The sequence below is a fragment of the Stenotrophomonas sp. 1L-E-5-B-C3 genome (assembly GCF_057292075.1).
In genome coordinates, this window is the sequence record NZ_JBXAWS010000007.1 from 1 (window position 1) to 57671 (window position 57671).

The 57671-nt window shown below is 67.7% G+C and carries 45 protein-coding genes (1 of these 45 running past the window's edge); 21 read left to right on the forward strand and 24 right to left on the reverse strand.

All coding sequences use genetic code 11. The features are described 5' to 3' along the window. Positions 1-248: 248 nt before the first annotated feature. A complete protein-coding gene (locus tag AC0Z6F_RS10725; protein ID WP_012509631.1) occupies positions 249-776 on the forward strand; it encodes a GNAT family N-acetyltransferase in 528 nt (175 codons plus the stop codon). Positions 777-874: 98 nt separating this feature from the next. Here AC0Z6F_RS10725 and AC0Z6F_RS10730 read toward each other — a convergent pair whose 3' ends face one another. Next, positions 875-1528 (reverse strand): YceH family protein, encoded by a 654-nt coding sequence (locus AC0Z6F_RS10730; protein WP_485617194.1) that lies wholly within the window; start codon positions 1526-1528, stop codon positions 875-877. Positions 1529-1630: 102 nt separating this feature from the next. On the opposite strand from AC0Z6F_RS10730, the gene AC0Z6F_RS10735 reads away from it, so the two are divergent. From AC0Z6F_RS10735 to plsB, 4 genes are all read left to right on the forward strand, one after another. Continuing rightward, positions 1631-2560 (forward strand): 5'-nucleotidase, lipoprotein e(P4) family, encoded by a 930-nt coding sequence (locus AC0Z6F_RS10735; RefSeq protein WP_485617195.1) that lies wholly within the window; start codon positions 1631-1633, stop codon positions 2558-2560. After that, on the forward strand, positions 2557-3282 hold the full coding sequence (pyrF, locus tag AC0Z6F_RS10740) for an orotidine-5'-phosphate decarboxylase (protein ID WP_485617196.1): 726 nt from the start codon (positions 2557-2559) through the stop codon (positions 3280-3282). The genes AC0Z6F_RS10735 and pyrF overlap by 4 nt, the downstream gene beginning before the upstream one ends. Positions 3283-3680: 398 nt before the next feature. Then, positions 3681-4634: a hypothetical protein gene (locus AC0Z6F_RS10745; protein WP_012509635.1), complete on the forward strand. Its 954-nt coding sequence runs from the start codon at positions 3681-3683 to the stop codon at positions 4632-4634. Continuing rightward, positions 4634-7270 (forward strand): glycerol-3-phosphate 1-O-acyltransferase PlsB, encoded by a 2637-nt coding sequence (gene plsB, locus AC0Z6F_RS10750; RefSeq protein WP_012509636.1) that lies wholly within the window; start codon positions 4634-4636, stop codon positions 7268-7270. The genes AC0Z6F_RS10745 and plsB overlap by 1 nt, the downstream gene beginning before the upstream one ends. A gap of 67 nt (positions 7271-7337) precedes the next feature. Here plsB and AC0Z6F_RS10755 read toward each other — a convergent pair whose 3' ends face one another. After that, entirely contained in the window at positions 7338-7541 is a 204-nt protein-coding gene (locus AC0Z6F_RS10755; RefSeq protein ID WP_012509637.1) for a YdcH family protein, read from the reverse strand. Positions 7542-7631: 90 nt separating this feature from the next. Here AC0Z6F_RS10755 and ttcA point away from each other — a divergent pair, with 90 nt between their 5' ends. From ttcA to AC0Z6F_RS10770, 3 genes are read left to right on the forward strand one after another with little or no spacing between them, the layout of a single operon-like run. Continuing rightward, positions 7632-8528, forward strand: a complete 897-nt coding sequence (gene ttcA / locus AC0Z6F_RS10760; protein WP_197585095.1) for a tRNA 2-thiocytidine(32) synthetase TtcA — start codon at positions 7632-7634, stop codon at positions 8526-8528. 36 nt (positions 8529-8564) lie between these two features. Then, positions 8565-9470, forward strand: coding sequence for a recombination-associated protein RdgC (locus AC0Z6F_RS10765; RefSeq protein WP_005411825.1), 906 nt, complete (start codon positions 8565-8567; stop codon positions 9468-9470). Positions 9471-9529: 59 nt separating this feature from the next. Next, entirely contained in the window at positions 9530-10309 is a 780-nt protein-coding gene (locus AC0Z6F_RS10770) for a M48 family metallopeptidase (protein WP_065724029.1), read from the forward strand. A gap of 292 nt (positions 10310-10601) precedes the next feature. Here AC0Z6F_RS10770 and AC0Z6F_RS10775 read toward each other — a convergent pair whose 3' ends face one another. Then, positions 10602-11468 carry a methylglyoxal synthase gene (locus tag AC0Z6F_RS10775; protein WP_012509640.1) on the reverse strand — a complete coding sequence of 289 codons (867 nt, stop codon included), beginning with the start codon at positions 11466-11468 and terminating at the stop codon, positions 10602-10604. 167 nt (positions 11469-11635) lie between these two features. Between AC0Z6F_RS10775 and AC0Z6F_RS10780 the strand changes: the two genes are divergently transcribed. Continuing rightward, positions 11636-14044 carry an ATP-binding protein gene (locus AC0Z6F_RS10780; protein WP_485617197.1) on the forward strand — a complete coding sequence of 803 codons (2409 nt, stop codon included), beginning with the start codon at positions 11636-11638 and terminating at the stop codon, positions 14042-14044. On the opposite strand, the gene AC0Z6F_RS10785 is transcribed toward AC0Z6F_RS10780, so the two are convergent. The 3 genes from AC0Z6F_RS10785 to AC0Z6F_RS10795 form a co-directional block, all read right to left on the reverse strand. Further along, positions 14030-15475 carry an FAD-dependent oxidoreductase gene (locus AC0Z6F_RS10785; protein ID WP_012509642.1) on the reverse strand — a complete coding sequence of 482 codons (1446 nt, stop codon included), beginning with the start codon at positions 15473-15475 and terminating at the stop codon, positions 14030-14032. The genes AC0Z6F_RS10780 and AC0Z6F_RS10785 overlap by 15 nt on opposite strands. 85 nt (positions 15476-15560) lie before the next feature. Further along, a complete protein-coding gene (gene gltB / locus AC0Z6F_RS10790) occupies positions 15561-20015 on the reverse strand; it encodes a glutamate synthase large subunit (protein ID WP_485617198.1) in 4455 nt (1484 codons plus the stop codon). 175 nt (positions 20016-20190) lie between these two features. Beyond that, positions 20191-20580 carry an I78 family peptidase inhibitor gene (locus AC0Z6F_RS10795; RefSeq protein WP_012509644.1) on the reverse strand — a complete coding sequence of 130 codons (390 nt, stop codon included), beginning with the start codon at positions 20578-20580 and terminating at the stop codon, positions 20191-20193. Positions 20581-20691: 111 nt separating this feature from the next. On the opposite strand from AC0Z6F_RS10795, the gene AC0Z6F_RS10800 reads away from it, so the two are divergent. Further along, a complete protein-coding gene (locus tag AC0Z6F_RS10800) occupies positions 20692-21750 on the forward strand; it encodes a DNA topoisomerase IB (protein WP_485617199.1) in 1059 nt (352 codons plus the stop codon). Here AC0Z6F_RS10800 and AC0Z6F_RS10805 read toward each other — a convergent pair. Continuing rightward, the gene (locus tag AC0Z6F_RS10805) at positions 21738-22046 is read right to left on the reverse strand and encodes a putative periplasmic lipoprotein (protein WP_197585092.1); all 309 of its coding nucleotides are present in this window, start codon (positions 22044-22046) and stop codon (positions 21738-21740) included. The two genes, AC0Z6F_RS10800 and AC0Z6F_RS10805, sit on opposite strands and share 13 nt — an antisense overlap. Positions 22047-22241: 195 nt before the next feature. Here AC0Z6F_RS10805 and AC0Z6F_RS10810 point away from each other — a divergent pair, with 195 nt between their 5' ends. From AC0Z6F_RS10810 to AC0Z6F_RS10820, 3 genes are all read left to right on the forward strand, one after another. After that, positions 22242-23348 (forward strand): SDR family oxidoreductase, encoded by a 1107-nt coding sequence (locus tag AC0Z6F_RS10810; RefSeq protein ID WP_485617200.1) that lies wholly within the window; start codon positions 22242-22244, stop codon positions 23346-23348. A 119-nt stretch (positions 23349-23467) separates the two neighbouring features. Then, positions 23468-24883: an XVIPCD domain-containing protein gene (locus AC0Z6F_RS10815; protein WP_485617201.1), complete on the forward strand. Its 1416-nt coding sequence runs from the start codon at positions 23468-23470 to the stop codon at positions 24881-24883. Between the two features lie 3 nt (positions 24884-24886). Beyond that, positions 24887-25687, forward strand: a complete 801-nt coding sequence (locus tag AC0Z6F_RS10820) for a hypothetical protein (protein ID WP_485617245.1) — start codon at positions 24887-24889, stop codon at positions 25685-25687. Here AC0Z6F_RS10820 and AC0Z6F_RS10825 read toward each other — a convergent pair. Both AC0Z6F_RS10825 and AC0Z6F_RS10830 read right to left on the reverse strand, forming a co-directional pair. Next, positions 25622-26743, reverse strand: a complete 1122-nt coding sequence (locus AC0Z6F_RS10825) for a serine hydrolase domain-containing protein (RefSeq protein WP_485617202.1) — start codon at positions 26741-26743, stop codon at positions 25622-25624. The genes AC0Z6F_RS10820 and AC0Z6F_RS10825 overlap by 66 nt on opposite strands. Before the next feature lie 144 nt (positions 26744-26887). Beyond that, positions 26888-27835 (reverse strand): helix-turn-helix transcriptional regulator, encoded by a 948-nt coding sequence (locus AC0Z6F_RS10830; protein WP_012509651.1) that lies wholly within the window; start codon positions 27833-27835, stop codon positions 26888-26890. Between the two features lie 127 nt (positions 27836-27962). Between AC0Z6F_RS10830 and AC0Z6F_RS10835 the strand changes: the two genes are divergently transcribed. From AC0Z6F_RS10835 to AC0Z6F_RS10855, 5 genes are all read left to right on the forward strand, one after another. After that, positions 27963-28355 carry a hypothetical protein gene (locus AC0Z6F_RS10835; protein WP_198283150.1) on the forward strand — a complete coding sequence of 131 codons (393 nt, stop codon included), beginning with the start codon at positions 27963-27965 and terminating at the stop codon, positions 28353-28355. Next, a complete protein-coding gene (locus tag AC0Z6F_RS10840; protein ID WP_012509653.1) occupies positions 28345-29565 on the forward strand; it encodes an MFS transporter in 1221 nt (406 codons plus the stop codon). Before AC0Z6F_RS10835 ends, AC0Z6F_RS10840 begins: the two co-directional genes overlap by 11 nt. A gap of 17 nt (positions 29566-29582) precedes the next feature. Continuing rightward, on the forward strand, positions 29583-31838 hold the full coding sequence (locus tag AC0Z6F_RS10845; protein ID WP_012509654.1) for a TonB-dependent receptor: 2256 nt from the start codon (positions 29583-29585) through the stop codon (positions 31836-31838). A 108-nt stretch (positions 31839-31946) separates the two neighbouring features. Then, positions 31947-32333 (forward strand): BlaI/MecI/CopY family transcriptional regulator, encoded by a 387-nt coding sequence (locus tag AC0Z6F_RS10850; protein ID WP_004133922.1) that lies wholly within the window; start codon positions 31947-31949, stop codon positions 32331-32333. A gap of 3 nt (positions 32334-32336) precedes the next feature. Beyond that, complete coding sequence (locus AC0Z6F_RS10855) at positions 32337-34331, forward strand: M56 family metallopeptidase (RefSeq protein ID WP_448122423.1); 1995 nt, start codon at positions 32337-32339, stop codon at positions 34329-34331. 93 nt (positions 34332-34424) lie between these two features. Here the strand turns inward: AC0Z6F_RS10855 and AC0Z6F_RS10860 are convergent, their stop codons facing one another. The 3 genes from AC0Z6F_RS10860 to AC0Z6F_RS10870 form a co-directional block, all read right to left on the reverse strand. Next, complete coding sequence (locus tag AC0Z6F_RS10860) at positions 34425-34739, reverse strand: I78 family peptidase inhibitor (protein ID WP_012509657.1); 315 nt, start codon at positions 34737-34739, stop codon at positions 34425-34427. A gap of 66 nt (positions 34740-34805) precedes the next feature. Beyond that, positions 34806-35828 carry a ribonuclease H-like domain-containing protein gene (locus tag AC0Z6F_RS10865; RefSeq protein WP_448122424.1) on the reverse strand — a complete coding sequence of 341 codons (1023 nt, stop codon included), beginning with the start codon at positions 35826-35828 and terminating at the stop codon, positions 34806-34808. After that, positions 35825-38314 (reverse strand): DEAD/DEAH box helicase, encoded by a 2490-nt coding sequence (locus AC0Z6F_RS10870; RefSeq protein WP_485617203.1) that lies wholly within the window; start codon positions 38312-38314, stop codon positions 35825-35827. The genes AC0Z6F_RS10865 and AC0Z6F_RS10870 overlap by 4 nt, the downstream gene beginning before the upstream one ends. Before the next feature lie 212 nt (positions 38315-38526). Between AC0Z6F_RS10870 and AC0Z6F_RS10875 the strand changes: the two genes are divergently transcribed. Beyond that, positions 38527-39045: a hypothetical protein gene (locus AC0Z6F_RS10875; RefSeq protein ID WP_065724044.1), complete on the forward strand. Its 519-nt coding sequence runs from the start codon at positions 38527-38529 to the stop codon at positions 39043-39045. Between the two features lie 40 nt (positions 39046-39085). Then, positions 39086-39760, forward strand: a complete 675-nt coding sequence (locus AC0Z6F_RS10880; protein ID WP_100467653.1) for a hypothetical protein — start codon at positions 39086-39088, stop codon at positions 39758-39760. A gap of 130 nt (positions 39761-39890) precedes the next feature. On the opposite strand, the gene AC0Z6F_RS10885 is transcribed toward AC0Z6F_RS10880, so the two are convergent. Genes AC0Z6F_RS10885 through AC0Z6F_RS10925 form a run of 9 tightly spaced genes read right to left on the reverse strand, consistent with a single transcriptional unit; the run spans position 39891 to position 52248 of the window. Continuing rightward, complete coding sequence (locus tag AC0Z6F_RS10885; protein ID WP_485617204.1) at positions 39891-41699, reverse strand: hypothetical protein; 1809 nt, start codon at positions 41697-41699, stop codon at positions 39891-39893. Further along, a complete protein-coding gene (locus AC0Z6F_RS10890) occupies positions 41696-43870 on the reverse strand; it encodes a hypothetical protein (RefSeq protein ID WP_485617205.1) in 2175 nt (724 codons plus the stop codon). The genes AC0Z6F_RS10885 and AC0Z6F_RS10890 overlap by 4 nt, the downstream gene beginning before the upstream one ends. Beyond that, complete coding sequence (locus AC0Z6F_RS10895; protein ID WP_485617206.1) at positions 43867-44988, reverse strand: BatA domain-containing protein; 1122 nt, start codon at positions 44986-44988, stop codon at positions 43867-43869. Before AC0Z6F_RS10895 ends, AC0Z6F_RS10890 begins: the two co-directional genes overlap by 4 nt. Then, positions 44985-45881 (reverse strand): DUF58 domain-containing protein, encoded by an 897-nt coding sequence (locus AC0Z6F_RS10900; protein ID WP_004134015.1) that lies wholly within the window; start codon positions 45879-45881, stop codon positions 44985-44987. Before AC0Z6F_RS10900 ends, AC0Z6F_RS10895 begins: the two co-directional genes overlap by 4 nt. Before the next feature lie 7 nt (positions 45882-45888). Then, complete coding sequence (locus AC0Z6F_RS10905) at positions 45889-46872, reverse strand: AAA family ATPase (protein WP_004134018.1); 984 nt, start codon at positions 46870-46872, stop codon at positions 45889-45891. A gap of 16 nt (positions 46873-46888) precedes the next feature. Then, the gene (locus tag AC0Z6F_RS10910; RefSeq protein ID WP_485617207.1) at positions 46889-47596 is read right to left on the reverse strand and encodes a DUF4159 domain-containing protein; all 708 of its coding nucleotides are present in this window, start codon (positions 47594-47596) and stop codon (positions 46889-46891) included. Next, entirely contained in the window at positions 47596-48930 is a 1335-nt protein-coding gene (locus AC0Z6F_RS10915; RefSeq protein WP_004134023.1) for a TldD/PmbA family protein, read from the reverse strand. The genes AC0Z6F_RS10910 and AC0Z6F_RS10915 overlap by 1 nt, the downstream gene beginning before the upstream one ends. Positions 48931-48951: 21 nt before the next feature. After that, on the reverse strand, positions 48952-50586 hold the full coding sequence (locus tag AC0Z6F_RS10920; protein WP_485617208.1) for a TldD/PmbA family protein: 1635 nt from the start codon (positions 50584-50586) through the stop codon (positions 48952-48954). Positions 50587-50616: 30 nt separating this feature from the next. Continuing rightward, positions 50617-52248: a TldD/PmbA family protein gene (locus AC0Z6F_RS10925; RefSeq protein WP_065724052.1), complete on the reverse strand. Its 1632-nt coding sequence runs from the start codon at positions 52246-52248 to the stop codon at positions 50617-50619. Between the two features lie 693 nt (positions 52249-52941). Here AC0Z6F_RS10925 and AC0Z6F_RS10930 point away from each other — a divergent pair. Further along, positions 52942-53556 (forward strand): DUF938 domain-containing protein, encoded by a 615-nt coding sequence (locus tag AC0Z6F_RS10930; protein WP_485617209.1) that lies wholly within the window; start codon positions 52942-52944, stop codon positions 53554-53556. Here AC0Z6F_RS10930 and AC0Z6F_RS10935 read toward each other — a convergent pair whose 3' ends face one another. From AC0Z6F_RS10935 to AC0Z6F_RS10945, 3 genes are all read right to left on the reverse strand, one after another. After that, positions 53557-54879 carry a type II toxin-antitoxin system HipA family toxin gene (locus tag AC0Z6F_RS10935; protein ID WP_485617210.1) on the reverse strand — a complete coding sequence of 441 codons (1323 nt, stop codon included), beginning with the start codon at positions 54877-54879 and terminating at the stop codon, positions 53557-53559. It lies immediately after the preceding gene. 3 nt (positions 54880-54882) lie between these two features. Next, positions 54883-55140: a helix-turn-helix domain-containing protein gene (locus AC0Z6F_RS10940; protein ID WP_004134030.1), complete on the reverse strand. Its 258-nt coding sequence runs from the start codon at positions 55138-55140 to the stop codon at positions 54883-54885. 157 nt (positions 55141-55297) lie between these two features. Further along, positions 55298-57671: the 3' portion of an indolepyruvate ferredoxin oxidoreductase family protein gene (locus AC0Z6F_RS10945; protein WP_197585121.1), read on the reverse strand. Its footprint extends 1313 nt past the window's final position; the window shows 2374 of its 3687 coding nt (coding positions 1314-3687); its start codon lies off the right edge, out of view; its stop codon occupies positions 55298-55300.

The window sequence follows — 57671 nt, forward strand, 5'->3', positions numbered from 1 at the left end:
ACTGAAAGGTCTCAGCCCGATAAAGTACCGGGAGCAGGCCCAATCGGCCGCCTGACCCCGTCCAAGTCTCGGGGGTCACTTCACCCTGGGGGCTTAGCCGCGCCATCCATGGCGCGGATACCCCCGCGAACCCACCCCGACCGGCCTCTGACACGTTCCGGGCGCGTCCTTCCACGGCAATGCAAAGAAAATCAAATTCAACAGCCGGGGGCTGGGGCACAATCGGGGTTTCGGTTGGAGGTCTGCGCATGCATCCCATTGAAAGCGAACGCCTGCGCCTGCGTGCGATCGAGCCCGACCGCGATGCGGCGCCGATGCTTGCGCTGTTGAATGATCCGGGCTTCGTGCGCTTCATCGGTGACCGCAACGTGCGCAGTGAAGAACAGGCACGTGAGTACATCGCGCTGCGGGTGCTGCACAGCTACGCGTTGAATGGGTTCGGCATGTATGCGATCGAGCGCTTGTCCGATGGGGCGTGGCTGGGCAATGCCGGTCTGGTGCGGCGCGATGGCCTGCCAGCGCCGGACATCGGTTACGCCGTGCTGTCGGACTTCGCCGGGCAGGGCTACGCCGGTGAGGCGGCGCGGGCGGTGTTCAACCATGCGCGCACCGTGCTGGGCGTGCAGGACCTGTATGGCATTACCGATCTGGACAACGTGGTGTCCGGAAAGATCCTGCTTGGGTTGGGCATGCAGGAACGCGGGGTCATCCAGTTGCCGGGCATCGATACGCCCAGTCGGCTGTACGCCACCTTGGGTGCGGCTGACGTCGGGTAGTGCCGGCCGCTGGCCGGCGCAGTAGCAGCTGACGGTGGGTGCCGACCGTTGGTCGGCACGATTCAGATGCAGTGCCGACCAACGGTCGGCACCCACCATCAACCGCGCAGTTCGGCCAGCTGCGCCTGCAACTCGGCCACGGCTGCTTCCAGCTGCGCCACGCGCTCGGCCAGGCCCGGGTCGGCCGCATCGCTGCTGCCACCGCCGCTGCTGGCGTACTTCGCCGCCAGCGCCGCGCCGTCCACTTCACCGCACAGCAGGTGCATGTAGCGGTCTTCGCGCTGGCCGCTGGCGCGCGGCAGCACTACCAGCAGCGCACGCTGCTGCAGGCGCTCGATGGCGTGGCGGGCTTCGTCGGCGTCGGCGAAGCGGTGCAGGCGTTCGCTGCGGGTGACCAGCTCGCCCAGGGTCTGCGGCCCGCGCAGCAGCAGCTGCGCCAGCAGCACGGTCTGCTGCCGGGTCAGGTCCAGCGCGGCCTGCAGGCGGTGCTCGTAGCGGTCGGCGCGCGAGGAGAAGTGCTGGCGAGCCAGCCCCAGCGTCTCCAGCTGGCGCAGTGCGTGCTGCACGCCGCCAGCGTCGATGTTCATCACCGGCTCGCGGGCGGTCTTCTGGTTGGCGGCTGATTGGGCGGCATTGACCGTCAGCGGATAGGTGTCCGGGGTGGTCGCTTCCTTCTCTACCAGGCAACCCAGCAGGCGGGCCTGCACGGCGTCGAGCAGGGGGACGTCGGGGGTCTGGGTGGAATCGGTCATGGCGGCCTCCGGAAGGGCAACGGGTCAACCGCCAAGCATAGCCGTCCCGGGACCGGCTTTGCCGGTAAAATGCGCTGGTATATCTGATTGCCGGTGATCTTCATGCGTCGTCCCGTTTCCCTGTCCCTGTCCCTGACCCTGCTCGCCACCGCGGCGCTGGGCCTGTCCGCCTGCAAGCGCGTGGACGCGCCTGCCGCCGACGCCGCTGCGCCGGAGGCTCCGGCTGCCGCTGCCAAGGCTGAAGGCACGCCCGATGTGACCGCCAACGACAACCTCAACGCAGTGCTGTGGATGCAGCGCGCGCAGGAGTACAAGGCGATCACCGAGCAGACCTACCGTGCTGCCGCCGACCACCTCGATGTGGCGCTGAAGGAAGCCCATTGGGACGCGCTGGTGCCGGAAGAACGCGGCAACGAGGCCAAGGGCCTGAAGCCGGCGGTGGTGCTGGACGTGGACGAGACCGTGCTGGACAACTCGCCCTACCAGGCGCGCCTGGTCCGCGACGGCAAGGAATACGATGAAATGACCTGGGACCAGTGGGTGGCCGAAAAGAAGGCCAAGGCGATCCCGGGCGTGGTCGATTTCGCCAAGGCCGCCAACGCCAAGGGCGTGACCCTGCTGTACATCTCCAACCGCGCCGTGCACCTGAAGGACGCGACCCTGGCCAACCTGCGCGAGCAGGGCCTGCCGGTGGCCGACGACAGCGTGTTCCTCGGCCTGGGCACCGTGGTTGAAGGCTGCGAGCAGGCCGGCAGCGAGAAGAACTGCCGCCGCCGCCTGGCCGGGCAGAAGTACCGCGTGCTGATGCAGTTCGGCGACCAGCTGGGTGACTTCGTCGAAGTGACCGCCAACACCAACGACGGCCGCGACGCCCTGCTGCAGCAGTACCACGACTGGTTCGGCGAGCGCTGGTGGATGCTGCCGAACCCGACCTACGGCGGCTTCGAGCCGGCGCAGTTCAACAACGACTACAGCCAGTCGCGCCAGGCCCGCCATGATGCCAAGCGCGCCGCGCTGGACTACGCACCGTGAGCCGCGCGCCGCTGCCGCTGCGCGATGACGAGCGCCTGATCTTCGCGCTGGACGTGCCTGACCGCGTGCAGGCGCTGGACTGGGTCGAGCGCCTCGGCGACAGCGTGGCGTTCTACAAGATCGGCATGGAACTGCTGGCCTCCGGCGAGTACTTCCAGGTGCTCGATGAACTGGCCCGGCGCGACAAGCGCGTGTTCGTCGACCTGAAGTTCTTCGACATTCCTGCAACGGCTGCGGCGGTGATCAAGCGGCTGTCGCAGTGGCCGGTCAGCTACGCCACCATCCATGGCTGGCACCCGGCGATGATGGAAGCCTGCGCGGCCGCCAACAGCAGCGACATGCGTTTGCTGGCGGTGACCGTGCTGACCTCGATGGGGCGCCCGGACCTGGCGCAGATGGGTATCGACCGCAAGCCGGTGGACGTCGTTGTCGAACGCGCGCTGGCCGCCCAGGCCGCCGGTATTGATGGCGTCATCGCCTCGGGCCAGGAGGCTGGCCCGATCCGCGCCGCCACCGGCGCCGGGTTCTCGATCGTCTGCCCGGGCATTCGTCCCGGTGGCCCGGTCGGTGATGACCAGAAGCGCACGGTAGGCGTAGCCCAGGCCTTCGCCGATGGCGCCGACGCCATCGTGGTCGGCCGCCCGATCCGTCTGGCTGCTGATCCGCAGGCCGCGGCGCGGGCGATCCAGCAGGAAATCGCGTCGGCACTGGCTGCGCGCTGAGGCTGTCGCCGATCTTGCTCCACGCAGGTGTTGTGCCCGAATCGGCAGGAATCACGCCGGAGAATTCCTCTGGCCTCACTTGTGACTTTCGATTTTGAACGAAATCAATAAGTTGAACGGCATTACATCATGTGTTGCCTTAACTTGCGGGGCAGCGTAGGATCGCCGCCATCCGGTCCTCGGACCGGACATGTGCCACAACACTGTCCACCGGCCTCGTGCCGGCTTGAAGAGCCTGTGATCCTCGTGATCCGGGCTCTTTTTTTTCGCGCGGGGCCAGAGCCCCCTGCCGCTGGCGGCGGGATCCGACCCCTCTGTTGACGGAACCGTGACCGGGCGGCTTGCCGCTGTCACGTCGCAGGCCGCAAGATGCGGACCGGTCCGGGGAGTCCGATTGCATGAGCGTGGCGGTGCGAGGAAGGTCTGCGCGTGGATGGGGGCTGGCAGCCATGCTGCTGCTGGCCGTGGCCGCGTGCCGTGAATCGGCCGACGATCCGGCCAAGCCGGCGGCCGAACCGGTGGCGGCGGTGCAGGCGATGGCCCTGCGCCTGGCCGAGGACGATCTGGTCGGCTACGCGAAGCTGTCGGTTCCACCCAGCCAGTACCAGCGCCTGCAGCAGGCCTGGACCGACGGCTACAGCCAATGGCCGCTGACCGAGCTGCCGTTGGGCGACCAGCTGCTGCCGATGCTGGCCGCACTGCGCAAGCCCAACGCCAGTGCCGAACTGCAGCGCAGTTTCGACCGCCAGCTGGCAGGCCAGGCCAGCGCGGTACGCCAGGCGGCGCAGTCGATGGGTAACTTCGGCGTGCAGTACCTGCGCCACCAGAAGGGCTACACGCCTGGCCAGCAGGCCCATTACGTCGCCCTGGTGCAAACCCTCGCCGAGTGGGCGCAGGGAGCACCGATCAGCGACCGCGCCCGTGCGCGCAACACCATCGCCGCGCTGGTCGGCGCGGCGGGCAAGGTCGGTTTCGACGATGAGGCCGGCCTGCAGGCCGCGGGCATGGAAGGCAGCCTGCAGCAGCTGGCACCGTTCATCCACACGCTCAAGGCCGTGCTCGGCAGTTACGGGCTGGGCGTGGACGAAGCGCTGCGCAGTGTGCGTGGCGAACTGCTGTCGGTGGAGGGTGACAACGCGCTGGTGCGCCTGCGCTACGACCTGGCCGGCCGCGAGATGACCCTGCAGCTGCCGCTGAGCCGGCGCGAAGGTCACTGGTACCTGACGCGCACCCTGGCTGATACCGATGCCCTGCTGCGCCAGGCCGATGCCGCCCGGGCGGCGGTGGCTCCGGCACCTGTGGAAGCCCCCACCGAGGGTGGGGAAGCGGCAACGCCGCCGCCTAAGCCATAATGGCGCCGATGTCGAAACAGAACCCGCTGCCGTTCCCCGGCGAAGAATCCCAGTCGACGCCCGCCGATACGGCGCCGGCGTCCCCCTCGACCGGTACCGGCCCGAATCCGGTACCGCCGCCGGCGCATGCGCGGCCGGCCGGCCGTCGGCCGCTGTGGGCGCGCCTGCTCGGCCGCCTGGTCGAGCCGTGGCTGTCGCTGAAGATCGAGCCGGAGGATCCGGGCCAGTACAACGATGGCCGCCCGGTGATGTACGTGCTGGAAGACTACGGCCTGTCCAATGCGCTGATCCTGGACAAGGCCTGCCGCCAGGCCGGACTGCCGTCGCCGCTCGTGCCGCTGGCCGGTGACCCGACCGGGCGCAAGCGCGCCTATCTGGCGCTGTCGCGGCGCAGTTCCAGCAATTCGCTGATCCCCGAGCAGCGCGGCGCCAAGACCCATTCCGATTCGCTGGCCAAGGTCCTGCAGGCGCATCGCGTGCGCGATGACCTGGACGTGCACCTGGTGCCGGTGTCGATCTTCGTCGGCCGCGCGCCGGACAAGCAGAGCGGCTGGTTCGCCGTGCTGTTCTCGGAAAACTGGGCGCTGGTGGGTCGCTTCCGCCGCCTGCTGGCGGTGCTGCTCAACGGCCGCAGCACCATCGTCCGCTTCGCCCCGCCGATCTCGCTGCGCAGCACCGTGGACGAAGGCCTGGAGCCGGAGCGTACGGTGCGCAAGCTGCAGCGCGTGCTGCGTACCCATTTCCGCCGCATCCGTGAATCGGTGATCGGCCCCGACCTGTCTACCCGGCGCCTGCTGGTCGATCAGGTACTGGCCGCCGAACCGGTGCGCGAAGCGATCGCCGCGCAGGCCAAGCGCGACAATTCGAAGCCGGCCGATGCCTGGAAGAAGGCGCATGCCTACGCCTGGGAAATCGCCGCGGACTATTCCAGCCCGGTGGTGCGCTCGGCCAGCTTCATGCTCAGCCATGTGTGGAACCGCATCTATGCGGGCGTGCTGGTGCACCACCTGGACAAGTTCAAGGCCGCCGCGCCGGGCCACGAAGTGGTCTACGTGCCCAGCCACCGCAGCCACATGGACTACCTGCTGCTGTCCTACCTGCTGTACGACCGTGGCATCGTGCCGCCGCACATCGTGGCCGGCATCAACCTGAACCTGCCGGTGGTCGGCACCCTGCTGCGCAAGGGCGGCGCGTTCTTCATCCGTCGCTCGATCCGTGGCAACGCACTGTACTCGGCGGTGCTCAGCGAGTACGTCGCGCAGCTGGTGGCCGGCGGCTACTCGCTGGAGTACTTCGTCGAGGGCGGCCGCTCGCGTACCGGCCGCCTGCTGCAGCCCAAGGGCGGCATGATCTCGATGACGCTGCGCGCGTTCCTGCGCCAGCCACGCAAGCCGGTGCTGTTCCAGCCCATCTACATCGGCTATGAGAAGCTGATGGAAGGCGGCAGCTACCTGGATGAACTGTCCGGGCGGCCGAAGGAAAAGGAATCGATCTGGTCGCTGCTGTGGGGCATTCCCAAGGTGCTCAAACAGAACTACGGCCAGGTGGTGGTGAACTTCGGCGAGCCGATCGCGCTGAACGACGTGCTGGCCGAGAAGGCCCCGGAGTGGGGCGGCGAAGCGGTGTCCGAGGATGAGAAGCCGTCCTGGCTGTCGACCACCGTCGATACGCTGGCCGAGCGCATCCAGGTACGCATCAACGGTGCCGCCGACGTCAATCCGATCAACCTGCTGGCGCTTGCCCTGCTGTCCACGCCGAAGCACGCGATGGGCGAGGCCGACCTGATCGCGCAGATCGAGCTGTGCAAGACCCTGCTGGTGGAAATGCCGTACTCGGGCCGGGTGACGGTGACCCCGCACTCGCCGGAGCGGATCATCGCCCACGCCGAGGAAATCAACGTCCTCACCCGCATCAAGCACCCGCTGGGCGATGTGCTCAGCGTCAGCGGCGACACCGCGGTGTTGCTCAGCTACTTCCGCAACAACGTGGTTCACCTGTTCACCGCATCGTCGTGGGTGGCCTGCTGCTTCCAGAACAACCGCCGCATGAGCCGCACCGGCCTGGTCCAGCTGGGCCGCACGGTGTACCCGTTCCTGCAGGCCGAACTGTTCCTGCCGTGGACCGAGGACGAGTTCGCCCAGCGCATCGACCAGACCATCGACGTGTTCGTGCGCGAAGGGTTGCTGCAGAACGTCAACGAGGACGACGGCGGCATCCTTGCCCGCAACACCGGGCAGACCGATGAAGTGTTCCGCCTGCGGGCCATCGGCCACTCGCTGCAGCAGGCCTTCGAGCGCTATTACATCGCCATCTCGGTGCTGGTGAAGAACGGCCCCGGCGTGCTGGGTGCGGCCGAACTGGAAAGCCTGTGCCAGCAGGCCGCGCAGCGTTTGAGTCTGCTCTACGCACCGGCCGCGCCGGAGTTCTTCGACAAGTCGCTGTTCCGCGGCTTCATCCAGAAGCTGCGCGAGCTGCGCCTGGTATGGCCGGACGAGAACAGCAAGCTGCTGTTCGACGAACGCCTGGATGCCTGGGCCAAGGATGCCAAGTTCATCCTCGGCCGCGAGCTGCGCCACACCATCGAACGGGTCAGCCCGGAAGCGGCACGCCCGGACGAGCCTGCGCCGCAGGATTGAAGGTAGCGCCGGGCAATGCCCGGCGAACGGCATGCCAACCAAGGTTGGCACCCACCCGAACCCGGCCTCAGGCCGGTTCGTCGGGAATCTGCAGGCTTTCCAGCTTGGCGATGCAGTCCTTCAGCTGCAGCTTCCGCCGCTTCAGGCGCTTGGACTCCAGCTCGTCTTCACCGTTGGCGGCCATGCGGGTGATCTGTTCATCCAGCAGGCGGTGCTCGGCGCGCAGGGCGGCGAGGTGTTCGACGATCTCGGCGGGGCTGTAGGTGTCCACAGCCTCCGAGCATACACAGCGATGATGACTGCCGGGAGAGGGGAATCCCGACACGGGGTCCAGGCTGCCGCAAGCCGTTAGAATGGGCCGATGACCGCCGTGATTTCCCTGCCCGATCCCCCGCAGCGCGCTTCGCGTGGCCCGCGCGTGGCTGGGCCCGGGCAGGACAGGCTGGGCAAGCGGCTGCGTCGCCAGGTCGGCCAGGCCATCGCCGACTTCGGCATGATCGAAGCAGGCGACAAGGTCATGGTCTGCCTGTCCGGTGGCAAGGACAGCTACACCCTGCTGGACCTGCTGCTGCAGCTGCAGAAGAGGGCGCCGGTGCCGTTCGAACTGGTCGCGGTGAACCTTGATCAGAAGCAGCCCGGCTTCCCCGAGCATGTCCTGCCGGAGTACCTGGCCGCGCTGGGCGTGCCGTACCAGATCATCGAGCAGGACACCTACTCGGTGGTCAGCCGGGTCATCCCGGAAGGCCGGACGATGTGTTCGCTGTGCTCGCGCCTGCGCCGCGGTGCGCTGTACAACCACGCCAAGGCGCATGGCTTCACCCGGATCGCGCTGGGCCATCATTGCGACGACATGGTGGCTACGTTGTTCATGAACCTGTTCCACCATGCCAAGCTGGCGGCCATGCCACCGAAGCTGCTCAGCGACGATGGCCAGCACGTGGTGATCCGCCCGCTGGCCTACGTGCGCGAGCACGACATCGCCGAGTATGCGCAGGCCCGCCGTTTCCCGATCATTCCCTGCACCCTGTGTGGCAGCCAGGAAAACCTGCAGCGTCGGCAGGTCGGCCTGATGCTCAAGCAGTGGGACCAGGACCATCCGGGCCGTATCGAACAGATCGCACGCGCCATGGCCGATGTACGGCCAGCACAACTGGCCGATGCCACCCTGTTCGATTTCAGGGCCCTGGGCCACAGCGGGCATGCCGCGCATGCCGATGCCTGGCTGGCCGACGCAGTCCCCGAGACGCCTGCCGTTTAAGGTCAGGCGCCCTTCTCCTTCAGACACCGGAATTCCATGTTCTTTCGCAACCTGACGTTCTTCCGCTTCCCGACCACCACCGATTTTTCCGAAGTCGACACGCTGCTGCCGCATGCCCTGTTGAAGCCGGTCGGCGCACTGGAAATGAATTCGCGCGGCTTCATCTCGCCGTTCGGCCGCGAGGAGAAGGAACTGCTCTCCCACCGCATCGCCGAGCACCTGTGGCTGACCGTGGGCGGCGAAGACAAGATCCTGCCGGCAGCGGTGGTCAACGACCTGCTCGAGCGCAAGCTGGAGGAGATCGAGGAGAAGGAAGGCCGCCGCCCCGGTGGCCGCGAGCGCAAGCGCATGAAGGACGACCTGCTGCATGAACTGCTGCCGCGCGCCTTCGTGAAGTCCTCGCGCAACGACGCCTTCATCGACCTGCAGCACGGCTACGTCGCGGTGGATACCTCCAGCCGGAAGACCGGCGAGTACTTCATGTCCGACATCCGTGGCCTGCTCGGCAGCTTCCCGGCGATGCCGCTGAACGCCGAAGTCGCGCCGCGCTCGATCCTGACCGGCTGGATCGCCGGCGAGCCGCTGCCGACCGGGCTGAGCCTGGGCGAAGAGTGCGAGATGAAGGACCCGGTGGAAGGTGGTGCAGTGGTCAAGTGCCAGCACCAGGAACTGCGCTGCGACGAGATCGACAAGCATCTTGACGCCGGCAAGCAGGTGACCAAGCTGGCGCTGATCTTCGAAGACAACCTGTCCTTCGTCATCGGCGACGACCTGATCGTGCGCAAGCTGAAGTTCCTCGACGGCGCGCTGGACCAGCTGGAGCATGCCGACGAAGACGGCCGCCGCGCCGAGTTCGATGCCCGCTTCGCCCTGCAGAGTGCCGAGATCCGTCGCCTGTTCCTGTTGCTGGAAGAAGCCTTCAAGCTCAGCAAGGCTGACTGAACAGGCAGCCCGACGGCCGCCGGTCATCCGGCGGCCCGAAGCGGCGCTATGCTGGGTACATGAGCCGTCTGCTGCGCCGCCTGATCAGCCCGACCCCGCCCGCCACCGTGCAGCGCGACACCGTTCGCCTGCGCCTGGAGGATGCCGAGATCGAGGTGCTGCGCGTGCGTGATCCGCGTGCGCGCCGGATCAAGCTGAGCGTGGACGAGCGTGGCGCGCGGTTGACCTTGCCGCCGCGGGCAAGCCTGGTGATGGGCGAACGCTTCCTGGAACAACACCGCGACTGGTTGGCGCTGCAGCTGCGCCAGTACCAGGGCCAGGAACTGCCAGCACCCCTGCAGCCGGGCGAAGCCGGCGTGCTGCCGCTGCGCGGTGAACTGCTGCCGCTGCGCTGGCAGGAAGGCCGTTATGCACGGTTGGAGCTCGACGACCACGGTGCCTGCGTGCAATGGCCGACCCGTGCCGGCGACGCCACTCTGCGCCGCCTGCTGCGTGAGTTCTATGAAGCCCAGACCCGCGCCGATGTCGGCCGCTGGCTACCGAAGTACCTGCCGGGCCTGCCGCGCGCACCCAGCCGTCTGCGCCTGAAGGTGATGTCTTCGCAGTGGGGTTCACTGGCACCTGATGGCAGCATGGCGCTGGACCTGGCGCTGGTGCTGGGCCGGCCGGAAGCCTTCGAGTACGTGCTGGTGCATGAACTCTGCCACCTGATCCAGGCCAACCACTCGCCCGCGTTCTGGCACGAAGTGGAACAACGCTTCCCCGCCTGGCGCGAACAGCGCGACTACTTCCAGCTGGAAGGGCGCCGCTTGAAAGCCATGCTTCGCCAGCTTCTGTAACTGTAGAGCCGAGCCCACGCTCGGCTGCCGTTGAATGCAACCGAGCATGGGCCAGGAGCGTGCGCAGCGCGCGACCCGCTCCTGCTCTTCTTTCTTTCTTCCGTGGTGGGCACACCGGAAACTGTCGAAGGACGGGATGGGTGGGATTGCGGGGGTGTCCGCGGCATGGATGCCGCGGCCAAGCCCCCATGGATGGGTTCACGGCGTCCCCCGCAATTCCACCCATCCCGGCCAACCTCATGACCGCGCCGGCCCCACCCACCACGAGGGGCTCAGCCGTTGGCCGAAACCCTCAACCCGCCCGCAACGCCGCCGCCGTCGCCCAACGCGCCGCCACCCGTGGCGCCGTAATGCACACCGCCTGGTCGGTCACCGTCGTCACCGCACGCTCCAGCAGCTGGATATCCGCCTCGTGCTGGCGCGCCACATGCGGATCCTCGAAGAAGATCGCGCGTTGGCAGCGGCCTTCCAGCACCCGGTCAGCAATCTGCGCATCCCCGCCCATCGGGCCACTCTGGTAGCGCGTCACCCACGGCGTATCGCTGGGCCAACCGCGGCTCCAGGCCAGCTCGTTCAAGCGCTGGCCGGTGGTGCCGGTTGCCACGCGCTCGCCAAAGCGCGCCAGTACCTCGAAGTGCTCATCGGCGAAGGCCAGCATCGCCGGCTTCATCGCATCGTGCGCGATCAGCGCCAGCGTCTGGTCTTCGAACGCATGCAGATCGTCGGCGCCGGCATCGGCCGCCAGCCCAGCGTGGATGCGTTCGACCTCGACCCAGTCGCGCGCCGTCGCCACCGTTGAAATGAACGGCTTGCCGTGGATCACGCACTGTCGCTTCAGCGCGGTCGCTTCCGGGAACACCGAGGATGGATCGACCGGGTCGATCAGATAGATCGCGCCATCCAGCGTCCGATCCGGACCCATGCCGACCACCTCGGCGACCAGCTTCATCAACCCGCCTTCGCGGCCATAGGGATAACGGTGCAGGCCGCCGTATCCGGCCAGGAAGCCGTGCCGTTCGATCGCGTCATGGGTGCGCCCGACCGCGTGCAGCGACACACCGAGTTCGCGCAGGCCAGCCTCACTGGCACGCAGCCAACGAAACAGGGCGGCGCGCACGTCGTGGTGGTGGAGACGGTTGGCAGCCAGGCCGATACGCATCAAGAGCTCCGCAGGTACGGGTGAAGGCGGCAGTGTATGTCGCCATTTGCACTTCTGGATGCTTTTGCAACTTTCTTCATTGCCGCCCGCCCGCACGTCGATAGCGTGTCAGGCAGCGGTACCGCTGCGCGGCCGTTTCTTCCGCCTGCGAGATGAGGACGTCCACCGTGAATGCCGCCGGCCTCCCTGCAGCTGTTGCTGTCATGGCCTGCCTGATGCTGCCCGCAACCGCGTCCGCCGCTGGCTGCGAGACACCGCTGCGCATTGCCTGGCCTTCCGATCGGGCGCCATTGTCGTCCGCGATCGAGGGGCAGGCCGACGGGGTCAGCGCGGCCTACCTGAACCTGCTGGGCGAACAACGGCCGCTGCAGGCGCAACCGCTGCCGGCCACGGCGGTCGTCGAAGGCCTGTTGCCGCCCGCCACCCAGGCGTTGCTGGGCTGGCCGCGCTCGCAGCTGCCTTCCGGCTGGGTGGCCAGTGCACCGTACCTGCAGCTGCCGCAGGTGATCGTGCGCCGCGCCGATGCGCGGCCGGTGCTGGGCCTGGAAGACCTGCGCGAGCGCGCGGTGGCCAGTCCCGACCGGCTGCCGTTGGCCGCGCTGCTGGCCGAGCAGGCTCCGGGTGCACAGCTGCTGCCGCCGGCGCCGTTGAATGATGCGCTGTCGCTGCTGGGCACCGGTCTGGTCGACGCGGTGATCGCCAACCTCGGCGAGGTCGAGGCCGGGCTGCGCCGGTACCAGGGCGATCGGCTGGTGATTGCCGCGCCAGCCGGGTTCGACGATGCGCTTGTGCTGGCCACCGTACCGGCCTGTGCCGGCGTCATTCCCGGCTTCGAGCAGGCCGTGTCGCAGCTGACCGACACGCAGCGCGACGTGATCCGCACGGGATGGCTGCCGGACCAGCCACGCAACCCGCCGTCCTCATCGCCCCTGCGTTGGCTGGTACCGGCCTCGCTGATCCTGCTGGCGCTGGCGCTGGTCTACGCCTTCGGCTATTGGCGCGTGCACCGCGAAAGCGCAAGGCGTCGCGTGGCCGCGCAGCGCCTGCAGGAAGTGACCGCGAACCTGCCGGCGGTGGTCTACCAGGCGCGCCGCACCGCTACCGGGGACTACAGCTTTCCGCAGATTGCCGGCGATGTGCAGGCGCTGTTCGGGGTGAGCGTGGAGACCGCGCGGATCGACCACCCGCGGCTGCTGGCCGCGGTCCATCCCGATGACCGGACTCTGGTGATGGACTGTGTCGAAGCGGCCGCATTGGCCCGTGGACCGATCGACGTCACCTTCCGTACGCGCTCGCCACAGGGCTGGCGCTGGGTGCATTCGCAGGGCCGCACGCTGGCGTGCGATGACAGCAACGTTGAGTGGAGCGGCTACTGGATGGATGTCAGCGAGGTACACACACGTACCCAGGCGCTTGCAGATGCACGGCGCGAGGCCGAGCAGGCCGCGCTGGCCAAGACCCACTTCCTGGCGACGATGAGTCACGAGATCCGCACGCCGATGAGCACGCTGCTGGGCATGCTCGAACGATTGGCCGCCAGCGATCTGGACCACCGCCAGCAACAGGTGCTGGCCACCATCGGCGACGCCGCGCAGATGCTGCGGCAGATCCTTGACGATGTGCTGCACAGCCAGCGCCTGCAGCCTGCCCCACTGCAGCGGCAGCCTACCGACCTGGCCGCGCTGCTGCGGGCAGTGCAGCAGCTGCTGCTGCCGGTGGCTGCCAGCCGTGGCCTGTACCTGCAGATCCATCTCGATCCTGCACTGCAGGCCGGGTCGCTGGCCGACAGCCTGCGCCTGCGCCAGATCCTGTTCAACCTGGTCGGCAATGCGCTCAAGTTCACCCTGCATGGCGGGGTGGAACTACGGGTGCAGGTGATGCAGCAGCACGCACAGGGGCAGCGGTTGCGCCTGCAGGTAAGCGATAGCGGTGTGGGCATCAGTGCGGAACGGCAGCAGGCGGTGTTTGGCGCCTACACCCAGGCCGAGGCTTCGACCACGCGCCGCTTCGGCGGCAGTGGACTGGGCCTGGCAATCTGCCGTGAGCTGGCCGTGTCGATGGGGGGAGACCTGCAGCTGCACAGCGCGACCGGCGAGGGCACCACGGTGTGGCTGGAGCTGGACCTGAGTGCCTGCGAGTTGCCTGCTGGCGCGCCGTCACCTGCGATCGCCGAGGAACAGCCACTGCCACCGGCACGGGTGCTGGTGGCCGAAGACCATCCCACCAACCTGCAGCTGTTGGAGCAGCGCCTGCACGACCTGGGGCTGCAGGTGCATGCCTGCGCCGATGGAGCGCAGGCCCTGCAGGCCTGGCAGTCGCAGCCATTTGAACTGGTGATCACCGACTGCCACATGCCGGGCATGGATGGCTTCGCGCTGGCACGGGCGATCCGTGCAGACACCTGCCAGCACCGCGCGCGGGTACCGATCATCGCGCTCACCGCCAGCGTGCTGGAACGCACCCGCGAGGCTTGCCGCGACGCCGGCATCGATCACTTCCTGGCCAAGCCGGTGGAGCCGCGCGAACTGCGTGCATTGCTGGCGGTGCTGCTGGCGCCGGATTCAGTGCGCCAGTAGCCGGACGATACTGGCGGCGGCGTCGCGGCCTTCAGCCACGGCGGTCACCACCAGGTCGGCCCCACGTACCGCATCACCGCCGGCGAACAGGCGCGGATGCGCGGTCTGGAACGGCAGTCTGTCCTTGCCTCCAGCCACGATGCGGCCGTTGGTCTGGCCCTCCACGCCGTGCTCGGCCAGCCACGCCGGAACGGTGGGCGAGAAACCGAACGCGATGATCACCACGTCCGCTTCCAGGAGCGATTCGCTGCCCTCGATCGGCACCGCGTTCTGGCGGCCATTGGCATCGGGCTCGCCGAGGCGGGTCTCGACCACGGTCACGCCGATCACTTCGTCATCGGCACCGGCTTCAATCGACAGCGGCTGGCGGTTGAACAGGAAACGCACGCCCTCCTCGCGCGCGTTGGCCACTTCGCGCGCGCTGCCGGGCATGTTCGCCTCGTCGCGGCGGTAGGCGCAGGTCACCTTGGCCGCACCCAGGCGTACCGCGCTGCGCACGCAGTCCATGCCGGTGTCGCCGCCGCCGAGCACGACCACGCGCTTGCCGTTGAGGTCGGGCAGGGCGATGGTGTCTTCCCAGCCGGCAATCGGCCGGCCGTGCGGATCATCGCCACCGACGATGCGGCTGTTCTGCACCAGGAACGGCAACGCCGGCAGCACGCCCTTCAGGTCCTGGCCGTCGAGGCCGCCATCGGTGTAGCGGTAGGCGCCGGTGCCCAGGAACACCGCGTCATGCGTGTCCAGCAACTGCTGCAGGCTGACGTCACGGCCGACCTCCACGCCCAGGCGGAACTGCACGCCCATGCCTTCGAGCACCTCGCGGCGGCGACGGATCACGTCCTTGTCCAGCTTGAAGCTGGGAATGCCAAACTGCAGCAGGCCACCAACCTGCTCGTAGCGGTCGTAGACCACGGCAGTGATGCCGGCATGCGCGAGGCGGTCGGCACAGGCCAGGCCGGCCGGGCCGGCACCGATCACCGCCACCGTGTGGCCGGTGGCCTGCACGGCGGCCATGTCCGGCCGCCAGCCGGTGGCCAGCGCGGTATCGACGATGTACTTCTCCACCGCACCGATGGTCACTGCGCCGAACTCCTCCAGCGTGCAGCTGCCTTCGCACAGCCGGTCCTGCGGGCAGACCCGGCCGCACACTTCCGGCAACGGGTTGGTGCTGTGGCACAGGGTGGCCGCTTCATGGATGCGGTTTTCCTGCACCAGCTGCAGCCACTGCGGAATGGCGTTGTGCACCGGGCACTTCCAGCTGCAGTAGGGGTTGCCGCAATCCAGGCAGCGGCCGGCCTGGTACTGGGCGTCTTCCTTGCCGAACTTGCCGTACAGCTCACCCCAGTCGCCGGAGGTGCGCAGTTCGACCGGGATGCGCTGCGGCATGGTGCGGGGCAGGTCGAGGAACTGGAAGGCGTGCTTGCGGCTCATGGCGGGCTCTTTGATGTTTTCCGGTTGCCGGCCAGCGGCCGGCACTACGTGATCCTGGGTTGCCGGCCAGCGGCCGGCACTGCCGTTAGGCGGCGCGTCGCAGGGTTTCGGTCAGCGACTCGATGCTGGCGGCCTTCGGTTTGACCAGCCAGAACTTGCCGATGTAGTCGCGGAACTCGTCGAGAATCTGTTGCGCCCAGATGCTGCCGGTCAGCTCGCGATGGCGGCCGATCAGGCGGTGCAGGTGCTGGCGGTAGTTCTCGAACCCTTCGGCCGACACGCGATGGATGTCGATCAGCTCGTGGTTGTAGCGGTCGACGAAATCGCGGTCCACGTCCAGCACGTAGGCCAGGCCGCCGGTGAAGCCGGCACCGAAGTTCAGGCCGACCTTGCCCAGCACCAGCACCACGCCATCGGTCATGTACTCGCAGCAGTGGTCGCCGGCCCCTTCCACCACCGCCAGCGCGCCGGAGTTGCGCACTGCGAAGCGTTCGCCAGCGCGACCGGCAGCGAACAACTCGCCACCGGTGGCGCCGTACAGGCAGGTGTTGCCGATGATCGCGGTGCTACGTGCCTCGAAGCGCGCGCCACGCGGTGGACGCACCACCAGGCGGCCACCGGCCATGCCCTTGCCGACGTAGTCGTTGGCTTCGCCTTCCACTTCCAGATGCAGGCCGCCGACGTTGAACGCGCCGAAGCTCTGCCCGGCACTGCCGCGGAAGCGCAGTTCCAGCGGCGATTCGGCCATGCCCTGGTTGCCATGCGCGCGTGCCACCGCACCGGCCAGGCGGGTGCCGATGCTGCGGTCGGTGTTGTGGATCAGGAAGCGATGCTCGCCGCCGCGCTTGTGCTCGATGGCCGGCGCCAGCAGGCCATCCATCTGCGTGGCCAGGCTGTCCGGCGATTCGTACAGGCGCTGCGCGGCACAGTGGCTGCCTTCGTAGCGGCTGTCGGCCAGCAGGCGCGACAGGTCCACGCGCACGCCGTCGCGTGGCGCGGCATCGATCTGCCGCAGCAGGTCAGTACGGCCGACGATCTCTTCCAGCGAGCGCACGCCCAGGTAGGACAGCCAGCCGCGTACTTCCTCGGCCAGCAGGCGGAAGAAGTTCTCCACGCGCTCGGGCTGGCCAGTGAAGTGATTCTCGCGCAGGCGCTCATCCTGGGTGGCCACGCCGGTGGCGCAGTTGTTGAGGTGGCAGATGCGCAGGTACTTGCAGCCCAGCACGATCATCGGCGCGGTGCCGAAGCCGAAGCTGTCCGCGCCCAGCAGCGCGGCCTTGACCACGTCCAGGCCGGTCTTCAGGCCGCCATCGGTCTGCAGCAACGTGCGCCCGCGCAGGTCGTTGGCCAGCAGCGCCTGGTGTGCTTCGGCAATGCCCAACTCCCACGGCACGCCGGCATAACGGATCGAGCTGACCGGCGACGCACCGGTACCACCATCGTGACCGGAGATGGTGATCAGGTCCGCACCGGCCTTGACCACGCCGGCGGCGATCGTGCCCACACCGGCATGGCTGACCAGCTTCACCGACACCAGCGCGGTCGGGTTGACCTGCTTGAGGTCGTAGATCAGCTGCGCGAGGTCTTCGATCGAATAGATGTCATGATGCGGCGGCGGCGAGATCAGGCCGATGCCCGGCCTGGCATAGCGCAGCCGCGCAATCAGTTCGTTGACCTTGTGGCCAGGCAGCTGGCCGCCTTCTCCGGGCTTGGCGCCCTGCGCGACCTTGATCTGCAGCACTTCGGCGTTGACCAGGTATTCGGCAGTGACGCCGAAGCGGCCCGAGGCCACCTGCTTGATCTTGCTGCGCTTGGCGGTGCCATAGCGTGCGGGATCTTCGCCGCCTTCGCCGGAATTGCTGCGGCCGCCCAGGCGATTCATGGCGATGGCCAGCGCTTCATGCGCTTCCGGAGAGAGGGCGCCGAGACTGATGGCGGCGGTATCGAAGCGCGGGAACAGTTCGCTGGCCGGAGCCACGTCATCCAGCGCTGTCGGCGCAGCGGCCGGCACCAGTTCCAGCAGGTCGCGCAGTGCCGACGGCGGCCGTGCATGCACCGCATCGCAGTACTGCTGCCAGGCACGCGGGTCACCGCTGCGCGCGGCGCGCTGCAGGGTGGTCACCACGTCCGGGTTGTACATGTGGTATTCGCCGCCGTGCACGTACTTCAGCAGGCCGCCGACATCCACGCCCTGCTGTGCATCCCAGGCCTGTACGCACAGTTCGCGTGCATCGGCATCCAGCCGCGCAAAGCCGGCGCCACCGATGCGCGAGGCGGTATCGGGGAAGCACAGGTCCACGACTTCCGGTTCCAGGCCGATGATCTCGAACAGCTGCGCGCCGCGGTAGCTGGCCACGGTACAGATGCCCATCTTCGAGATGATCTTCGACAGGCCCTTGTAGACGCCCTTGCGGTAGCGACGGCCGATCTGCGACTGCTCACCGCCCTTGCTGAGCTTGAGGATGCCGCGGCGGCCGAGGTCGAACAGGGTCTGGTAGGCCAGGTACGGATACACCGCGGTGGCGCCGAAGCCGAGCAGGCAGGCCATGTGGTGCGGGTCGCGCGCGGTGCCGGTCTCGACGATGAGATTCACGTCGCAGCGCAGGCCCAGCCGCGACAGGTGGTGGTGGATGGCGCTGGTGGCGAGCAGGGCATGCACCATCGGACGCCCGGCCACCGGGTAGCGGTCGGACAACAGCAGCATCACCATGCCATCGCGCGCGGCCTGTTCGGCCTCGGCACAGATGCGCTCGATGCCGGCACGCAGGCCCTCGTCTTCGCTGTAGGACAGGTCCAGCAGGCGGTTGGCCTGCACGTACTGGTCCATCTTCAGCAGCTGGCGAAGCTTGCGCTGGCTGAGCACCGGCGAGTTGAGGATGACGTGGTTCACCGTCTCCGGGCCGGCATGGAAGATGTTGGTCTCCCTGCCGAGCTGGGTGGACAGCGACATCGCGCAGTCTTCGCGCAGCGGGTCGATCGGCGGGTTGGTGACCTGCGCGAAGGCCTGGCGGAAGTAGTCATAGAGCGGACGGCTGCGCTGGCTCAGCACCGCCATCGGCGTGTCGTCGCCCATCGAGCCGGTGGCTTCCTGCTCGGTCTCGGCCAAGGGCCGCAGCACCTGCTCCACTTCCTCGCTGCTGAGCTGGTACAGCTTGTGGTAGCTGCGCAGGGTGCCTTCGTCGAAGGGCTCTTCCACCAGCGAGGGGTCGATCAGTTCGGTCTGCAGGTAGGTCACGCCCTGCTGCAGCCATTGCTTGTACGGCGCGCGACCGCGGTTGATGCGGTCCACCGCATCCGAATCGAGCAGGTCGCCGCGCTTGAGGTCGATGGCGATCATCTCGCCCGGGCCGAGCTTGCCCTTGCGCACCACGCGCTCGGTCGGCACTTCCCATACGCCCGCTTCGGAGGCGACCAGGAAATGGCGGTCGGCAGTCAGCATCCAGCGCGCCGGGCGCAGGCCGTTGCGGTCGAGGGTACATACGGCGTAGCGGCTGTCACAGGCAACGATGCCGGCCGGGCCGTCCCACGGCTCGCTGTTGAGGCCGTGGAATTCGTAGAACGCGGCCAGGTCCGGGTCCTTGAATTCCAGCGACTGCGTAGCCGGCGGCACCAGGATGCGCAGGGCCTGGATCAGCTCCATGCCACCGGCGACCATCAGTTCCAGCATGTTGTCCAGGCTCTGCGAGTCCGAGCCATGCATGGAGATCACCGGGTCGAATTCACCGATATCGAAGCGCGGCGTCTTCCATACCTTACTGCGCGCCTGCGCCCAGCGCCGGTTGCCTTCGATGGTATTGATCTCGCCGTTGTGGGCGAGCATCCGGAACGGGTGCGCCAGCGGCCAGCGCGGCAGCGTGTTGGTGGAGAAGCGCTGGTGGAACACGATCGCGCTGGAGGCCAGCTCGCGGCGCTGCAGGTCCGGGAAGAAGCGGCTGAGCTTGTCCGGCAGCACCATGCCCTTGTAGCTGATCGCATCCGGGGTGAGGGTGGTAACGTAGAAGTCGGCATGTGCGCGCAGCTGCTGTTCGCTGCGGCGACGGGCCAGGAACAGCGCCAGCGCGAAGCCGCCGTCGTCCTGGCCGACGCCGGCATCGACGAACACCTGCTCGATGCGCGGCAGCGTGTCGCGCGCCAGTTGGCCGCAGACGCTGTCATCGGTGGGCACCTCGCGCCAGCCGGCGACCTTGCAGCCCACCGCTTCCACCTGCGCCTGCAGCTGCGTGCGGCAGGCCTGCGCCGCGTCGGCGTCGTGCGGCAGGAACACCAGGCCGGCGGCGAAGCGTGCGGAGACCGCGATGCCGGCTTCGCTGGCCAGCAGTTTCAGGAACGCATCGGGGCGGCGCAGCAGCAGGCCGCAGCCATCGCCGGTCAGGCCATCGGCGGCGACACCGCCACGGTGGGTCATGCGCGAAAGCGCGGCGATGGCGGTATCAACCAACAGGCGCGATGGTTGATCGTCGAGCTGGGCGACCATGCCAAATCCACAGGCATCGCGCTCGGAGCGCGGGTCGTAAAGCCCTTGGCGGTTGCGGGGGGCCATCTCTACCTCGATGCGGAATGAATTGAACGGGGACACTCAAGCCCGCTCAATCCCTGGAGCGCATCGTGAGGCCACCGGATGCCTCGACTAGATCACAGGTTGCTGCAACGCCGCAATACACGGTTGCAGGTGCAACAGAACGCGCCGGCAACCCAGTGCCGGCGCGGGGCCCGACTCAGCCGCAGCGCGCGCCGCTGACGGCGCCCTTGTCGTCCACTTCGATGTTCAGGCGGTCGCCGAGGAACTCCATCGTGGCCACGTCGTTGGGCTTGAGCACGCGCACCTGGCTGGCGCCGGCGTCTTCCTGCGCCTGCTTGCCGAGCGCGTCGGTGTAGGCCTGGCCGACCAGGCTCTGCACCTGGCTGGCGTCGCAGGTGCCGACCGGCGGGGCCTCGGTGGCCTTGCCGGCGTCGTCGGCCGGTGCCTTGGCGGCTTCTGCGGCCTGCTGGGCATGGGCGGTGGCCGAATCCTGTTCGTCCAGCGCCGGTGCCTGGCAGGCGGTCAGGGCCAGCACGGCCGGCAGCAACAGGGCGGAGAGCGAACGGGCGCGAATCGGAAACGACATCATGACTCCGGAAGGGGTTGTGAAGACCCGAGCATAGCGGCGAACCGGCCCTCACGTGTTTGTCTTGTGTTATCGACAGGATCGCGGCATCGCGACGGCGACACTGTGGACATGCCAGCCCCCTCAACCCCTGAACGCCAAGCCGCGCGCGCTGCCGGCCTGCGCTATGTCGATGACACCCAGCCGGGCATCAGCCGGCGCCGCGCCGGCAAGGGCTTCAGCTACCGCGATGCTGATGGCCACGCGCTGCGTGATGCCACCACCCTGCAGCGCATCCGTGCGCTGGCGATTCCGCCGGCGTATACCGCCGTATGGATCTGCGCCCACGCCAACGGCCACCTGCAGGCCACCGGCCGCGATGCACGCGGACGCAAGCAGTACCGCTACCACGCCGACTGGGCCAGGGAGCGCGACGCCGGCAAGTTCGACCGCATCATCGCCTTTGGCGAGGCCTTGCCCACGCTGCGGCGGCGGTTGTCGCGGGATCTCAAGCGACCTGGGTTTCCGCAGGAAAAGGTGCTGGCCATGGTGGTGGCGCTGTTGGCGGACACCCTGGTGCGGGTCGGCAATGAAACCTATGCACAACAGAACCGTTCGTTCGGACTGACCACACTGCGCAACCGCCATCTGGAGCTGCTGCGCGGCGGCCGGGTACGCATGCGCTTCCGTGGCAAGTCCGGCCAGCTGCAGGAGGTGACCGTGGGCGACCGCAGGCTGGGACTGCTGGTGAGGCGTCTGCAGCAGCTGCCGGGACAGGCGCTGTTCCAGTATCGCGATGAAGACGGCACGCCGCAGCCGGTGGATTCCGGCGCGGTGAACGACTACCTGCGTGAAGTGATGGGTGAGGACTTCACTGCCAAGGATTTCCGCACCTGGGGCGGTACCGTGGCGGCGGTGCAGGCGTTCGCGGCCACCGAGCTGCCGGAACCGGCCAGCCAGCGCGCGCTGGCCCAGGCGCAGCGCGCGGTGGTGTGCGAGGTGGCGTCGCTGCTGGGCAACACCCCGGCGGTCTGCCGCAAGGCCTACATCGACCCGTGCGTGTTCGCCGGCTGGGAGCGCGGCGAACTGGCCAAGCTGGCCGGCCTGCGTGGGCCGCGCCAGTGGGAACAAGCCACCCTGCGCGTGCTGCGCAGGGCGCGCCGGCTCAACCGCAGTCGTCAGCCGCAGTAGATCGCGGTGATGTTGTTGGTGCGGCCCTTCTCGATGGTCAGGCGATCGCCGCCCTCGCTGGCCGGCGGCACCCGCGGACCGTCGTGGCGCAGCACCCGCACGTGCAGGCTGTCGCTGTCCACGCGGGCGCGGGCCACGGTGGCATCCGAAGCGGCCAAGCCCAGTGCGCCGCGCACCATGTCGCTGTGGCACTGCCCGGAAATCACGCCGTCGATCGGCTGTACCTGGGCCATCGGCGTGCTGCTGCAGGCGGCGAGGGCAAAGCAGACGGCGGCGGTGGCGATGGCATGTTTCATGGTGGCGTTCCTTGTGTGGTTGCGTGCAGCGTGCGACGCCGCACGTGGTGGCGGAATGAATACCGTGCACATCGTGGACACGGTGCGCTCACTGCCGCCAACAACATAGGTGGAGACACTGCAGGCGCGGCGGATGCCGCCCCCGGGTAGTGCCGGCCGCTGGCCGGCAACCCCATTCCCCCCGAGGAGACCTGCATGGCCACCGCCAAGAAGACCCCCGCCCGCCGCAAGGCATCGCCGAAGGTGCGCAAAGGCAGCACCGCAACCAAGACCGTCGCCGACCCCGATCGCCCGCGCGTGGTGAAGACCGCAACCCGCAAGGCGGCCGCCAGCGATCCGCGGGCAGCGCGCGTCGCGGCCCGGCAGCGGCGCCTGCAGGACCAGGAAAAGGCCAAGGATGTGCGCGCGGCAAAGAAGGCAACAAAGAAGACTGCGACCCAGGCAGGCGCACGCCGTCAGCCGGAGGCGATGCCGGCGCAGCAGCTGGCCAAGCCCGGGCATGAACACGAACTGAAGCTGGCGCCGCGTTTCCTTGCACCGGACTACACCGGCAGCGGCAAGCTGCGGGGCATGCGTGCGATCGTCACCGGTGGCGATTCCGGCATTGGCCGTGCAGTGGCGGTGCTGTTCGCACGCGAAGGCGCCGATGTGGCGGTACTGCACCTGGACGAGGCCGAGGACGCGGACATCACCCGCCAGCACGTGGAGCGCGAAGGCGGCCGCTGCGTGGTGATCGCCGGTGATGTGCGTGATCCGCGCTTCTGCAACAAGGCGGTCAAGCAGGTGGCCAAGGCCTTCGGCGGCATCGACATCCTGGTCAACAATGCCGCGTTCCAGCTGCATTGCGCGCGGCTGGAAGATCTGGAAGACGCGCATCTGCAGGAAACCCTGCAGACCAACATCGGCGGTTACATACAGATGGCGCGCGCGGTACTGCCGCATCTGGGCGAGGGTGCCAGCATCATCAACACCGGTTCGGAAACGGGAATCTTCGGCAGCAAGGCGCTGATCGATTACTCGGCCACCAAGGGCGCGATCCATGCGTTCACCAAATCGCTGGCGAGCCAATTGCTACCGCGTGGCATCCGGGTCAACTGCGTGGCGCCGGGTCCGGTGTGGACGCCGCTGAACCCGGCCGACAAGCCGGCGGAGGACGTGGCGGAGTTCGGCAAGGACAGCGACATGGGCCGGCCCGCACAGCCCGAAGAACTCTCGCCGGCCTATGTATTCCTGGCCTCGCCGGTCTGTGCCAGCTACATCAGCGGGGTGATCCTGCCGGTGATGGGCGGGCCGCGGGGGTGAGCCCGGGCGCGGCATGTGCTGCCTGAATGGGGTAGGTGCTGGGGTGTGCGCTGTGTCAAAAGCTCTGTCGGGCAGCTGGGGTAGGCTGACTCCCAACCGATCACGTTCAAGGACCGACCATGCCCGAGATGGATATCAATGCGGCGGCCAACGAAGTCGTCGCCCTGTTGCGGCAGAACGACGTGCGCGGTGCCGCCGCCCGCCTGGAGGCCCTGCATGACGGCCAGAGTGTCGTGGTGCAGGAATCGCTGGATCGCTACATTTCGGCGCGTGCCGCCACCGAACTAGAGGCGTTGCGACGCAGTGGTGGTGTTGCCGCAGCGGAGGCGGCCACGGTGAACCCGATGCTCGATCGCCTGCGCGAGGCGGCGCGCCCACCGCGGATGCCGGAGGCGGCGGAGACCGCAGGCCTGAGCCAGGCCCAGCAGTACGACGTCTACGGCAGCATCGTGGCCCAGCGCGGCAACACGGCAGCGAACGAAGCAATGGCGACACAGGACCGCGTGGTGCTGGGGCTGCGCGACGAGAACCGCACCACCGAGGCGCGGGGGCGTGGCGTCTACGATGATCGCATCGTGGTGCTGTGGAAGGACGCGCAGGGCCACGGCCATGTGCGCGAGTTCAACCAGGCCACGACCGAGCCGACCGCGCAGTACGACGGCCATGCCAAGACCACGCCGCGCAGCCCGGGCTTCGGCAACGTGGCACCACGCACCAAGACCGAGGGTGAGGACGTCAATGGCGACCGGGTCAAGGATCTGGGGCGACTGGGCGAAGGCACCACCGAAATGCGCGCGACCACCCACCCGCGCCACGGCCACGCCGATGAGTTCGCGCTGCGTCCCTCGCAGGACGCGGTAGCCGCCGGTGCCGGCCGGGTGGAGCGGGACAGCAATGGTGATGGCTGGTTCGACGCGCGCGATACCCAGGGTGTGCGGGACCTCAACGACACCTTCAAGATCCACCGCGGCAGCCGGGCAAACACCGATTCGGCCGGATGCCAGACCATCGGCGGCGGCGAATACGACGACTTCGTGGCGACGGTGCGCGGCACGCCCGGGCAGAACCGCTGGCAGTACGTGCTGACCTCGGTCGCACCGGGGCAGGCACGTGAGCTGGGGCAGGACGCCCCGCTTGCTGCCAATGACGACCCCCGCCAGCCCCAGCATCGCGACCATGCCCTGCAGCAGCAGATCAGTATGCGCCTGCAGGCCTTGGGCGGACGCTACGCCGAGCATGCCGATGCCTACAGCCTGGTGATGCTGCGCGAAGCGAAGGCGACTGGCATCACCCAGGTTGACCAGATCGTGGCCAGCAACCCCAGCGCGGGTCGTGCAGCCGGTGAGACGCTGTTCCTTGTGCAGGGCAGTCCGGGCGATCCTGCGGCGCTGCGCGCAGGGGTCAATGCGGCGGAGGTGCGCGACACCCCGGTGGAATCCAGCCTGCGCCAGTTGCAGCAGCAATCACGCGAGCAGGGTGCGCCGGCACCCGTGCCCGCGCAGCAGCCCGAAGCCCCTGCGATGGGAGGGCGTTGAATGATGGCCCGCCCGCACCTGGCACCCGCCCTGTCGTTGATGCTGCTGCTGGCATGCAGCGCCTGTGCGCCTGCCGGGGAACACACCGCGCCCGCAGCGCCGACGTCGAAACCGCCGTCCATGCCAGCGCAGCCCTTGTCGCCTGATCGTGGATTGCCCGCACTGCCGGATGCCTCCGGCAGCGCCCATCCCGGCGGTCGCTACGCTGCGCTGCCCGAACCTGCCAGGCAGGTGCTGGCGCAGTTGAAGTGCAACGTGGAGGGCGCCAGCAAGGTGCAGGTGCTTTCCATTCCCGCGCAGGATGGCCAGCAGGATTTCATGGTCACCGATCGCAGCGGGCCGCGTTTCCGCTACTGGATGCGGTCGTTCTCCGGCCGTGGCGGTACCACCGGGTATCTGGTGCAGCTGCAGGACTGCCCGGCAACCACCACGGGCATGCGCGCCTACATCGCACAGGGAGCCGCACCGCTGCAGGATGTCACCGCGTCGTTGCTGGCGCAGGCCGAGCTGCCCGACGCGGCGACCATGACGGCCTACCAGGACAAGGGCGCGGGCGATCTGTTCGCCTTCATCGGGCCGCTGGACAAGGTGCCGGTGCTGCGCTGGGTGGCCGAAGCCGACCCCGAACAGCCACTGGCCGTCGATGCGCGCAGCTTCGACCATGGCAATGCCATCCACGGCGGTTTCCTGCGCTGGAACCAGGATCACTTCGAAGTGGCCAGGACCGTACCCGCCGCCCTATGGCCCTGCGACGACAGCCCGTTGCTGCCGTGCAAGGGCGACCCGTTCGTGAGCGGGCGTTGAGGCCGCGCGCGCATAGAAATCGGCAATGCGCGGAATGGACTGCTGTGGATTGGCGCCGACCAGATTGGTCAGCACCACCACCGCGACGTCGCGGTCGGGATAGACCACGAAGGCCGAGCGCGCACCGCCGATACCGGCCACCTGAAGGTCGGGCGATGCACGCAGCACCGGCCAGCCGCCCGCCCATGGGCCGGCACGGCCATCGGTGAGGCGCTCTGCGGTCCACATCCTCTTCCGCGGTGCATCCTGAAGCAGGCGCCCGTCGGTCAGCGCGACCAGCCAACGCGCGGTGTCATCGGCGGTGGTGAGGATGCCACCACCGGCCCACAGTGAAGGCGGAATGTCGTAGAACCAGTGCGACAGGCGCGGCGGTGCATCGGCTGCGTCGGTTGCACGCGGGGCCAGGCTGTACATCGTTGCCATCTGCGGAATCAGATCGTAGCTGTCGCCAAAGGTGGTGCGCGCCATGCGCGCGCTGCTGAACTGGCCGGTCGCCAGGAAGTGCGCGTACGGCATGCCCGATTGCTGCGCGATGATCCGCGCCAGCAGTACGTAGTTGGTCTGGTTGTATGCGAAGCGCTGGCCGGAGGCCGCCTCCATCGGCAGCGCAGTGACCGCCGCCCACGCTTGGGCTTCGGTACCACCGCCCAGCAGTCCGCTCGCATCGAGGATGTCCGGAAGGCCTGAGGTATGCGCAAGCAACTGGCGTACGCGTACGTCTCTCCACGCTGCCGGAAGATCATCCAGGTAACGCGAGGCCGGCGCGTCCAGATCCAGCTGCCCCTGCTGGGCCAGCTGCGCGGCGGCCACGCCGGTGAACGCCTTGATGGCCGAATTGAGCGGAAAGCGGGTGTCGCGCGAGGCAAGCACACCGTTCTCGACATTGGCCAGACCGTAGGCCTCGGACAACACGATCTGCCCGTCCTTGACCACCGCAATCTGCAATCCCGGGATGCGCTGCTCCAGCATGATCTGGCGGATCAGCCGGCGGGTCTGGTCGTTGGCCTGATCCTGGCTGGCAGAGACGGCGGCGAAGGGCAGGGCAGTGATGAGCATGAGCACGACTCGAAGCGTTGGGCGGAACATGCGGGATTCCGGCGGGGCGTCGAGGATCGGATGCAGCGGGTGCGTAAAAGGTTTAAGCAGTAGCTGCGCTGCGAGGCAGGTACTGGTTGTGTGCGCGGGGCGTGCCTGCTGCGGCTAGCGGATCTGGGAAGGAGACCTTCCGAACTGCCGCTTGAATGCGGCACTGAAGCTGCTGGTATGGGCATAGCCGGCGAGGCTGGCTGCCACGTCCACTGACACCCGCCGTTGCAGCAGGGCGTCGTGTGCCCGTTGCAGGCGCAGTGCGCGCAGCCAGGCGGCGATGCTGCTGCCGTGCAGCTGCTGGAAGGTGCTTTGCAGGTCGACGGCGTTCGTACCCAGCCTGCGCGCCATCTGGTTGATGGTCAGGCCATCGGCCTCGCCGCTCTGCAGCCACTGCTGCAACTGGTCCACGCAACGCCGCAGATGCGCGCTGGGGGCAGGCGCCTCGCGTTCGGCGATCACGGATCGAACCACGCTGGCCGCGACTTCCAGCGCAAAGCTCTCGCGTTGCAGGCTGGCCAGCAGAGGCGGCTCCGCCGTTTCCGCCCCGAACAACGCTGCGGCCCGCCGCAGCAGTGGCGCAGGCGGTTGCCACGCCTGGTTGCGTGCGTGGCTCAGTCGCAGGCGGGTGAGTCCGGCCGATGCAATGCCATCGAGCTGGCGCGACAACCAGTCCTGGCCGAGGTGCAGGCTGACCTTGGTTTCCTCGCGACCCGCCTGCCAATGGCGCTGGAACGCTTCCTCCTCACGAAGGTGGACCAGCATCGCCGGGCTCCCGGCCCGGCGGCTGTCCATCTGCAGGCGCTGGTTGGTGATGACCACTTCGGCCTGCCCCTGCAGCAGGAAACTGGCGGTGAGACCCGCAGGCAGGCAGTTCTGGCTGCGGCCGCCGACCATGTCCTGGCTGCGGCTGAGGTAGAGCACCAGGCCGCTGTCCATCGACTGCACCTGCTGCCAGCCGGCCAGCACAGGCAGCGCATCGGGGAGACCCGATTCAAAGTCGACCCGGCCGCCCAGCGCGTGGGCGGCGCTCATCAGTTCGGCGCAGGAATAGACCTGCATGCAAGGCACCCGCGAAAGCTGTCGTGCCTAAATTTTCTTTCGTCGCGCCTAAACTTTCAATGGTATTGCAAATTATTCTCATTTGCGGGGGCTCGCTGCCCCTTTCCCCTGTTCAGCAAGAAGGTCGATGGCGATGGGTCTGGTGATCAACGAGGCGGTGGTGCTGCGTGCCGTCTTCCATGGCGCGGTGGATGCGCACCAGATCCGGTACTGGCTGGACCGCGTGCAGGCGCTGATCGATGCCCACCGTCCCTTCTACTTCGTTGCCAGCACCGCGCCCGGTGCCACCTTCTGCGACGATTACCGTGCCCTGCAGGCGGTCTGGTACAAGCAGTACAAGGCCGCCTTCCGGCGGTACTGCCGGGGCCTGGTGCGCATCGCCAGCGATGCCGCCGATCAGCAGCGGCTGGACACTCCGGCGCTGCATGCGGCCTGGGCCGTGCCGTACTTCGTCACCGCCGATGCCGGCGCGGGCATGCGCTGGATTGGCGAGCACCTGGAGCAGGCCGATGCGCACTGAGCGCGCCGCCGCTTCGCCGTTCGGCCTGGGTGTGATCGTCGCGCTGTACATGGCGCATGCCTTGCCCCTGTATTTCTACAACGTGGCGGTACCGGCCATCCTGCGTAGCCAGGGCGTGGATCTGCGCTGGATCGGCATGTTGTCGCTGCTTTACCTGCCGTGGGCGCTGAAGTTCCTGTGGGCACCACTGGTGGACCGCTGGCATCTGCCGGCCCTCGGTCGCCGCCGCAGCTGGCTGTGGCTGACCCAGCTGTTGCTGCTGGCCGGGATCCTGGTGCTGGCGTTCACCGGCCTGGATCATGGCCTGGTCGTGTTCGTGCTGGTCGGCATGTGGATCTCGAGCATTGCCGCCACCCAGGACATCGCCATCGACGGCTACACCGTGGAGGCGCTGGCGCCGGCCGAGCACCGGTTGGGCAGCATGGCGCAAAGCGTGGGTGTGGCCCTGGGCAGCATGATCGGTGGCGCCGGTGTGCTGTGGCTGTATGAAACCCGCGGCTGGAGCGTGGCCCTGCTGAGCCTGGCCGCAATGAGCGCACTGACCCTGCTGGCAGTGCAGCGGATCAACGAAACGCCGGCCAGGCCCGACGCGCCGCGGCCGAGCATCCTGCGTGCGCTGCGTCGTCGCGAACTGCGCTGGGCGCTGCTGCTGATCGTGCTGTACCGGCTGGTGGAAGCGCCGGCCATGGCGATGATCAACCCGCTGCTGGTCGACCAGCAGTTCAGCCTGACCGAGATCGGGTTGCTGATCTCGGTGGGCGGCGCCGGTACCGGCATGCTGGCTGCGGTGGGCGCCGCCTGGCTGCTCAAGCAGCGCCGGGCCGAGCAGTTGCTGATGCACGCTGGCTGGTGGCGCACCGTGTTGTATGTACTGCTGGCGTTGATGCTTTACAGCGGTGCGATGGCGTCGTCACGGTGGGGCCTGGGCGTGCTGGTGATCGCGCTGCTGGCGCTGCGCTATGTGGCGATGACCAGCCTGTATGCCCTGTTCATGCGGGTCAGTTCGCGTGCCCAGGCCGGCACTGACTTCACCTTGCTGGTGTGCTTCGAGCTGCTGGTCAATTTCATCGGCGGTGCATTGTCCGGCTTCCTCGCCAAGGGACTGGGCTACCCCATCTACTACATCGCGCTGGCGGCAGTTTCGGCGCTCGGGTTGCTGCTGTGCCGGCCGCTGATGCGCCGCTTCGCAGCACCCACGAACTCCCCCTGATACGCAACGAGGACACCATGCGGCATACCGCAGCAACCCTTCCGCTGGCGATGCTGGCGTTGGCCATCAGTGGCCAGCTGGCGGCGCAGAATACGTCCGCTACGGCTGGCACCCGGCAACTGGATGCGGTGAGTGTCACCGCCGTGCGAGGCGCACGCAGCGTGGCCGAGATCGCCGGCACCGTGTATGCCATCGAGCGCGAGCAGATTGCCCCGCAGATCACCGCCGGGCGCAGCACCGCCGACATCCTCGGCCAGCTGGTGCCGTCGCTGGCGCCGGCCAGTGGGACCACCAGCAACTACGGCATGACCATGCGTGGCCGCAGCGTGCAGGTGATGATCGATGGCGTGCCATTGACCGGCGCACGCGATGGGTCGCGCCAGCTCAACAGCATCTCGCCGACCATGATCGAGCGCATCGAGGTGATCTCCGGCGCCACCGCGCTGTATGGCGCCGGTGCCAGTGGCGGCATCATCAACATCATCACCCTGCAGCCCGGTGAGCAGCCGGTGCAGCTGGCCAGCCAGTTCGGCCTGCGCAGCCCCTCGCATCTGTCCAGTGACACGCTGGCCTGGAACGCCGCGCAGACCATGACCGTGCGCGGCGATCAGTTCAGTGGCGCGTTCGGCTTCGCCTATGGCCGGCAGGGCGCATCGCTGGATGCGCATGGCCGCCGTATCGGCCCGGAGATCGCGCAGACTGATCGGCAGGACACCGAGACCCGCGAACTCAATGCGCGCTTCGATTGGACGCTGACGGACAGCCAGCGGTTGAGCGTCGGCGTACGCTGGTTCGACGATCAACAGGACAGTGATCACGGCCCCGACTATGGCCCGCGCCTGGCCGCGCTGTTCAACCCTGCATTCACGCCCAGCCACCAGGCGCTGCCCGGCCTGCAGCTGGAGGCGCAGCCGCGTACCCGGCACCAGGGAGTGAATGCGCAGTACCGCAACCGCGATGTACTGGGCGGGCAGGAACTGAGCGTGGAAGCCTATTACCGCAACGAGCAGGGACGCTGGTTCCCGTCGGTGTCGACCCTGGTGCATCCGGCACTGCGCGGGGGCTTCGCCTATGTGGCGATGCAGTCCAACACCGAAATCGACGTTTGGGGCCTGCGCAGCGCGCTGCACAAGGATTTCCAAGTTGGTGGCCGCAGCCTGCAGCTGTCATACGGTGTGGACCACGAGCGCGAGCAGGACAGCCAGCGCGGACAGATGTATGACATCAACCGCTTCATCGCCAGCAATGGTCTGGATTACCGACCGACAGCGCAGTACGCGATGGGGCCGGACGTGCGCGTGGACACCACCGGACTGTTCCTGCAGGCCGACCATTCGCTCGGCGAGCGCTTCAGCGTGCAGGCCGGCGTGCGCCACCAGATCCTGCGCAACCGCGTCGAGGATTCACTTCCCTACACCGAAGCGATCACCGCCGACGCCGTTGCGGGGTACACGCCGCGCCTGCTGCAGGGTGGCCGCGTGCGCCACGCGCAGACCCTGTTCAATGCCGGCGTGGTGTACCGGCTGGACGCATCGCAACAGCTTTTCGCGAACTTCTCGCAGGGATTCAGCCTGCCCGATACGCAGCGCATGCTGCGCGATGTGCCGGCGAGCTTCGTCATCGACAGCCGCAACGTCGGCCCGATCAAGGTCGACAGCTATGAGCTGGGCTGGCGCCGCAGCGATGCATCGCTGCAGAGCGCGGTGACCGCGTTCTACAACCGCTCGGACAAGACCGTGCAGTTCAACCGTGACTACAGCGTGTCGGTGGCCGACACCGATGAGCGCGTGTGGGGCGTGGAGGCCAACCTGCGCTACACGCCGACGGCGCAGCTGGAGCTGGGCGCCAGCCTTGCCAGCACCCGGGGCCAGTACCGCGATGCTGCCGGACGTTGGCGTGAGCTCAATGCGTTCCGCGTTTCACCCTTGAAGGCTGGTGTGCATGGGCAGTGGCGCTTCGCCAATGACAGCCTGCTGCGCTTGCAGGGACAAGTGGTGGGCGGGACCGATCGTGCCTGGCGCGATGCGCCACTCGCAGCGATCAGTCCCAGCATTCGCGCCACCCCGGCGGCGAAGATCCACGGCTATGCGGTGTTCGACCTGATCGGCGAAGTACCACTGGCAGGCGGCCGCTTCAGCGCGGGCATCTACAACCTGGCCGATCGTGACTACCGCACGGTCTATGGCCAGCAGGCCGAGGCGACCTACGGAAAGATGTCCAGTCTGCCGGCGGCAGGGCGGACCTTCTCGATCGGGTACCGGGTGGAGTACTGAGCCGGACGGCGTCCCCCTACCGTTCGTCGGCCCATGACTTCCGGGGGGGTTGACTACAGTTGTCGTCACGCAGAAAGTGGCGACACGTGTAGTCAAGGGAGTGGTGTCATGCGTGGCAAGACGATCGGGGACCAGGAGCTGGCCCTGCTGCAGTACATCGATGAACATGCGCCGGCCAGCGTCGGCGAGGTCGCCAGTGGCTACGGCGAGGCCCGTGGCCTGGCCCGGTCCACCGTGCTGACGATGATGGAGCGGCTGCGGGCGAAGGGGTATCTTCGTCGCCAGCAGCAGGACGGCGTCTACCGCTACCAGGCCACCCGTGGCCCGGAAAGCGTGCTGCAGGGTGCAGTGGCCCAGTTCGTCGACAACACGCTGCAGGGCTCGGTGTCGCCGTTCGTGGCCTACCTGTCGCAGCGCCAGCAGGTCAGCGACAACGAGCTGGCCGAGCTGGAAGCGCTGGTCGCCGAACTCCAATCGCGCCGCCACGAGGGCTGAGCCATGGACACCACGATGCTGATCCCGTTGTTGGAACGGCTGGGCTGGACCAGCCTGCAGACCGTGCTGCTGGTGGCCCTGGTGTACGGCGTGTGCCGCGCGCTACCGTCGCTGTCGGCGGCCACCCGCTGCCGCCTGTGGTGGCTGGTGTCGCTGCAGGCCGTGCTTGGCCTGTTCTGGAGCCAACCGCTGCAGCTGGCCTGGCTGCCGGCACCGCAGGCGGTGGCGATGACCGCCACTGACGTTGCCGCAGATCTGGTCTACCCGCTGGCGCCGGAAGCCTCGGCGCAGCTGCTGGCGACGATGCCGGTGCCTGCGGCGGACGTGCCGGCAGTGGCGTGGTGGGCCGTTGCATTGGCTGCGCTGTGGGCATCCGGCGTGCTGCTGATGGCGCTGCGTACCTTTGGTGAATGGCGCCGCTGCCGCGCGCTGCTGGCCGCCGCCTATCCCTGCGAGGACGAGGCGCTGGTGCAGGCGCTGCAGCTGGCCTCCGATGCGCACGGCGTGCGTCCTGCGCCACGGTTGTGGATGAGCACGCAGGTGGACGCACCGCAGCTGGTCGGGCCGTTCCGCCCGGTGCTGTTGCTGCCGGCCGGTGACAACGCCCTGCAGGGCGATGCGTTGGACCTGGCACTGACCCATGAACTGCAGCACCTGCAGCGGCGTGACCTGCAGTGGGGCCTGCTGCCCGCACTGGCCCAGCACCTGTTCTTCTTCCACCCGCTGCTGCGCCTGTCGGTGCGCGAATATGCACAGGCCCGCGAAGAAGCGGTGGATGCGGCCGTGGTTGGCCAGCACGGCGCCAGCCGCCAGGCTTATGGCCGCCTGCTGCTGCAGCTGGGCGTGGCACCGCAGCCGCACCTGGGTGTGGCCAGTGCTGCACCGAACACCACCAGCCTCAAGCGTCGCCTGCTCTCGCTGCAGACGCGCCGGTCCTGCCCGCGCATCCTGGCGATGGCGTTGACCGCTGTCGTCGTTGTGGTGGGCGTGGCACCGATGCGGCTGGTGGCGGCGCCAGTGCCGCCGGCACCGCCGGCGCCTCCGGCTGCACCGAAGGCCGTGGTGCCGCCACCGCCGAAGGCTCCGAACGCGCCGCCCGCACCGCCTTCGGCCGCGCGCGTTCCGGCCGTGCCGGTGGCGCCCGCGCCGCCTGCCGAGCCGGCCGATGTCGAGGCGCTGTCAGGCCCGGACGATGCCGATGTGGCGGTCGACGTGGATGTCGATGTGGATACCGACATGCACAGTGAACATTCGACTTCCCACACCACCTCCATCACCACCTACGGGCGCCTGGACCTCGGCAAGTCGCCGTCGCAGGCCTACGTGCTGGTCGATGGTGATTCGACCTTCGCCAATGGCGGCATCGACGATGTAACGGTGGCGCGCAGGCAGCTCGGCAAGGGGCCGGCGCTGTGGTTCCGCCAGGGCGACAAGCGCTATGTGGTGCGCGACCCGATGCTGATCCAGACCCTGCAGCGCGCCTACAGCGGCGCCGCAGACCTCGGTCGCCAGCAGAGCGAACTGGGCCGCCAGCAGAGTGCGCTGGGTCGCGAGCAGGGCGAACTCGGCAGGCAGATGGGTGAGATGGGCCGCCTGCAGGGCGAGGAGTCACGCCGCATTGCGCTGGCCGCCGCTGAGGTAGCGCGCAGCGCGATGGCCGCCCACGACATCAACCGTGAGGCCGCCGCAGAAGCAGCAAAGGCGGCGCGTGGTGCGACCAGCGATATGGCCGTTGCGCGTGAGGCTGCACGCGAGGCCGCCGCCGAGGCACGTCGTGCGATGCAGGAAGCCCGCAGCGAGGCCGCGCAATCCGGCCGCACCCGTGACATGCAGCGCCTGGCCAGCCAGCAGTCTGAACTGGCCAGCCGACAGGCGGCACTGGGCAGCCAACAGGCCGCGTTGGGCGAGCGTCAGGCGCGCGTACATGCGCAGGCATCGCAGCAGGCGCAGCAGGTGATCGCGCGCGCACTGGCCAGCGGCAAAGCCGAGCGCCTCTGAAACGGCGGTAGCGCCGGGCCATGCCCGGCGAGCGCAGCGGCACGCCTGGAGAGGGAAGGCGCCGGGCATGGCCCGGCGCTACCCACCGGGCGATCAACCGCAGCTGGCGCGTTCGATCCGGTTCTGCGCATCTACCTGCACGGTCACGCGGTCCTGGCGGAAGTCCATGGTCACCGCCATGCCCGGCTTGACCACCCGTGCACCGCGCGCGCCGCTGGCGGTCACCAGTTTCTTGATCGTGGCTTCGTCGGCGGTCTTGCCGGTGAAGGCTTCCAGCGCCTCCGGCTTGCATTCGTGCGCGGCATCGGCCACGGGCGCTGGCGCGGGATCGTGGGAGGTGCTGCTGCCAGCGTGACTGCAGGCGGCCAACGGCAGGATGGCGAGCAGGACCAGGGGATTGAGGCGCATCGTCGGGCTCCAGGCGTGGATGGTGGCGGCAGTGTCACCGCTGCCACCGTCAGGCCGCGTCAACGCCTACTGCCCGACCAGCGCCAGGGTTTCGCGTTCACGTTGTTCTTCCCGTACCAGCCGCTGCAGCAGCAGGGCCAGGGTCACCACGTCCTGGTGGTTGTGGTCGGCCACCCGGCGCAGGTTCACCGCGTCGCCGCCGCGCAGGAAACGCAGCCATGCGCCGGGCGCTTCCGAGCCGGGCAGGTCATCCTCGCGCACCACGCGCAGCAGCTGGCGTTCGATGGTGGACAGCTTGCAGTTCTCCCACGTGCCGCGATAGCGGCGGCGGGTCGGATAGAGCAGGTCGACGTGATCCAGCGCTGTAATCGGGCACCGCTGGCGGACCAGTCGGTAGCGCGCCTTCAACAGGGGCGCATCGTAGCTGCGGCCGTTGTAGCTGCAGAACACGGTGGACGGCTGCAGCCAGCTGGCGAAGGTGGCCAGCATCGCGTCCTCGGCGGCCATCGTCGACATCAACAATTGGCGGATGCGCAGGCCTTCACCGCGTTGCGGGCACACATGCCAGTCGGCGGCACCGATCATGAAGGCACGGGTGCCGGTGCCGCCGGCCAGGCCGGTGGTTTCGGTATCGAAGAACAGCAGATCGCGTGGGGCCACGTGCTCGCCTTCGCGGCGGGCGAAATCCAGCGATAGCGGCTGCGACGGAATCGGCTGCGACAGCAGTGATTCGATCAGGAACAGGCCCGGTGCGATCTCCTCACCGGGCAGCTGGCGATCCTGCGCGCTGGCACGTGTTGGCAAAGGACCACTGCGTGTGCGCAGGCCGAGCAGGCGATGCAGGCTACCCACTTCCGGCCGACGCAGCGGTGCGGGTGTCGGTGTGGAGGCCGCTGCGCCAGTCGCCTTGTGGCGGATTTCCTGTTCGACCCAGGCGAACACCGAACGCTCGGCCGGTGGTTGCCGCGCATCGTTGGCGGCAACCGGTGCCGGCGCTGCGGGTGGCGGCTCGGGCGCAGCCGGCGTGACTGCCTTCGGGTCACCGGCCTGCTTCCGCAGCAGGCGCAGCTTGTCCAGGCTCAGGCTCACGGGGCCAGCAGCTCCATCGGATCGCGCGTGGTCATCACCACGTCGGGCACGTGCTGGCAGGCGTCGGCATCGAACAGGTCGAGCACGCGCAGTGCCAGCGCACGCGGCGAGGTTTCATCCTCTTCCTGCGCGGCCAGTACCGGGCCCACGCAGGCCGGGCAGCCGGCCTTGCAGTCGCAGCGCTGCACCAGTTCGCGCGCGCGCTGCACCAGCTCGGCCTGGCGCTGCCACAGCGGTTCGCTCAGGCCGACGCCGCCGGGGAAGTTGTCGTACAGATACACGGTGGGCACGAACTCCTGCAGCAGCTCCACCACACCGGGATCACCTTCGCTGCCACGCAGTTGACCACGGCCGCTCTGGTCGGCGATCGCGAACCAGGAACCATCGCCGTTGCCGACCGACTTCTGCAGGTCGCGCGCATCGGCCATCACCGCCACGGTGGCGACGATGTGCAGCGCATACGCCGCGCCGAGGAAACCATCGAGCGCATCCTGCTTGCTGGCGAACGCGCGCAGCAACAGCGCCTGCGGCAGCTGCCACCACACCGCGGTGGTATGCAGTTCCTGGTCGGGCAGGTTCACCGGGCCGTAGCCGATGTTCTCGTGGGTGTAGTAACGGATTTTCTTGTAGCCGGCCACGCGACGCACCACGTGCACTTCGCCATGGTGCGAATCGCCACGCCCGGCCACGCCACCATCGAAGCGGTCCAGCACCTTGAGCTTGGTGAAGTCGATGCTGTCGGTGTAGTAATCCACATGCGTGCGGGTGACATAGGCCTTGCGGCCTTCCCAGTCCAGCGTCTCCACCTGGTAGGGCGTGGACTGCACCATGTGGATGGCGCCTTCATACAGGGTGAGTGCAGCAGCGGAATAGTCGACCTCGGCGATGATCTGCTGGCGGCCATCGCTGCGATCGACCACCACGAAGTTGCCATCGGCCACTGCGCGCAGGCTGACTGCGTTCGCCGGATAGCTGTCGGCGATCCATTCCCAGCGTTCGCCTTCGCGGTGGATCACCTCGGTTTCAGCGAGCGCTTCCAGGAACACTTCCGGGTCGATCGGGCCGAAGCCATCACCGACCCGGAACGGCAGCTCGAAGGCTGCGCAGCGGATGTGGTCGAACAGGATCAGCGGCTGGTCCGGCGCGATGCGTGCGTGCTCGGGCGAGGCCTCGGCGAAGAAGTCCGGATGCCGCACCACGTACTGATCCAGCGGCTGCGAACTGGCCACCATCACCCCCAGCGCCGGCTGCTGGCGGCGGCCGGCGCGGCCGAAGCGCTGCCAGGTGGCGGCCACGCTGCCGGGGTAGCCATTGAGGATGACCACGTCCAGGCTGCCGATATCCACGCCCAGCTCCAGCGCCGAGGTGCTGACGATGCCGTCGATGGTGCCGGCGCGCATCGCACGCTCGGTCTCGCGGCGTTCGGTGGGCAGGTAGCCACCGCGGTAGGCGCGGATGCGTGGCGGCTTGCGCGGGTCGTGGTCGAAGATGTCCTTCAGGTACTTGGTCAGCACCTCGACCATCAACCGGGTCTGCGCGAACACCAGGGTCTTCAGCCCGGACTTGATCGCGATGCGCGCGATACGGTTGCTCTGCGAGCGCGCCGAGGCACGCAGGCCCAGATCCGGGTTGATCACCGGCGGGTTCCACAACAGCACCTGCTTGGGCCCGCTGGGCGCGCCGGACTCGGTGATGGCGGTGACCGGTGCTTCGATCAGCGCCTCGGCATGCGCCTGCGGATTGCCGATGGTGGCCGAGCACAGGATGAACTGCGGTTGCACGCCATAGAACGCGCAGATGCGCTTGAGCCGGCGCAGTACGTTGGTGACGTGGCTGCCGAACACGCCGCGGTAGGTGTGCACTTCGTCGATGACGATGTAGCGCAGGTTCTCGAAGAACTGCGCCCACTTGGTGTGATGCGGCAGGATCGCCTGGTGCAGCATGTCCGGGTTGGACACCACGATGTCGCCGTGCAGGCGGATGGCCTGGCGCGCATCGCCCGGGGTGTCGCCATCGAAGGTGAAGGCCTTCACCCCGAGGTCGCCGGCACGGTTGAGCTCCAGCAGCTCGGCCACCTGGTCCTGGGCCAGCGCCTTGGTCGGGAACAGGTACAGCGCCTTGGCCTTGTCCTGCATCGCTGCGCTGACCACCGGCAGGGTGTAGCACAGCGACTTGCCGCTGGCGGTGGGGGTGACGATGGCCACGTGCTCGCCGCGCTGGCTGGCGTCCCAGGCCTCGGCCTGGTGGCTGTAGAGCTGTTCGATGCCGCGTGCCTTCAGCGCTGCAGCCAGGGCAGGCGGCACTGAATCGGGCAGCGGCGCGTAGCGACCCTCGCGGCCGGGGATGGCGAAGCTGCCGGTGATACGGTCCTGGTAGCGGCGCTGCAGGCGCGCACTGAGCAGGGCGCCGTCGCGGGCCGGCAGGCCATCACGGGTGGCGAGCTTCTGCTCGGCATCGGCGGTGCGCTTGGCGAGTTCGTAAGCCATGGAAGATGGAGCCGGGACGTTTTTCGAGGGGTCACATGGCACCACATTCACGTCTCAGGATGTGAGACACCGCACACGGAGCGCGTGAATCGTTCAGTGCTCGCGTCCCGTGGTGTCGCCGCATCTCCCCTGGCTGAACAGCTGCCAGTGCAGCAACGAAATCTGAAGCCCGTATCCGTATCCTTGGGTGCTGGACGCAACCAACAGGGTGGATGGCTGTGGCACGACGTGGAACGCAGGGAGCACTCCTGGCCAGCATGCTGCTGGCCGGTATCGCGCAGGCGCAGCAGGCCACGCCGGTAGCGGTGCCCAACCCAGCGCCCGAACCTCCTGCAGATGCGCTGGCGGCAACCACCGCGCCGATCTCCACCACCCTGCCGCAGGACAACGTCACCACCCTTGGCGAAGTGCGTGCGCTCAAGCCCGAAGACGAGCCGCTGGATCTGTACCGTTTCAAGAATCCGGTGAAGTTCGGCGACAACCGCTTCAGTCGCGACTGGAGCGAGCCGCCGTCGCCGGAGCAGGTCAGCATGGGCGGTGGCTACATCATGATGGGCGTGGTCAAGGGCGTGCTGGCGGCTGGCAGGGGCTTGAACAAGCTCACCGGAGGGCCGGACCAGATCCAGGCCGCGACCGCACGGCCACCGCCGGAACTCAGTGCCGAACAGCGGCAGCGTGCGCTGCGGTTCTCCCAGGAGCACGATGCCGGTGATGCATCGCCGGTGAAGTAGGCCGGTATATCCTGCCGGCTCCCCCACCAGTAGTGCTGCCATGTTCCTGCGTTCGATCTGCCTGATGGCGGCATTGCTGCCGGCGTCCGCCTTCGCGGATGGCATCGCCGGTGATGGCGCCTGCCGCAATGGCGCGTTTCCCTCTGAACAGAGCCGGTTCGCCCTGGCGCGGGTGGTCGATGCGCCCCGTCTGTACCTGCTTGGCGACATGGACGGCTGCCCGGCGAAGGGCGAACCGGCCTGCCGACAGCGCAGCTATGTGGTCAATGGCGATACCGTGGTGACCGGGCGTGATCTTGGCCGCTACCGCTGCGCGTTCTTCCCGAACAAGGTGGGTGGCAGTGCTGGCTGGGTGGACCGCAGCAAGCTGCAGGCGTTGCCGGTGGTCGTGCCGTCGCTGCAGGATTGGGCGGGCCACTGGAAGGACGGCGACAACGGCCTGCGCATCACCGTGCAGGGCGGGCAGCTGCATGTGGAGGGTGACGCCTACTGGCCCTCCGCCAACCCCACGCCGGAGCAGCGTCCCTACGGGCCGAACATGGGCCAGGTGGAAGCGCGCGCGGCGCCGCGTGGTGCCGATGTCGAGTTTGTAGAGGACACCTGCAAGGTGCGCGTGCATTCGCTGGGGGAGGTGCTGATCGTGGCCGACAACAGCGAATGCGGTGGCATGAACGTGCGCTTCAATGGCGTGTACCGGCGCGCGGGCACGCGTTGAAAAGCGCCAACCAAGGTTGGCATCTACCGGTGCAACCGGCCGGTAGATCCACGCCATGCGTGGATGATGCTTGCGCTCCAATTGGTGGGGTCAGAGCCCTTTCGCGGGCGAAAGGGATCCGACCCCAGAGTCAGCGTCGCCGTTCCAGCCACCACAGCAGCGATGCGCACAACACGAACGCCAGCCACCACGGCCAGCGTAGGCCTGACACGGGTTGCATCACTGACGCGTCTGCCGGCGTGCTGGCAGCCAGTGCACGTGTGGTCGCATCGATCATCGCCTGCCGATGCAGCGTCGGTGCATCGTTCGGATCGAACACATAGCGCCAGACAACGCTGCCGCCATGCTGCAGGCGCTGCCAGCCTGCCTCACGGGGCCACCAGCCGGCGCAGTGCAGCGTCGACGTCGCGCCATCGACGATCAGGGGTACATCGTCGCCACGCTTGTTGAAGACCTGCAGCGGCGCCTGCACACCGCACAGCGATTGTCGTTCGCCTGCCCAGCCGATCGGTTGCGGTGACCACAGCGCATCAGCGCTGCCCTGTGCACGTGCCAGGGTGGCCACCACGCCGCTCCACAGTTCGCCGTGGCGATCGTCGCGCCCGGCCAGTACCCAGCGCCAGCTGTCAGTCAGCGGCAGCAGGCCGATGCGGCCCTTGCCGGCAGCGCGCCAGCCACCGACAGCCTTGCCCGTGCCATCCTGCAGCAGGGCGGTGCTGCCCGGTGCCTGCAGCGCGAGTGCTTCCAGCGCAGGCAGGGGAGCATTGTGCGAGCTGCGGTCAGCCTCTTCGCCGTAGCCGGTCGGCAGCGTACCCGCGGCGAGCGGGCCACGCCGTGCGGCGAGGACCGCGCTGTCGCCGTCGCCGGGAAGTTCGAGGGCGTGGCTGCTGCCATCGCCTTGCACCGGTAGACCAAGATCCTGCAGGCGCTGGCGAGCGCTGGCCGAAGGTGCGCCCGCACTGCGTACCAGCACGCCCAGTCCATCGCGCAGCGCCTGGCGCATGGCGGCCAGCTGGCCTGCACTCAATGCGGCCAGGCTGCGCTCGTCCAGCAGCAGCAGATCGCTGCGCGTGAGCGATGCTGCATCGATCGACACCGCGCCATCACCGACGCTGAGTCCGGCCCCGGTATCCGCCTGCACCTGCACACGGATGCCGGCATCGGCCGCCCAACGCCGCAGGTACTTCAGCTCTGGACCCGGCGCGCTGGCCCGCACCAGCAGGCGCAGCGGTGCGGCCGGCAGGGTCTGCTGCGGCACCGGTACGCTATCCACCACATGGCCGTCGGCATCGAGCAGGCGCAGCTGGAACACGCTGCGGCCCTCGGCGCGGGCGATGCCACTCAGCTGCACGCGGCCGTCTTCGGCAACGTCCGTGCGATCGACCACGCCGTCGGCCGGGTCGAGCAGCTCTGCTTTCGCCTTGGCCGCGCCACGCGCCTGTGCCTGGACTTCAAAACGGGCACCGGGAGCGACATCGGCCGGTGGTTGCAGCGCGATCCAGCCGCGCGGCTCCGGTGTGGCCTGCCAACGTACATCCGGTGGCAGCAGCGCGTCACGGTCACGTGCGGCCAGGCCAGCACCGACCAGCGTCAGCGTGGCGGCCGGATGCTGGCGCAGCGCGGTGGCCAGGTCGGGTACGCGCTGTGCGCCGGGCACATCGGCAGCTTCCGGCAACAGCAACAGCGGGCCTTCGCTGCCCGGGAGTGCGCCGGCCTTGCCGGCATCGGTTCCGAGCACCACCAGCCCGCCTGCAGGTTGCTGGCGGGTGAGCGGCACCAGGCAGAAATACAGCAGCGCGGCGACGATGATCTGCAGTGCGATCACGATCCACCGGCGGCCAGGGTGCGCGGTGTTTCCACGCAGCTGGCGCACGCTGGCGATGACCACGATCAGGGCGAGTGCCAGCGCAATCCACAGGTTCACAGCGGAGGCGTTCATGGCTGCGCCTCCAGCGCATCGAGGTAGCGCTGGCCCATCGCATCGGCGGCACTGCGCCGCATCGCCTGCGGCAGCGGACGCTGCAGCGCCCGCCACAACTGCGCGCGCAGGCGCTGGCGACAGTCGCTGCAGTCGGGCTCGATGCGCAGCTGCTCGATGGCCGCAGCCAGATCGAGTGCATCGGGCAGGTAGGCCGCGTTGCGCTGCTGCCAGGTCGCGAGCGCGTCCAGATCCGGCGCGCCGGTGTCGTCGCCGAGACGCTGCCAGGCTTCAACGATGGCCGGGTCCGGCGGGGTGCGGGCGGCCAGCGGCAGTTCACGACTGGCCAGCCCGGCACGGTCACCGCCGAGGCGGCGGCCTTCATCGATCGGTGGCAGCTCCGGTCCGACACGGGCCAGATAGATGCGCTCGGCCTGCTGCACCTGCTTGATGAAGCCCAATGCCTTGTAGGCGAAGGGCAATGCCTGCTCCGGTCGGCCCTGGCGCAGCTCGCCTTCGGCCGACCACATCTGGTCCAGCGCGGCCTTCAGCGTGGCGCGGGTCTGTGGGTCGAGCAGGGTCGCAGCTTCGGCGTGGTCATGGGTGTGGCCGTATTCGGAGAGCACATCGGTGGCGCTGCCGAACACCGGCGGCGTATCGGCGTTGGCTGGCTTGCCGCCGTGATCGTGGCCATGCGCGTCGTGCGCGCCAGCCTCGGCGTCATGGTCGTGATCGTGATCGTCGTCGTGATCGTGGTCGTCTGCGGCGGGCGTATCGCTGGTGGGCAGGTCGCTGGTCGGCGGTGGCTTCGGCGCACCTTCGCTTTCCTCACCCAGGAACTGGCCGTAGCGCAGGCGCAGGATGCGCTGGTCGACACCGATCGCATCGCTGCGCTTCACGAAGTCCTCGGCGGCAAGAGTGCGGCGCTGTCGGATCAGCGCTTCGGCATCGATGATGATCTGCCGCTGGCTGCGGAAGTAGGCCGGCAGGGTCTTCTTGATGCGGCCTTCCAGCTCTGCACCGAGTGCGACTTCGGTGCTGGGCAGGCGCAGGATCACGCTGCTGCTGCGCCCGGTCTGCGGCGTGGGCGCATGGTTGTCGCGCACTTCCAGCTGGGCGATGACATCGTTGCCGGGCTGTGCGCCCAGCGCAGCAAGATCAAGGGTATGGGCGAAACGCCGCGCGGTGGCTTCGCCGCTGCCGGCAAGCGTGACGCTGCGCTTCACGAAGGTGATGTTCTCACCGCTGCCCTGGGTGGTGGTGATCGACAGCGTTGCCTGCGCCGCGACACCGTAATCGTCGCTGGCCTCGAAGCGCAGCGCCCATTGCCGTTGCCCGGGCGTGCCCAGCACCAGGCTGGCGGCCGGCTCGAGCACGCGCACGCTGGGCGCGCGGTCGGCCACCACATCCAGCCGGTACAGGCGGGTTTCGGCCAGCGCCGGTTCGCTCACCACCCGGTACAGCACCGGCGTGCGCGCCACATCCTGTGCCTGCCACTGTCCATCGCGCTCGCTCAGCGGCAGCCGTCGACCATCGTGGAACTGCAGCCATGCCTTGGCCGGTGCGCGGTCGAAGCGCAACGACCACGACAGCTGGCTGTCGGCGGCGACCTTGGCATCCAGCGTGCTCTGCGTCAGCGTGGCTTGCCCGGTGTAAGCCGGTGCGTCGATGCGCAGGCGACTGGACTGCAGTTGCAGCGGGCCTGCGGACGCCGTGCTGCCGGTCGTGGCGGAATGAACGGCTGCCGGGTCTGGGTTCGAACGCGGCCAGCCGAACGCGAGCAGGGCAACGGCCAAGCCACCGATCCAGCACAGCACCACCGCCAGGTGCGGCCAACGCGGACGCAGCTCCGGCACCGCGCGTTCAAGCGTAGCCAGCACATGCACGCGCTGGCGCTGCTGCAGCGGATTGAGCGTGGCGGCATCGGCGAACAGCAGATCGGCGCTGTCTTCGCTCGTACCGCTGCCATCGAGTTGGCGCTGCAGCCACTGGCGGTCCAGCTGGCGGGCACGTGCAGTGGCGAAGGCCGCGCAGGCGAGCAGGCTGACCGTGGCGACCACACAGGCGATATCGAAACCGGACAGCCGCAGTGCGAGCGCCGTCGCGGCCAGCACCCACGGTAGGCCCAGCAGCAGGGTGATGGCGGCGCGGCGACGACGCGCACGTTGCCAGGCATGCTGCAGCGTCTTCATGCGATCGCCCTGCGCCGCGCGCTGCTGGCCATCCAGCGTTCCAGTGCGAACAGCAGCACGATTGCCAGCAGAAGCCACGCCGTGGGCTCACGCACCGGCGACGCTGCTGCGGGCAGTGCAACCTGGCGCGGCGCCTGGTCCTTTGCATCGCCCACGCGTGGTGACGGCAGCGGCTGCAGGGCCAGCAGCAGGGAACGCGGCAGCTGTGGATCGCGCAGCGCGGTGTTGCTGGCGGCATCCCAATCACCCGGTAGTGACAGCAGGCGGCCAAGGCCGACACGTTGCTGCCACAACAGCGGCACGCCTTCGGCGCTGCGCAGCAGGACCTGGGCTTCCGTGGCGGGCTTGGCGGCGATCAGCACACTGCCGCCGTCGCGCAGCCAGGCCTGCCAGTTCGCCGGCAGTGCGTCGTTGCGGCTCCATACGCCGACCTCGCCGCGTTCGGGCAGGGCATCCGCCACCAGAGGAGCGAGCGGCGCCTGCACGCCCCATGCGCGCTGCAGTGCATTCAACCAGTGCTGGGCAGCGGCCGAAGCATCGCTGTGCACGCGCAGGCGCGGCGACGTTGCGGCACGCGGTTGCGCAGTGACCGGCATCGGCTGCGTGTGCCATTGCACCTCACGCGACAGCTGCAGGCGGGCGCCATCCAGGCCGGGCAGGGGATCGGGAACGTGCACGGTCAATGCGGTGCCAACGGGCAGCTGCGCGTCCAGTTCGCGCAGCAGGCTGGGCAGGGAGTCCGTGGACGCAGGTGGCACTTGATCAATGGCCGGGAAGCCCGGCGCCAGCCAATGCCAGTTGCCCGCTTCGGCGGTGCCGCGCAGAGCGGTCGCGTCCAGCCCTGGAGCAACGACCGTCCACGCAGTGGGGGCTGGTGCAGGCCCGGTCAACGCAGGCCGTGCCAGCAGCAAAGCCAGCGCGGCAAGCAACAGCAGGCGCACCAGCAGCAATGGCCAGTCATCGAAGCGGATGCGCTGGCGTGGCCGGATCTGTGCGCGCAGCCAGCGCAGCGCGGCGAAATCCAGCGGTGTGTACGGATGGCGGCGGGCGAGGTGGATCAGCAGCGGCAGCAGCCCTGCGGCGAGCGCGGCCAGACCCAATGGGAACAGCAGGGTCATGCACCGCCCCCACGGCCAAACAGCGCCTGCAGTGGTTGGTCCAGGGGCTGGTCGAGCCAGCCGGTGGCGCTGGCGATGCCGCTGGCCTGCAGGCGCGACTGCAATGCGTTTCGTGCGTCAGCGAAGTGCTGCAGGTAGTCGCTGCGGATCGCCGCGCCATCGCCCAGCAGTTCCTCGCCGGTCTCCGGGTCGCGGAAGCGGTGGCCGGCGTCGAATGGGAAGTCGCGCTCGTCGGCAGTCAGGATCTGCAGCAGGGCCACTTCACGGCGCGCGCTGGCCAGTTGTTCCAGCAGCACGATGCCGGCTTCATCAAAGCCATCGCCAATGGCCAGCAGCATGTCGCCGGGGCGTACGCGTTCCCACAGCGGGCGTAGTCGATCCGCCGATGGCCAGCCGCCGCGCGCCTGCAGCGCATGAAGTTGAAGGTGCACGCGGTCACGTTGGCGTGCGTCGCTCGCTGCGGGCACCAGCTGCAGCCCATCGCCATTGATCGCCAGCAGGCCGAAACGGTCGCCTTGCTGCAGGGCCAGCTCGACCAGGCAGGCGGCAACGCCGCGCATATGATCCAGGCGCGTGCGTTCCGGCGCGGCGCGATCTGCCTGGCCGGCCGAGGCGGTGGCATCGAGCAGCAGCCAGACCGTGATCGGGCTTTCGCGTTCGGATTCGCGCACGAAGAAGCGGTCCGAGCGTGCATACAGCTTCCAGTCGATCTGGCGCAGTTCGTCACCCGGCTCGTAGGCCCGGTACTGGGCGAACTCCAGGCCGGCACCACGGCTGCGGCTGGCGTGCTGGCCAATGCCGCTCGCACCGCTGGCCAGGCGCGGCCGCAACCGCAGCAGGCGCAGGCGCGCGCGCAGTTCGGGTGGCAGGGTCAACGACGTACCAGCGTTCACGCGTGGCTCAACCCGGGAACGGCACGGCCTGCAGCAGGGCGGCGACCACGTCGTCGGCACGCTTCTGCTCGGCCTCGGCGGCGAACGACAACAGCAGGCGATGACGCATCACCGGCGCGGCCAAGGCCTGCACATCCTCACGGGTGGCGGCGAAGCGGCCCTGCAGCAATGCGCGTGCTTTCGCCGCCAGCACCAGCGATTGCCCGGCGCGTGGGCCAGCGCCCCATTTCACCCATTGGTTGATTGCCGCCGGTGCGCCTTCGCCGGGACGGCTGGCGCGCACCAGGCGGGTGATCCAGGCCAGCACATCGGGGCTGACATGCACCTGGCGCACCGCGGCCTGCAGGGCAATCACCGCTTCGGCATCCATCACCTTCGGCACCGCGTCGGTGGCACCGCCGGTGGTCTGTTCCAGGATCTGCCGCTCTTCGTCCTCGCTCGGGTAATCCACCAGCACGTGCAGCAGGAAACGATCCAGCTGTGCTTCCGGCAGCGGGTAGGTGCCGGCCTGCTCGATCGGGTTCTGCGTGGCCAGCACGAAGAACGGTGCAGGCAGTGCATACGTGGTGCCTGCGTAGCTGACGGTACGCTCCTGCATCGCTTCCAGCAGCGCGGCCTGGGTCTTGGGCGGGGTACGGTTGAGTTCGTCGGCCAGCAGCAGGTTGGTGAAGATCGGGCCCTGCTGGAAGCGGAAATGGCGATGGCCGGTGCCGTGATCTTCCTCCAGCAACTCGGTACCGAGGATGTCGCTGGGCATCAGGTCGGGGGTGAACTGCACGCGCCGGAACTGCAGCTCCAGCGCCTGCCCGAGCGAGCGCACCAGCAGGGTCTTGCCCAGCCCCGGGGCGCCTTCCAGCAGGCAGTGGCCGCCGGCCAGCAGGCCGATCAGCAGCTGTTCGACCACGGTGTTCTGGCCCACCACCGCGCGTGCGAGCGCAGCGCGCAGATCGTGCAGGCGCGGCAGCAGGGAGTCGAGGTCAGCGGTGGTCATGGGCGTGCAGGTCCTATCAATTGTTCAACGCGTACATCACGATGTTGACGCCGAAGCGGGTGTTGTCTTCGGCCAGGAAGCGCTTGTTGCGCCAGTCGTAGTCCCACTCGCAGCCGTAGTCCTTGTTGCTGTAGAGCAGGCCCAGGCGGCCGTCGACCTCGATGCCTTTCAGGTAGTCGTGTACCAGGTCATCGCCCCAGCCATTGAGCTCGAAACTGGTGGCCGGTGGCCCGTCGGGGAAGCGGAAGAAGCTGCGGTACAGCGCGTGGCTGTTGGGCAGCTTCTGCAATGCTTTCGGTCCAAACAGGCGACCCATCTGCGCCTCGAACGAGGTGGCGAACAGGCCGTCGATATCATGGTTGCAGTCGTCGACGAAGACGAAGCCGCCGTTGCGCACATAGCGCACGAAGTTCTGCCGCTCGGCGGCATTGAACTCCACCAGTGTGTGCCCGGCGAGGTAGCAGAACGGCGCTTCCAGCATGCGCGGATCGGCCAGCGCCACCACGTGTTCCTGCGGATCCACGCGCAGCGAGGTGTAGTCGATCAGCGAGGTGATCAGGTTGGACGGCATGCGCGCGTCCACGTCCCAGTCGCCGGAGTCGTACTGCAGGCGGGTGAACCAGAAGTCGTAGCGCGAACTGCGCGGGCCTGCCTGCGCGAAAGCCGGCAGCACCGCCGCCGAAGCGGCAGCGGCCAACCAGCACAGGCAGGCCCGGCGATCCATCAGACCGCGTCGGACAGCGAGGTGAAGGTGAAATCGCGCAGCTTCATCGGCGGGATCATCATCACGTAGCTGGATTCATCGCCGGCCACGCGCACCGGCTTGCCCAGCTCTTCGATGTTGTTGAGCATGATCACCGGCGATTCGTTGAAGCGGAAGTTCTTCACCGGGTGCTTGATCTGGCCGTTCTCGATGTAGAAGGTGCCGTCGCGGGTCAGGCCGGTCAGCAGCACGGTCTGCGGATCAACCATGCGGATGTACCAGGTACGGGTGACCAGGATGCCCTTCTGGGTGCCGCGCACCAGCTCGGCGGTGCTCTTGTCGCCGCCGCTCATCAGCAGGTTGCCCGGCGAGGCCTTGGCGGTCTTGCCCTGCTTCTGGGCCCAGAAGCGCGAGTAGTCCAGGTTGGCGATCTTGCCGTTTTCGATGATGGCGATGCGCTCGCGTGGCATGCCCTCGTTGTCCCACGGCAGCACCGGTGCGTCCGGGTGCCACGGGTCGGCGAACATGGTCACGCGCGGGTCGTAGACCTGCTCGCCCAGCTTGTTGCCGCCGCCCTTCTTCGACAGGAAGCTGCGGCCTTCATCGGCCGAGCGTGCGCTGAAGAAGTTCATCATGAAGCTGATCAGGCCCGCGGCTGCGGCCGGTTCCAGGATCACCGTGTACTTGCCGGGCTCGAGCGCCTTGGCTTCGGCCGACTCGGTGGCCTTGCGCATGGCGATGCGGATGTCCTGGTCGGCCTTGAAGTCCGCTGCGTCCTTCAGGTTGCGGCCGACCCAGCCCGAACCGCGGCCGTCTTCGGTACGCACGGTGCAGGTGTAGTCGAAGTTGGTGGTGCGCTGGTAGGCGAAGTTGCCGTTGCTGTTGGCGGTGGCCTGGAAGCCCTGGCCGTCTTCGAGGAAGCCGGCGGCGATCAGGCCGTGGCCACGGCACGGGGCGATCGAATCGGCGGCGACCTTGGCGCGGAAGGCCGGATCGATCGCTGCAGTGGATTCGCTGAAGGTCGGGCTGGCGCGATAGCTCTGCTTGCCGATGGCCGGCATGAACTCCGGGTTCTCCGGCGCCAGGCGCGCCAAGTCTTCGGCGCGGCGTACCACGCGTTCCAGCGCGGCATCGTCGAACTCGTTGATCGAGGCGGTGCCGACGCGCTTGCCGAAGGCGACGGTCACCGCCAGTTCGGTGTTGTCGACGATGCCGCTGGTGGAGACATTGTTCAGCGCGAAACGGATGTTGCCGTTGATCGCACCGGCCAGTACGGCGGTGCACTCATCGGCCTTGGACAGGGCGATGACCTTGTCGAGGATGGCCTTGGCCTGGGCTTCGGTGAAGATACTCATGGTGTAAGGGCTCCTGACCGATCAGCCGAGGCTGCGTGCGGTGTTGATGACATTGATGCCGTTGAAGCGTGCGGTCGACGAACCGTGCGAGACCGCCGAGACCTGGCCCGGCTGGCCCTTGCCGTCGAAGAACGAACCGCCCAGGCGGTAGTCGCGCTCGTCGGCCACGGCGGTGCAGGCGTTCCAGAACTCCGGTGTGCGGATCTGGTAGGCCACGTCTTCCAGCATGCGGGTGATCTGGCCGTTCTTGATCTCGTATAACAGCTGGCCACCGAACTGCGCGTTGTAGCGCTGCTGGTCGATCGAGAACGAGCCGTCACCGATGATGTAGATGCCGTTCTCCACGTCCTTGATCAGGTCGGGCACGCTCAGCGGCTTCTTGCCCGGCGCCATCGACACGTTGGCCATGCGCTGGAACTGCACGCTGGACCACGAGTCGGCATAGCAGCAGCCATCGGACTCGGTCTTGCCGAGGATGTGGGCCTGGTCGCGGATGGTCTGGTAGTCCACCAGCTTGCCGTTGCTGATCAGGTCCCAGCGCTTGCACTTCACGCCTTCGTCGTCGTACGCCACCGCACCGAGGCTGCCCTGCTGGGTCTTGTCGGCGAAGATGTTGACCAGCTCGCTGCCGTACTGGAAATGCTGTTCGCGCTTGTCCAGGGTGGCGAAGCTGGTGCCGGCGTAGTTGGCTTCGTAACCGAGCACGCGGTCCAGTTCCAGCGGGTGGCCGATCGATTCGTGGATGGTCAGCCAGGTGTGCGACGGGTCGAGCACCAGATCGTACTTGCCCGGCTTCACCGACGGTGCCTTCAGCTTCTCCTGCGCCTGCTTGGCGGCCGCGATGGCGTCTTCCTTCATGTCGTAGGAGGAGCTGTAGTTGACCACGCCATTGGGGCTGACCACCTTGCCGGCGGCGGCACCGTCCAGGTACTCGTAGCCCAGGCCCATCGGCGAGGACAGGCCCGAACGGGTGCGGAACTTGCCGCTGGTCTTGTCGATGGCGGTGACCGTCATCGGCGCCCAGATGCGGTGTACGTCCTGGTCGATGTAGGAGCCATCGGTGGAGGCGAAGTATTTCTGTTCGTTGACCAGGAACAGCATCGAATTGACGAAGCTGGCACCAGCGCCCATCGCCGCAGCGTTGACGTCCAGCAGCAGGCCGACCTTGTCCTTGATCGGCACTTCCATCGCATTCTTGTGGATCGGCGTGCGCCAGCTCACCTCACCGACGCCCGGCGCCTTGGCCAGCTGTACCGGAGCAGTCTGCACGCCGGCATTGGCCTTGGCGATCGCCGCGGCCTGCTGCGCGGCCCTGGCCACGTCGGCGGTGCCCAGCGCATTGGTGGCGGCGAAGCCCCAGGCCCCGTTGACGATCACGCGGATGCCCACACCGGTGGACTCGGTGTTCACTACGTTCTGCACCTTGTCCTCGCGGGTGATCACGAACTGCCGCAGGTAGCGGCCGATGCGCACGTCGCAGTAGGTGGCGCCGGCGCTGCGCGCAGCCTGCAGTGCGGCGTCGGCCAGGCGCTTCTTCAACGCCGGGTCGAGGCTGGACTGCAGCTGTTCGGCGGCGATCACCTTGCCGAAGAAGGAGGGCACGATCAGCCCGCCCGCGGTAAGCCCGGTCAGGGCCAGGAAGTCACGTCTTTGCAAGGCTGCTCTCCATGTCGAACGATGGGTGGCTCAAGCGCCGAGACTGCGCGCGGTGTTGATGATGTTGATGCCGTTGAAGCGGGTGGTGGACGAACCGTGCGAGACCGCCGAGACCTGGCCGGGCTGGCCCTTGCCGTCGAAGAACGAACCGCCGAGGCGGAAATCGCGCTCGTCGCAGATCGCGGCGCAGGCATTCCAGAATTCCGGCGTACGGATCTGGTAGGCCGCATCCTCGACCATGCCGGTGATCTTTCCGTCCTTGATCTGGTAGTACAGCTGGCCGCCGAACTGCGCGTTGTAGCGCTGCTGATCGATCGAGTACGAACCGCGGCCGTGGATGTAGATGCCGTTCTCCACGTCCTTGATCATGTCCTCGACGCTGAGCGGCTTCCTGCCCGGCGCCAGCGAGACATTGGCCATGCGCTGGAACTGCACGCTGGACCAGGAGTCGGCATAGCTGCAGCCGTGCGAGGCATTGCGGCCGAGGATATGGGCCTCATCGCGCGTGGCCTGGTAGTCGACCAGGATGCCGTCGCGCACCAGATCCCAGCGCTGGGTCTTCACGCCTTCGTCGTCGTAGCCGACCGCGCCAAGGCTGCCCGGCTGGGTCTTGTCGGCGAAGAAGGAGACGATGTCACTGCCCCAGCGGAAGCCTGCATCGCGCTTGTCCAGCGTGGCGAAGCTGGTGCCGGCGTAGTTGGCTTCGTAGCCGAGCACGCGGTCAAGCTCCAGCGGGTGGCCGACGTTCTCGTGGATGGTCAGGAACAGGTTGGACGGGTCCAGCACCAGGTCGTACTTGCCGGGCTTCACCGACGGCGCCTTCAGTTTCTCGCGTGCGTGGCGGGCGGCTGCAATGGCGTCCTCGACCGGGTCGTAGGAATCGCGATAGGCGGTGATGCCACCGGGCAGCTGCACCTTGCCGCGCGCGTCGCCATCGAGGAACTCGTAGCCCATGCCCATCGGCGAGGACAGCCCGGCACGGGTGCGGAACTTGCCGCTGGCCTTGTCGATGGCGGTGGCGGTGAACGGCAGCCAGATGCGGTGGATGTCCTGGTCGATGAACGAGCCATCGCTGGAAGCGAAGTACTTCTGTTCGTTGACCAGGAACAACGTGGAATTGATGTAGTCGGCGCCCGCATTCAGCGCGGCGGCGTTGAGCGCCAGCAGCAGCTCGACCTTGTCCTGGATCGGTACTTCCATGGCATTGCGGCGGATCGGCGTCTGCCAGCGCACGTCACCCACCGACGGCGTTGGTGCCAGTTGCACCGGCCGGGTCTGGATGCTGGCATTGGCACGGGCGATGGCCGTGGCCTGCTCGACCGCAGCGCGTACGGCGGCCTCGGTCTGCTGATGGGTAGCGGCAAAGCCCCAGGCACCGTTGACGATCACCCGCACGCCCACGCCGGACGATTCGCGGTTGGTCACGTTGCCGACCTGGTGCTCGCGGGTGATGACCGACTGGTTGAGGTAGCGGCCGATGCGGACGTCGCAATAGCTGGCCTTGGCCGCGCGCGCGGCTGCGAGGGCGACCTCGGCCAGGCGCCTGCGCAGCGCGGTGTCGACCGGGGCGAGCAGCTGCTCGGCGGCAATGGCACGGGAATGCGGCAGCAGCAGGCCCGCCAGGCCCAGACCGGAAAAAGCCAGGAACTCACGTCGTTGCACAGCGTTTCTCTCTCTCGCTTGCGTGCAGCCGGCAACAGGCCGAGCCGATCACGTCAACTCCTCGACTTTCGCCAGCGCGGCGCCTCCGGGCAAGTGACTGCAGTCATGGTTGGGGAGGGTTTCGGCAGGGCTGCGCCCTGCACCCGCAGAGGCTTCAAGCCAAGGCAACGTCAAGGTCAACGTCAAAAGCTGGCCATCCGTGGGTTGGCGGGGTGGGTCCGGTTGCGGGGGACGCCGTAAATCCGTCCATGGAGGCTCGGTCGCGCCATCCATGGCGCTCACGCCCCCGCAACCGGGCCCCCCCCGCCTTCGACGTTTTCCTGCGAGCTGTTGGAACCTGCAGCTGTTGGTGGGTGCCGACCGTTGGTCGGCACGCGGTCGGATCACGTCTTAAAAATTGATATCTGACAGATGTGTCGACCAACGGTCGACACCTACCAACAGCACACGAAATCTGTCAGAGGCGGGGCGGTGTGGGTGGGCAGGACCGTTGGCGCCATGGATGGCGCCATCGAGCCCCCATGGATGGGTTTACGGCGTGTCCTGACCACCCACACCGCCCCGCCATCCCACGGAATGCCCGCTTCTGACGTTGACGTTGTCCTGGCCTGAAGCAGGTGCAGGGCTGCAAGCCCTGCCGAGCAACACCCCCTCGTGCACAATGGGGCCGACCCCGCCTGGACACCGTCCCTGATGTCGAGCAAGCCGTATTCAGAAGCCTGCGAGCGCAACCGCGAACCCATCGCCACCGCACTCGACCCGTGGATGGGCGACCGTCATCGGGTGCTGGAGATCGGCAGTGGCACCGGCCAGCACGCGGCCTTCTTCGCCGAACGCTGGCCGTGGCTGCGCTGGCAGCCCAGCGATCATCCGGACCATCTGCCCGGCATCGAGGCCTGGCGTGCGGAGGCGGCGCTGCTGAACCTGTTGCCGCCGGTGGCACTGCAGGTGGAACTGCCGCCTGCGCCCGGCCTGAGCCTGCCGCAGGGCAGCACATTCGATGCCGCATTCAGCGCCAACACGTTGCACATCATGAGCTGGGAGCACGTGCAGGCGCTGTTCGCCGCGCTGCCGTCGGTGCTGCGGCATGGTGCGCTGCTGGCGGTGTACGGCCCGTTCAACTACGGCGGTCGCTACACCAGCGACAGCAACGCGCAGTTCGATGCCTGGCTGAAGGCGCGTGATCCACGCAGCGGCATCCGCGATGTGGAAGCGGTGCAGGCGCTGGCGGCGGACAACGGCTTCACCCGCCTGGGTGATGTGGCGATGCCGGCCCACAACCGGTTGCTGCTGTGGCGGCTGGGGTGATCAGGCGTCCGGCGACATGCTGGAAAGGCGTGCCGCTGCAGCGCGCAGCCCGTTGAAAATGGGTTCGGACACGTTTACGGGGAAATCACTTGGGAGCTGACGCGTGACCTGCTCGATGGCGGGTTCGACGGCTGCGATCAGCGCTTCGATCCACGGCTCTGCACCATCAGCGACACCACAGGCGCGTGCGGTTTCGTTCCAGTGGCGTCGTCGCACAAGGTGCAGCTTCCGGTGGTGGTTCTTGCCCTGGACGGACATGGCGAGCTGTGCATTCCGCGGGTCGAGCTGGTTTGGCCCCCTGCCCAGGATGGGATGCACCGACAATACGTCGTAGACGGGCGTCAGGCGGAAGCGTCCATCGGCTTCGAGGTAGACACTGAAGTTCTTGGCATGTCCATCGGTTGCAGCCAACATCCAGAAAAGAATCTGCGTCTTGAAGAAGGTCTCGCGATCCTTGAAATGCTCGGATTGTCGAAGCAGATCCATGATGGTCACGATGCCTGGGCCGCCATCGGATTCATACTTCCTGGCGGCGGGCAGACCGAAGACCTGGCACATGTCTTCCTGCGGCAGCCGCAGCCACCACCGGCGATCCGCAGAAAGGCGGCGGTCGAATCGCTCCACAATGAGCGCGCGTTCGTCCTTGAAGCGTCCCATCTGCGTATTCGCAACGGGGATTCCAAAGGCGGAAAGCAGCTGCATGCACAGCCATTCGTTCTCGACGGATTGGTGCATGTCCGCCCGCATGTTGCCCACAATGCCAAGCGGCAGCTTGAAGATATGGGTGGATGGGGTACTGCCGGTAGGAATGCACCACTGGCCAGCATGCAGCAGAAGTCCCGTCTTCTCCTGCGCACCGGCGATGGATATGCGGAACGCATCATCACTGGTGGGTGCGCCAGGCAGGTTCCCTGCCGTCACCTGACGCAGGATCGCAGCGACGCCTGATTCGTCCAACGCTTCGCACGTAATCTGCTGGATGTCCCCCGGTGTATGCGAAAGCGGCAGCAGTTGCGCTGCGCCGACGCAATCCCGGCCAATGGCTTCGAGAAGATCGAATGTGTCGCTGCTGCGCGTGGAGAACCTGTCGCGGATCCGGTTGCGGATGACACCGTTGTCGGGAAGAAGGTTGTCGAAGTAGTTGTTGACGACATTGCCCCGATGGCTCTCGCCCTCCGGGAGCAGGGGCAGTGAGAGTGACAACGGCCGGGACTGGGCGGAGCTGATCCACGAGTCGACGTACGAAAGCCGGGAAGAGCCGCTCCGGACATCATCCCAGAGCGCGACCTCGACACCATTCATCCAGACCCGCAGCGTACCCATGGCTCACCACTCCAACGTTGACGTTGTCTCCGGGGGACTTCGCTGCTGCAATCTGACTTCCAGACCCAGCACTGCCCAGACCCGCATCAGCCGTTCGAAGCTTGCCGATGCCGGGTCGCGCTCCAATGCGCCTACTGCCTGGCGGCTTATGCCGAGCTGTGCCGCCAACTGCGCTTGGCTCAGGCCCGCCTGGCGCCTGAACGCACGCATCAGCGGTGCCAGTTGTTGAGGTGTCCTCACCGTGTGCAGCGGCCTGTCCATATCGGCAGTCCCCGAGAAAGTGACCGTACGCGAGCGTGTACGCAAAGGATAGGTTGCATTACGACAAGCAACCTATCTCTTTCCTTCGCTGGAGGCAACCTATCGATTGCTATCTCAGTATGCAATCAATAGGTTGCTTTTGCGCCGTCAGCGGCGCTCAAGCCACCTGCACGATATGCAGCGCCTTCGGGTTTCGCCACTGCGCCAGCAGGGCGGCTTCGCGCGCCTTGGCCTGCTCGAAATGCGCTTCCTTGACGTGGCCGAAGCCTCGGATGTGCTCGGGCACGCTGGCGATTTCCACCGCCAGTGCCAGGCGGCCGTCTTCCAGGCCGTCCAGCAGCAGCTGCACGGTGGCCTCGTAGTCACCGATCAGCTTGCGCTCCATGCGGCGTTCCTCGGTGCGGCCGAACACATCAAGTCGGCCGCCACGCAGGAACTTCAGCTTGGCCAGCAGGCCGAAGGCCTTGAACATCCAAGGGCCATATTCCTTCTTCAGCAACCGGCCCTGCTCGTCCTTCTTGGCGAACAGCGGCGGTGCCAGGTGGAAGCGCAGCTGGTAATCGCCCTCGAACTGCTGCTGCAGGCGGCGCTGGAAGTCACCGCTGGTGTACAGGCGGGCCACTTCGTACTCGTCCTTGTAGGCCATCAGCTTGAACAGGTAGCGGGCCACGGTCTCGGTCAGTGCAGTGGAACCGCCGATGCGGTCGGCTTCGGCGGCGCGCACGCGCTCGACCAGGCTGCGATAGCGGTTGGCGTAGGCGTCGTCCTGGTACTCGACCAGGAAGGCCGCGCGGCGCTCGATCATTTCGTCCAGCGAGCGCGACAGGCGGGCGTCGTCCAGCGGCAGGAACGCCACGTCGCCACCGTGCGAGGGCAGGCCACGCAGTTCGCGCTCGTCGCCGGTATTGCGCGGTGCCGCGGTGGCACCCCATTCGTTGCCTTCCCACTCACCCGGCGGCAGCGGATGCAGCGGCCCTGGGGTGGTTTCGGTATCGGTGTGGCGGTTGCGCACCAGGCCAGCAGCCTGCTGCACGGCCTGCGGATCGACCACGGCCAGGCGGCCCCAGGCGAAGGCCTGCTGGTTCATCGCTACGGCCGCGCCGTTGAGTTCGATGGCGCGCATCAGCGACTCGAACGACAGCGGCACCAGGCCCTGCTGCCACGCATAGCCGAGGATGAACAGGTTGGCGGCGATCGCATCGCCGAGCAGCGCGGTGGCCAGCTGGGTGGCATCCAGCAGCAGCGGTTCCTCGCCACCCAGCGCCACGCGCACACCGGCCACGATGTCGGCGGCGGGGAACTGCATGTCCGGGCGGGTGGTGAAGGTGCCGGGCATCGCTTCGTAGGTATTGAGCACCACCTGCGAACGGCCGGCGCGCACCTTCGACAGCGCCCAGTAATCGTTCACCACCACCATGTCACAGCCCACCACCAGGTCGGCTTCGCCGGCGGCGATGCGCACGGCGTGGATGTCTTCGGGACGACGGGCGATGCGGATGTGGGTGGTCACCGCGCCGCCCTTCTGTGCCAGGCCGGTCTGGTCGAGCACGGTCGCACCCTTGCCTTCCAGGTGGCCGGCCATGCCCAACAGCGCGCCGATGGTCACCACGCCGGTACCGCCGACGCCGGTGATCAGGATGTTCCAGGGTTGTTCCAGTGTGCTGCGGATGGTCGGTGCCGGCAGGTTGTCCAGCAGGGTGGAGGCATCGCGCTTGCTGCCCTTGCGCGGCTGGCCACCGTGCACGGTGACGAAGCTCGGGCAGAAACCATTCACGCAGGAATAGTCCTTGTTGCAGTTGGACTGATCGATCTCGCGCTTGCGCCCGAACTCGGTTTCCTTCGGCAGCACCGACACGCAGAAGCTCTTCTTGCCGCAGTCACCGCAGCCTTCGCAGACCAGCGAATTGATCAGCACGCGCTTCTGCGGATCTTCCAGCTTGCCGCGCTTGCGGCGACGGCGCTTTTCGGTGGCACAGGTCTGTTCGTAGATCAGGATCGAAACGCCCTTCACTTCGCGCAGGCGTTTCTGCACCGCATCCAGTTCGCTGCGATCATGGAACTCGACGTCGCTGGGGAAGTGCTCGCGCTGGCCGGTCCACTTGCCGATGTTGTCCGACAGCACCACGATGGTGTGGATGCCCTCGGCACGCATCTGCTTTGCGATGTCCGGCACGCTCAGCGGGCCGTCCACCGGCTGCCCGCCGGTCATCGCCACCGCATCGTTGTAGAGGATCTTGTAGGTGATGTTGACGCCGGCCGCGACCGCCTGGCGGATCGCCAGCGAGCCGCTGTGGAAATAGGTGCCGTCGCCCAGGTTCTGGAACACGTGGGGCGTATCGGTGAACGGCGCCTGCCCGGCCCAGGTCACACCTTCGCCGCCCATGTGGGTGAAGGTATCGGTGCTGCGGTCCATCCAGGTCACCATGTAATGGCAACCGATGCCGGCCAGCGCCCGCGAGCCTTCCGGCACCTGGGTGGAGGTGTTGTGCGGGCAGCCCGAGCAGTAGTGCGGTACGCGTGGGAAGCTGGCG

Bases quoted from the DNA above. Each gene is read 5' to 3' on its own strand.
- AC0Z6F_RS10810 (WP_485617200.1), top strand. From the start codon at position 22,242: ATGGCCACCGCCAAGAAGACCCCCGCCCGCCGCAAGGCATCGCCGAAG.
- plsB (WP_012509636.1), top strand. From the start codon at position 4,634: ATGGCGCCGATGTCGAAACAGAACCCGCTGCCGTTCCCCGGCGAAGAA.
- AC0Z6F_RS10795 (WP_012509644.1), bottom strand. From the start codon at position 20,580: ATGTCGTTTCCGATTCGCGCCCGTTCGCTCTCCGCCCTGTTGCTGCCG.
- AC0Z6F_RS10940 (WP_004134030.1), bottom strand. From the start codon at position 55,140: ATGGACAGGCCGCTGCACACGGTGAGGACACCTCAACAACTGGCACCG.
- AC0Z6F_RS10820 (WP_485617245.1), top strand. From the start codon at position 24,887: ATGGCCCGCCCGCACCTGGCACCCGCCCTGTCGTTGATGCTGCTGCTG.
- ttcA (WP_197585095.1), top strand. From the start codon at position 7,632: ATGACCGCCGTGATTTCCCTGCCCGATCCCCCGCAGCGCGCTTCGCGT.
- AC0Z6F_RS10855 (WP_448122423.1), top strand. From the start codon at position 32,337: ATGGACACCACGATGCTGATCCCGTTGTTGGAACGGCTGGGCTGGACC.
- AC0Z6F_RS10890 (WP_485617205.1), bottom strand. From the start codon at position 43,870: ATGAAGACGCTGCAGCATGCCTGGCAACGTGCGCGTCGTCGCCGCGCC.
- AC0Z6F_RS10845 (WP_012509654.1), top strand. From the start codon at position 29,583: ATGCGGCATACCGCAGCAACCCTTCCGCTGGCGATGCTGGCGTTGGCC.
- AC0Z6F_RS10915 (WP_004134023.1), bottom strand. From the start codon at position 48,930: ATGAGTATCTTCACCGAAGCCCAGGCCAAGGCCATCCTCGACAAGGTC.
- AC0Z6F_RS10825 (WP_485617202.1), bottom strand. From the start codon at position 26,743: ATGCTCATCACTGCCCTGCCCTTCGCCGCCGTCTCTGCCAGCCAGGAT.
- gltB (WP_485617198.1), bottom strand. From the start codon at position 20,015: ATGGCCCCCCGCAACCGCCAAGGGCTTTACGACCCGCGCTCCGAGCGC.
- AC0Z6F_RS10895 (WP_485617206.1), bottom strand. From the start codon at position 44,988: ATGACCCTGCTGTTCCCATTGGGTCTGGCCGCGCTCGCCGCAGGGCTG.
- AC0Z6F_RS10835 (WP_198283150.1), top strand. From the start codon at position 27,963: ATGGCGATGGGTCTGGTGATCAACGAGGCGGTGGTGCTGCGTGCCGTC.
- AC0Z6F_RS10910 (WP_485617207.1), bottom strand. From the start codon at position 47,596: ATGGATCGCCGGGCCTGCCTGTGCTGGTTGGCCGCTGCCGCTTCGGCG.
- AC0Z6F_RS10770 (WP_065724029.1), top strand. From the start codon at position 9,530: ATGAGCCGTCTGCTGCGCCGCCTGATCAGCCCGACCCCGCCCGCCACC.
- AC0Z6F_RS10725 (WP_012509631.1), top strand. From the start codon at position 249: ATGCATCCCATTGAAAGCGAACGCCTGCGCCTGCGTGCGATCGAGCCC.
- AC0Z6F_RS10735 (WP_485617195.1), top strand. From the start codon at position 1,631: ATGCGTCGTCCCGTTTCCCTGTCCCTGTCCCTGACCCTGCTCGCCACC.
- AC0Z6F_RS10850 (WP_004133922.1), top strand. From the start codon at position 31,947: ATGCGTGGCAAGACGATCGGGGACCAGGAGCTGGCCCTGCTGCAGTAC.
- AC0Z6F_RS10815 (WP_485617201.1), top strand. From the start codon at position 23,468: ATGCCCGAGATGGATATCAATGCGGCGGCCAACGAAGTCGTCGCCCTG.
- AC0Z6F_RS10800 (WP_485617199.1), top strand. From the start codon at position 20,692: ATGCCAGCCCCCTCAACCCCTGAACGCCAAGCCGCGCGCGCTGCCGGC.
- AC0Z6F_RS10930 (WP_485617209.1), top strand. From the start codon at position 52,942: ATGTCGAGCAAGCCGTATTCAGAAGCCTGCGAGCGCAACCGCGAACCC.
- AC0Z6F_RS10870 (WP_485617203.1), bottom strand. From the start codon at position 38,314: ATGGCTTACGAACTCGCCAAGCGCACCGCCGATGCCGAGCAGAAGCTC.
- AC0Z6F_RS10875 (WP_065724044.1), top strand. From the start codon at position 38,527: ATGGCTGTGGCACGACGTGGAACGCAGGGAGCACTCCTGGCCAGCATG.
- AC0Z6F_RS10935 (WP_485617210.1), bottom strand. From the start codon at position 54,879: ATGGGTACGCTGCGGGTCTGGATGAATGGTGTCGAGGTCGCGCTCTGG.
- AC0Z6F_RS10840 (WP_012509653.1), top strand. From the start codon at position 28,345: ATGCGCACTGAGCGCGCCGCCGCTTCGCCGTTCGGCCTGGGTGTGATC.
- AC0Z6F_RS10805 (WP_197585092.1), bottom strand. From the start codon at position 22,046: ATGAAACATGCCATCGCCACCGCCGCCGTCTGCTTTGCCCTCGCCGCC.
- AC0Z6F_RS10775 (WP_012509640.1), bottom strand. From the start codon at position 11,468: ATGCGTATCGGCCTGGCTGCCAACCGTCTCCACCACCACGACGTGCGC.
- AC0Z6F_RS10885 (WP_485617204.1), bottom strand. From the start codon at position 41,699: ATGAACGCCTCCGCTGTGAACCTGTGGATTGCGCTGGCACTCGCCCTG.
- AC0Z6F_RS10905 (WP_004134018.1), bottom strand. From the start codon at position 46,872: ATGACCACCGCTGACCTCGACTCCCTGCTGCCGCGCCTGCACGATCTG.
- AC0Z6F_RS10765 (WP_005411825.1), top strand. From the start codon at position 8,565: ATGTTCTTTCGCAACCTGACGTTCTTCCGCTTCCCGACCACCACCGAT.
- AC0Z6F_RS10860 (WP_012509657.1), bottom strand. From the start codon at position 34,739: ATGCGCCTCAATCCCCTGGTCCTGCTCGCCATCCTGCCGTTGGCCGCC.
- AC0Z6F_RS10730 (WP_485617194.1), bottom strand. From the start codon at position 1,528: ATGACCGATTCCACCCAGACCCCCGACGTCCCCCTGCTCGACGCCGTG.
- AC0Z6F_RS10880 (WP_100467653.1), top strand. From the start codon at position 39,086: ATGTTCCTGCGTTCGATCTGCCTGATGGCGGCATTGCTGCCGGCGTCC.
- AC0Z6F_RS10830 (WP_012509651.1), bottom strand. From the start codon at position 27,835: ATGCAGGTCTATTCCTGCGCCGAACTGATGAGCGCCGCCCACGCGCTG.
- AC0Z6F_RS10745 (WP_012509635.1), top strand. From the start codon at position 3,681: ATGAGCGTGGCGGTGCGAGGAAGGTCTGCGCGTGGATGGGGGCTGGCA.
- AC0Z6F_RS10785 (WP_012509642.1), bottom strand. From the start codon at position 15,475: ATGAGCCGCAAGCACGCCTTCCAGTTCCTCGACCTGCCCCGCACCATG.